General features: G+C 59.4%; 56 protein-coding genes (2 of these 56 only partly in view). 25 read left to right on the forward strand and 31 right to left on the reverse strand.

Translation table 11 applies throughout. From position 1 onward, the window contains the following. On the reverse strand, positions 1-990 hold the 5' portion of the coding sequence (locus tag KW837_RS09700; RefSeq protein WP_218395375.1) for an FTR1 family protein. Its footprint begins 909 nt before the window's first position; only the first 990 of its 1,899 coding nucleotides appear in the window; the start codon lies at positions 988-990; its stop codon lies off the left edge, out of view. 317 nt (positions 991-1,307) lie between these two features. Between KW837_RS09700 and KW837_RS09705 the strand changes: the two genes are divergently transcribed. The 4 genes from KW837_RS09705 to KW837_RS09720 are packed head-to-tail and all read left to right on the forward strand — an operon-like array spanning position 1,308 to position 4,463. Then, the gene (locus KW837_RS09705; RefSeq protein WP_218395376.1) at positions 1,308-2,702 is read left to right on the forward strand and encodes a COG3014 family protein; all 1,395 of its coding nucleotides are present in this window, start codon (positions 1,308-1,310) and stop codon (positions 2,700-2,702) included. A gap of 15 nt (positions 2,703-2,717) precedes the next feature. Beyond that, a complete protein-coding gene (locus KW837_RS09710; RefSeq protein WP_007899347.1) occupies positions 2,718-3,089 on the forward strand; it encodes a YcfL family protein in 372 nt (123 codons plus the stop codon). A gap of 39 nt (positions 3,090-3,128) precedes the next feature. Continuing rightward, a complete protein-coding gene (gene lpoB, locus KW837_RS09715) occupies positions 3,129-3,716 on the forward strand; it encodes a penicillin-binding protein activator LpoB (protein WP_123500440.1) in 588 nt (195 codons plus the stop codon). 3 nt (positions 3,717-3,719) lie between these two features. Then, complete coding sequence (locus tag KW837_RS09720; protein WP_123500441.1) at positions 3,720-4,463, forward strand: penicillin-binding protein activator LpoB; 744 nt, start codon at positions 3,720-3,722, stop codon at positions 4,461-4,463. A 231-nt stretch (positions 4,464-4,694) separates the two neighbouring features. Here KW837_RS09720 and KW837_RS09725 read toward each other — a convergent pair whose 3' ends face one another. From KW837_RS09725 to KW837_RS09735, 3 genes are all read right to left on the reverse strand, one after another. Further along, complete coding sequence (locus KW837_RS09725) at positions 4,695-5,327, reverse strand: LysE family transporter (protein ID WP_218395377.1); 633 nt, start codon at positions 5,325-5,327, stop codon at positions 4,695-4,697. Positions 5,328-5,578: 251 nt separating this feature from the next. Beyond that, positions 5,579-6,160, reverse strand: a complete 582-nt coding sequence (locus tag KW837_RS09730) for a mechanosensitive ion channel family protein (protein ID WP_218395379.1) — start codon at positions 6,158-6,160, stop codon at positions 5,579-5,581. After that, the gene (locus tag KW837_RS09735; RefSeq protein WP_123500447.1) at positions 6,160-8,070 is read right to left on the reverse strand and encodes an ATP-binding cassette domain-containing protein; all 1,911 of its coding nucleotides are present in this window, start codon (positions 8,068-8,070) and stop codon (positions 6,160-6,162) included. Before KW837_RS09735 ends, KW837_RS09730 begins: the two co-directional genes overlap by 1 nt. A 50-nt stretch (positions 8,071-8,120) precedes the next feature. On the opposite strand from KW837_RS09735, the gene KW837_RS09740 reads away from it, so the two are divergent. Beyond that, complete coding sequence (locus KW837_RS09740) at positions 8,121-8,585, forward strand: TIGR02444 family protein (RefSeq protein ID WP_218395381.1); 465 nt, start codon at positions 8,121-8,123, stop codon at positions 8,583-8,585. Here the strand turns inward: KW837_RS09740 and KW837_RS09745 are convergent. Then, the gene (locus KW837_RS09745; protein ID WP_218395384.1) at positions 8,582-9,715 is read right to left on the reverse strand and encodes an AlgP family protein; all 1,134 of its coding nucleotides are present in this window, start codon (positions 9,713-9,715) and stop codon (positions 8,582-8,584) included. The genes KW837_RS09740 and KW837_RS09745 overlap by 4 nt on opposite strands. Positions 9,716-9,907: 192 nt before the next feature. Here KW837_RS09745 and KW837_RS09750 point away from each other — a divergent pair, with 192 nt between their 5' ends. After that, entirely contained in the window at positions 9,908-10,573 is a 666-nt protein-coding gene (locus KW837_RS09750; RefSeq protein ID WP_218395386.1) for an FKBP-type peptidyl-prolyl cis-trans isomerase, read from the forward strand. Between the two features lie 62 nt (positions 10,574-10,635). Here the strand turns inward: KW837_RS09750 and KW837_RS09755 are convergent, their stop codons facing one another. The 7 genes from KW837_RS09755 to KW837_RS09785 form a co-directional block, all read right to left on the reverse strand. Further along, on the reverse strand, positions 10,636-11,094 hold the full coding sequence (locus tag KW837_RS09755) for an Rsd/AlgQ family anti-sigma factor (protein ID WP_007899333.1): 459 nt from the start codon (positions 11,092-11,094) through the stop codon (positions 10,636-10,638). A gap of 179 nt (positions 11,095-11,273) precedes the next feature. Beyond that, the gene (locus tag KW837_RS09760; RefSeq protein ID WP_218395388.1) at positions 11,274-11,825 is read right to left on the reverse strand and encodes a disulfide bond formation protein B; all 552 of its coding nucleotides are present in this window, start codon (positions 11,823-11,825) and stop codon (positions 11,274-11,276) included. Between the two features lie 341 nt (positions 11,826-12,166). Then, a complete protein-coding gene (locus KW837_RS09765) occupies positions 12,167-13,405 on the reverse strand; it encodes a heme biosynthesis protein HemY (protein ID WP_192345016.1) in 1,239 nt (412 codons plus the stop codon). Further along, on the reverse strand, positions 13,402-14,556 hold the full coding sequence (locus KW837_RS09770; protein ID WP_218395390.1) for a uroporphyrinogen-III C-methyltransferase: 1,155 nt from the start codon (positions 14,554-14,556) through the stop codon (positions 13,402-13,404). The genes KW837_RS09765 and KW837_RS09770 overlap by 4 nt, the downstream gene beginning before the upstream one ends. Before the next feature lie 16 nt (positions 14,557-14,572). Continuing rightward, the gene (locus tag KW837_RS09775; protein ID WP_218395392.1) at positions 14,573-15,340 is read right to left on the reverse strand and encodes a uroporphyrinogen-III synthase; all 768 of its coding nucleotides are present in this window, start codon (positions 15,338-15,340) and stop codon (positions 14,573-14,575) included. Further along, positions 15,337-16,278 (reverse strand): hydroxymethylbilane synthase, encoded by a 942-nt coding sequence (hemC, locus tag KW837_RS09780; RefSeq protein WP_218395394.1) that lies wholly within the window; start codon positions 16,276-16,278, stop codon positions 15,337-15,339. Before hemC ends, KW837_RS09775 begins: the two co-directional genes overlap by 4 nt. A 126-nt stretch (positions 16,279-16,404) precedes the next feature. Continuing rightward, positions 16,405-17,151: a LytTR family DNA-binding domain-containing protein gene (locus KW837_RS09785; RefSeq protein WP_007899317.1), complete on the reverse strand. Its 747-nt coding sequence runs from the start codon at positions 17,149-17,151 to the stop codon at positions 16,405-16,407. A gap of 460 nt (positions 17,152-17,611) precedes the next feature. On the opposite strand from KW837_RS09785, the gene argH reads away from it, so the two are divergent. Beyond that, positions 17,612-19,006: an argininosuccinate lyase gene (gene argH / locus KW837_RS09790; protein WP_123500464.1), complete on the forward strand. Its 1,395-nt coding sequence runs from the start codon at positions 17,612-17,614 to the stop codon at positions 19,004-19,006. Positions 19,007-19,136: 130 nt separating this feature from the next. Here argH and KW837_RS09795 read toward each other — a convergent pair whose 3' ends face one another. Beyond that, positions 19,137-19,796, reverse strand: a complete 660-nt coding sequence (locus tag KW837_RS09795) for a glutathione S-transferase (RefSeq protein WP_218395396.1) — start codon at positions 19,794-19,796, stop codon at positions 19,137-19,139. Positions 19,797-19,921: 125 nt separating this feature from the next. Here KW837_RS09795 and KW837_RS09800 point away from each other — a divergent pair, with 125 nt between their 5' ends. The 3 genes from KW837_RS09800 (at position 19,922) to KW837_RS09810 (ending at position 23,715) form a co-directional block, all read left to right on the forward strand. After that, positions 19,922-20,206: a hypothetical protein gene (locus KW837_RS09800; protein ID WP_218395398.1), complete on the forward strand. Its 285-nt coding sequence runs from the start codon at positions 19,922-19,924 to the stop codon at positions 20,204-20,206. Positions 20,207-20,428: 222 nt separating this feature from the next. After that, positions 20,429-20,674 carry a TIGR02647 family protein gene (locus KW837_RS09805; RefSeq protein ID WP_007894898.1) on the forward strand — a complete coding sequence of 82 codons (246 nt, stop codon included), beginning with the start codon at positions 20,429-20,431 and terminating at the stop codon, positions 20,672-20,674. 194 nt (positions 20,675-20,868) lie between these two features. Continuing rightward, positions 20,869-23,715, forward strand: a complete 2,847-nt coding sequence (locus KW837_RS09810) for a class I adenylate cyclase (RefSeq protein ID WP_218395400.1) — start codon at positions 20,869-20,871, stop codon at positions 23,713-23,715. A gap of 5 nt (positions 23,716-23,720) precedes the next feature. Here the strand turns inward: KW837_RS09810 and rnk are convergent, their stop codons facing one another. The 3 genes from rnk to cyaY form a co-directional block, all read right to left on the reverse strand. After that, on the reverse strand, positions 23,721-24,131 hold the full coding sequence (gene rnk / locus KW837_RS09815) for a nucleoside diphosphate kinase regulator (protein WP_123500472.1): 411 nt from the start codon (positions 24,129-24,131) through the stop codon (positions 23,721-23,723). A gap of 295 nt (positions 24,132-24,426) precedes the next feature. After that, a complete protein-coding gene (locus KW837_RS09820; protein WP_218395402.1) occupies positions 24,427-24,645 on the reverse strand; it encodes a DUF1289 domain-containing protein in 219 nt (72 codons plus the stop codon). A gap of 4 nt (positions 24,646-24,649) precedes the next feature. After that, a complete protein-coding gene (cyaY, locus tag KW837_RS09825) occupies positions 24,650-24,982 on the reverse strand; it encodes an iron donor protein CyaY (protein WP_007894889.1) in 333 nt (110 codons plus the stop codon). Between the two features lie 353 nt (positions 24,983-25,335). Between cyaY and KW837_RS09830 the strand changes: the two genes are divergently transcribed. From KW837_RS09830 to KW837_RS09855, 6 genes are read left to right on the forward strand one after another with little or no spacing between them, the layout of a single operon-like run. After that, positions 25,336-25,506 carry a lipoprotein gene (locus KW837_RS09830; RefSeq protein ID WP_074871901.1) on the forward strand — a complete coding sequence of 57 codons (171 nt, stop codon included), beginning with the start codon at positions 25,336-25,338 and terminating at the stop codon, positions 25,504-25,506. 9 nt (positions 25,507-25,515) lie between these two features. Continuing rightward, positions 25,516-26,763 carry a diaminopimelate decarboxylase gene (gene lysA, locus KW837_RS09835; protein ID WP_218395404.1) on the forward strand — a complete coding sequence of 416 codons (1,248 nt, stop codon included), beginning with the start codon at positions 25,516-25,518 and terminating at the stop codon, positions 26,761-26,763. Positions 26,764-26,767: 4 nt separating this feature from the next. After that, positions 26,768-27,598 (forward strand): diaminopimelate epimerase, encoded by an 831-nt coding sequence (dapF, locus tag KW837_RS09840; protein WP_218395406.1) that lies wholly within the window; start codon positions 26,768-26,770, stop codon positions 27,596-27,598. Between the two features lie 13 nt (positions 27,599-27,611). Beyond that, positions 27,612-28,337: a DUF484 family protein gene (locus KW837_RS09845; protein ID WP_123500476.1), complete on the forward strand. Its 726-nt coding sequence runs from the start codon at positions 27,612-27,614 to the stop codon at positions 28,335-28,337. A gap of 2 nt (positions 28,338-28,339) precedes the next feature. Then, positions 28,340-29,239 (forward strand): tyrosine recombinase XerC, encoded by a 900-nt coding sequence (xerC, locus tag KW837_RS09850; protein WP_008007548.1) that lies wholly within the window; start codon positions 28,340-28,342, stop codon positions 29,237-29,239. Beyond that, complete coding sequence (locus tag KW837_RS09855; protein ID WP_218395408.1) at positions 29,236-29,940, forward strand: HAD family hydrolase; 705 nt, start codon at positions 29,236-29,238, stop codon at positions 29,938-29,940. The genes xerC and KW837_RS09855 overlap by 4 nt, the downstream gene beginning before the upstream one ends. A 186-nt stretch (positions 29,941-30,126) precedes the next feature. On the opposite strand, the gene sutA is transcribed toward KW837_RS09855, so the two are convergent. From sutA to glnK, 4 genes are all read right to left on the reverse strand, one after another. Next, entirely contained in the window at positions 30,127-30,450 is a 324-nt protein-coding gene (sutA, locus tag KW837_RS09860; RefSeq protein ID WP_123500482.1) for a transcriptional regulator SutA, read from the reverse strand. A gap of 104 nt (positions 30,451-30,554) precedes the next feature. Continuing rightward, entirely contained in the window at positions 30,555-30,980 is a 426-nt protein-coding gene (locus tag KW837_RS09865) for a secondary thiamine-phosphate synthase enzyme YjbQ (protein WP_123500484.1), read from the reverse strand. A 214-nt stretch (positions 30,981-31,194) separates the two neighbouring features. After that, positions 31,195-32,532: an ammonium transporter gene (locus tag KW837_RS09870; RefSeq protein ID WP_218395410.1), complete on the reverse strand. Its 1,338-nt coding sequence runs from the start codon at positions 32,530-32,532 to the stop codon at positions 31,195-31,197. Between the two features lie 35 nt (positions 32,533-32,567). After that, complete coding sequence (gene glnK, locus KW837_RS09875) at positions 32,568-32,906, reverse strand: P-II family nitrogen regulator (RefSeq protein WP_002555808.1); 339 nt, start codon at positions 32,904-32,906, stop codon at positions 32,568-32,570. Between the two features lie 418 nt (positions 32,907-33,324). On the opposite strand from glnK, the gene KW837_RS09880 reads away from it, so the two are divergent. Together KW837_RS09880 and KW837_RS09885 are read left to right on the forward strand one after the other, a co-directional pair. Then, positions 33,325-33,585 carry an accessory factor UbiK family protein gene (locus KW837_RS09880; protein WP_008007559.1) on the forward strand — a complete coding sequence of 87 codons (261 nt, stop codon included), beginning with the start codon at positions 33,325-33,327 and terminating at the stop codon, positions 33,583-33,585. Between the two features lie 454 nt (positions 33,586-34,039). Next, positions 34,040-34,561, forward strand: coding sequence for a Bro-N domain-containing protein (locus KW837_RS09885; protein ID WP_218395412.1), 522 nt, complete (start codon positions 34,040-34,042; stop codon positions 34,559-34,561). A gap of 52 nt (positions 34,562-34,613) precedes the next feature. Here the strand turns inward: KW837_RS09885 and KW837_RS09890 are convergent, their stop codons facing one another. Both KW837_RS09890 and KW837_RS09895 read right to left on the reverse strand, forming a co-directional pair. Then, positions 34,614-34,919, reverse strand: coding sequence for a HigA family addiction module antitoxin (locus tag KW837_RS09890; protein ID WP_030129123.1), 306 nt, complete (start codon positions 34,917-34,919; stop codon positions 34,614-34,616). 8 nt (positions 34,920-34,927) lie between these two features. Beyond that, complete coding sequence (locus KW837_RS09895) at positions 34,928-35,206, reverse strand: type II toxin-antitoxin system RelE/ParE family toxin (protein WP_123499512.1); 279 nt, start codon at positions 35,204-35,206, stop codon at positions 34,928-34,930. Positions 35,207-35,456: 250 nt separating this feature from the next. On the opposite strand from KW837_RS09895, the gene KW837_RS09900 reads away from it, so the two are divergent. Both KW837_RS09900 and KW837_RS09905 read left to right on the forward strand, forming a co-directional pair. After that, complete coding sequence (locus KW837_RS09900) at positions 35,457-35,642, forward strand: hypothetical protein (protein ID WP_123499510.1); 186 nt, start codon at positions 35,457-35,459, stop codon at positions 35,640-35,642. Between the two features lie 123 nt (positions 35,643-35,765). Beyond that, positions 35,766-37,259 (forward strand): YifB family Mg chelatase-like AAA ATPase, encoded by a 1,494-nt coding sequence (locus tag KW837_RS09905; protein ID WP_218395414.1) that lies wholly within the window; start codon positions 35,766-35,768, stop codon positions 37,257-37,259. A gap of 112 nt (positions 37,260-37,371) precedes the next feature. Here KW837_RS09905 and glyA read toward each other — a convergent pair whose 3' ends face one another. From glyA to KW837_RS09920, 3 genes are read right to left on the reverse strand one after another with little or no spacing between them, the layout of a single operon-like run. Then, positions 37,372-38,637 carry a serine hydroxymethyltransferase gene (glyA, locus tag KW837_RS09910; RefSeq protein WP_218395416.1) on the reverse strand — a complete coding sequence of 422 codons (1,266 nt, stop codon included), beginning with the start codon at positions 38,635-38,637 and terminating at the stop codon, positions 37,372-37,374. Between the two features lie 34 nt (positions 38,638-38,671). Next, positions 38,672-39,526 (reverse strand): YggS family pyridoxal phosphate-dependent enzyme, encoded by an 855-nt coding sequence (locus KW837_RS09915; RefSeq protein ID WP_218395418.1) that lies wholly within the window; start codon positions 39,524-39,526, stop codon positions 38,672-38,674. Further along, entirely contained in the window at positions 39,526-40,776 is a 1,251-nt protein-coding gene (locus tag KW837_RS09920) for a benzoate/H(+) symporter BenE family transporter (RefSeq protein WP_218395420.1), read from the reverse strand. Before KW837_RS09920 ends, KW837_RS09915 begins: the two co-directional genes overlap by 1 nt. A 154-nt stretch (positions 40,777-40,930) precedes the next feature. Between KW837_RS09920 and KW837_RS09925 the strand changes: the two genes are divergently transcribed. Beyond that, positions 40,931-42,430, forward strand: coding sequence for a PLP-dependent aminotransferase family protein (locus KW837_RS09925; RefSeq protein WP_218395422.1), 1,500 nt, complete (start codon positions 40,931-40,933; stop codon positions 42,428-42,430). A 42-nt stretch (positions 42,431-42,472) separates the two neighbouring features. On the opposite strand, the gene KW837_RS09930 is transcribed toward KW837_RS09925, so the two are convergent. From KW837_RS09930 to KW837_RS09940, 3 genes are all read right to left on the reverse strand, one after another. Further along, positions 42,473-43,687 (reverse strand): aldose 1-epimerase family protein, encoded by a 1,215-nt coding sequence (locus KW837_RS09930; protein WP_218395424.1) that lies wholly within the window; start codon positions 43,685-43,687, stop codon positions 42,473-42,475. Positions 43,688-43,955: 268 nt separating this feature from the next. Then, positions 43,956-45,932, reverse strand: coding sequence for a methyl-accepting chemotaxis protein (locus KW837_RS09935; protein WP_218395426.1), 1,977 nt, complete (start codon positions 45,930-45,932; stop codon positions 43,956-43,958). 185 nt (positions 45,933-46,117) lie between these two features. Further along, a complete protein-coding gene (locus tag KW837_RS09940) occupies positions 46,118-47,038 on the reverse strand; it encodes a LysR substrate-binding domain-containing protein (protein WP_007894759.1) in 921 nt (306 codons plus the stop codon). Positions 47,039-47,195: 157 nt separating this feature from the next. Between KW837_RS09940 and KW837_RS09945 the strand changes: the two genes are divergently transcribed. Further along, on the forward strand, positions 47,196-48,593 hold the full coding sequence (locus KW837_RS09945; RefSeq protein ID WP_192345038.1) for a NorM family multidrug efflux MATE transporter: 1,398 nt from the start codon (positions 47,196-47,198) through the stop codon (positions 48,591-48,593). Positions 48,594-48,701: 108 nt separating this feature from the next. On the opposite strand, the gene KW837_RS09950 is transcribed toward KW837_RS09945, so the two are convergent. After that, positions 48,702-50,375: a bifunctional diguanylate cyclase/phosphodiesterase gene (locus KW837_RS09950; RefSeq protein ID WP_218395428.1), complete on the reverse strand. Its 1,674-nt coding sequence runs from the start codon at positions 50,373-50,375 to the stop codon at positions 48,702-48,704. Between the two features lie 263 nt (positions 50,376-50,638). Between KW837_RS09950 and rep the strand changes: the two genes are divergently transcribed. Continuing rightward, complete coding sequence (gene rep / locus KW837_RS09955; protein WP_123499489.1) at positions 50,639-52,648, forward strand: DNA helicase Rep; 2,010 nt, start codon at positions 50,639-50,641, stop codon at positions 52,646-52,648. Between the two features lie 69 nt (positions 52,649-52,717). After that, positions 52,718-53,290, forward strand: a complete 573-nt coding sequence (locus KW837_RS09960; RefSeq protein ID WP_007934646.1) for a xanthine phosphoribosyltransferase — start codon at positions 52,718-52,720, stop codon at positions 53,288-53,290. A gap of 150 nt (positions 53,291-53,440) precedes the next feature. On the opposite strand, the gene KW837_RS09965 is transcribed toward KW837_RS09960, so the two are convergent. Then, positions 53,441-54,589: a hypothetical protein gene (locus tag KW837_RS09965; protein ID WP_218395430.1), complete on the reverse strand. Its 1,149-nt coding sequence runs from the start codon at positions 54,587-54,589 to the stop codon at positions 53,441-53,443. Positions 54,590-55,043: 454 nt separating this feature from the next. Between KW837_RS09965 and KW837_RS09970 the strand changes: the two genes are divergently transcribed. After that, positions 55,044-55,967: a hypothetical protein gene (locus tag KW837_RS09970; RefSeq protein ID WP_218395432.1), complete on the forward strand. Its 924-nt coding sequence runs from the start codon at positions 55,044-55,046 to the stop codon at positions 55,965-55,967. Positions 55,968-56,272: 305 nt separating this feature from the next. Here KW837_RS09970 and KW837_RS09975 read toward each other — a convergent pair whose 3' ends face one another. Further along, positions 56,273-56,614 carry the 3' portion of an acetyl-CoA hydrolase/transferase C-terminal domain-containing protein gene (locus KW837_RS09975; protein ID WP_218395434.1) on the reverse strand. It continues 1,608 nt past the right edge of the window, so only the last 342 of its 1,950 coding nucleotides appear in the window; its start codon lies beyond the right edge, outside the window; the stop codon is at positions 56,273-56,275.

A 56,614-nucleotide genomic window follows, 5' to 3' on the forward strand; every position in this document is an offset into this window, starting at 1 on the left:
CAGGGACTTCTCGGTGTCTTTGCGCACGTTGGCGTCGACGTTGTCCAGAGAGCTTTCGACCAGTTCGAAGCCTTCCAGGTACGCCGCTACCGACAAGTCATAAGCCTGATCGTGATCGCCGGCGCGGTAGGCTGCGATGCTCTTGTCCAGGGTGGCCGCCGTGTAATCAAGCAATTGCCCCGGACCACGCTTGACCTGGGGCGGTTGCGCTCGTTGCGCTCGGAAAGTGGCGGCCGCTTGCGGACCTTCAGCGGCCTGCACCTCGGCTGGCGTCTGACGTGCCAGGTCGGCGATGTTGTAGGTTTTCTCGGATTTGGCCGCAGCCGGATCGGCGCTGAAGCTGGCGATATAGGTCGCCAGGTCCCAACGTTGACGATCATCCAACTGATCGGCGAAGGCCGGCATGTCGGTGCCTTCAACCCCCATGCCCAGCGTGTTGTAGATCGCATAGAGGCTCAGACGGTCCAGTCGCACGGCATCGCGCAGATTGGCCGGCGGTGGCGTCATGCCGACACCCGCCGGACCGTCACCGGCGCCCGCATCGCCATGGCACACCGAGCATTGCTGGGTATACAGCGGCGCGCCGCGAGTCGGGTCTGGAGTGATAACCGGGGCCTGGCTGACCTCATAGGTCACCGCCAGTTTTGCCCCCAGCTGCCGCGCCTGACGGGCAACATCCGCGCCATCCTTGCGAGCGGCGATCGCAGCGCCAAGGCTGTCGACGCCCTGCTCCAGCTCTGCGCGTTCGGGTTTGGCCGGCAAATCGGCGATCAAACCTTGCAGCACTTTCAGGAATTCCTGCTGTTCGCGGTATTCAGACTCATCGATGACGTTGCCCGCCTCCACCGTCGCCGGATAATCGGCGCCAATGTAATCGAGCAAATGCAGGGCCTTGGGCGCACCTTCTGCGGTTTCGGCCAGCGCATTGAAGCTGCAGAACGCGATCATCGGCAGCACGAGCCACGCCAGAAAACGAGAGGAGGCAGTCATGAATAACTCTCAAATGGAAATACGAAGTAACACATTGTTCACTTCCAATCAGTTTCGCTCAAGCTTTGTTGGAATTTCCTGGGAAAACACTGCGGTGCCCGGTCTGAAATAAGTAATGGCACTTTGTGAAAAGATGCGATTAAAAAGCCATTACATGGCCAGCATCCCTGTTTATAATGCCGCGCCGTCGTTATTGCGATATGGCATTTAAGCTCCTCTTTTTATGAGGAATTGGCAGGAGGCCAACAGCCCTGCCGATGGGTCCCAACAGCCCGACCAGCACGCGGCTGCTTAAATTCAGGGAAGACGTACCCCTTATGGCATTCCGTGCCCCCACCTTGATCGCGCTCAGCGCTGTCACGTTGCTTTCCGGCTGCTCGGCCTTTCGTAACTACGATTCGGAACTTGCACAAACCAACCAGCAACTGGCCTCCGGCAACGTCGACGCCGCCTTGACCCTGCTGGAAAAGAACAACACCAGCAAAGACAAAGACCTGCTCTATTACTTCGAGAAGGGCGAACTGCTGCGCGCCAAGGGCGACTTGTCCGGCAGCCAGAACGCCTGGACCAGCGCCGATCAGGTGGTGGGCAAGTGGGAAGACGCGGTCAAGCTCGACACCGACAAGTACCTGGCTCAGTTCGGCAGCTTCCTGGTCAACGACAAGGTTCGTCGCTACGAAGGCTACGACTACGAAAAAGTCATGCTGACCACGCAGATGGCCCTAAACCTGCTGGCGGTGAATGACTTCGATGGCGCGCGCACCGCGATCAAGAAGACTCACGAACGTGAAGCGGTGATTGCCGACCTGCGTGACAAGGAATACCTCAAGAGCGAAGAGCAAGCCGAGAAAGAAGGCGTCAAAACCCAGTACAAGGATCTTCAGGGTTACCCGGTGGCGAGCCTCGACGCGCCGGAAGTGGTCAGCCTGAAAAACAGCTACCAGAGTGCGTTCAGCCATTATCTGGCCGGCTTCGTCTACGAAGCCCTGGGCGAGAAAGATCTGGCGGCACCAGGTTATCGCAAGGCCGCCGAGCTGCGTCCGAACACGCCACTGCTGGAGCAGGCGCTGGTGAATCTCGATAAACCCGCCAAGAACGAGGACAGCGACATCCTGATCGTGGTGCAAAGCGGTCTCGCACCGTCCCGCGACTCGATCCGCATTCCGCTGCCATTGCCTATCAGCAATAACGTGGTGATTACTCCGCTGTCGTTCCCGATCATCAAGCCGGATACCTCCACCGCCGTGTTCGCCCAAATCGGCGTGGACGGTCAGCAGTTGGACCTGACGCAACTCAACAGCACCACTGCCATGTCCCGTCGCGCGCTGCGTGATGACATGCCAGGCATCATTCTGCGCACCACCGTGCGGGCGATCACCCGTGGTGTGGCACAGAAGCAGATCAATGAAACCAACCCGCTGGCGGGTCTTGCAGTCGGCATCACTTCAGCTGTACTCGAAGGCGCCGATACCCGTACGTGGCGCACGCTGCCGGACAACACTCAGGTAGTGCGTCTGCGTTTGAAGAAAGGCGAGCACAGCGTCACGCTGCCGAGCGCCGTGGGCGGTTCGGTGGTCAAGGTCACCGTCGATCAGCGCTTTCAGGTCATCACCCTGCGCGCCGTGGGCAATCAAGTATTCGCCAGCGGCGTGGCTGCGCACGTGATCCCGAGCGCCAACCCGACCGCCGTGGCCAGCCTCAAACAACCTTAAGAACGGAGTCTTTGCATGCGTTTCAAATTCATCGCTGTCGTCGCCCTGGCCTTGCTGGCCGGCTGCGCCACCCCGCCACCGCCAGAGCCAGGGAGCGCGGCCAGCAAGGTCGTGGCCATGGGCAAGCTCAAGAACATCGTGGTCGGCGCCATGCGCGTGGCCCGGGAAAACGGCTTCATGACGGTCAATGCGCAGCTGAGCAACACCAGCTACAACAACAAGACCTTCTACTACCGTTTTGCCTGGCTCGGCCCTGAAGGTTTCCCGGTTGCCGAAGAGGAAACCTGGAAAAGCCAGATGATGTACGGCGAGCAGACCAGTTTCATTCAGGCGATTGCGCCAACCGCCAAAGCCGTGGATTTCCGTCTCGAAATCAAAACGCCTTAAGCCCGACACCCTATTCGTTCAGTTTTAGAGAGCATTCCCATGTTTGCACGCTTTTCGTTCATCGCCGTCATCGCCCTCCTGGCCAGCGGTTGCGCCAACACTTCGCCAACGCTTGGCAGCAAAAACATCAGCTACGGTGACACCAAGGCCGTGGAAACCGTGACCAACGAGTTCGGTTCCACCGACCTGCAGATGATCGCCGAATCCATGACCCGCTCCCTGGCCCAGTCCGGCATCCTGCAAGGCCGTCCGGTGGTTCAGGTCTACGACGTGAAGAACAAGACCAGCGAGTACATCGATACCCGGGAAATCACCACCAGCATCAAGACCCAACTGATGAAGTCCGGCACTGCCCGCTTCGCCAGCGACAACACCGCCATGCAAAGCCAGGTTGACCAGCTCAAGCTGCAAAACCAGAGCGGTTTGTACAAGAAAAGTACCGTGGCCAAGACGGGCAACATGATCGCCGCCCAATACCGTCTTGAAGGTTCGATCAGCTCGATCGTCAAGCGCAGTAGCGATTACAAGGACGTCTTCTACAAATTCAGCCTGCAATTGATCGACGTTGAAAGCGGTCTGGCCGAGTGGATGGACGAAAAAGAGATCCGCAAAACCACGGAGCGTTAATCGATGCGCACATGGATTGGCATGATGGCCCTGGCTTGCGCGTTCAGCGTGCAAGCGGCCCCGAAAGTCGCGGTGACGGATCTGGCGTATCAGGAGCGAGTGGAGCAATACATCCACATCGTTTCGGCACAGAGCAACCACAGCCAGAGTTACTACGGCGCCAGCGGCTCTTCGAGTTACAACGAGATCGAAGCGACCAGCAGCTACATCGAGCAAGGCGAGCTGCGTAAATTCACCGGCGACATCAAGGGCGAGATTCTGCGCACCGGCATGTTCCAGCTGGTGCAGGGCACGCCTTACACAGCATCGTCCAAGGGTGACGTGTATGACGTGATCAAGCGGATCAAGGCCGGCAGCTTCAAGGGTGCCGACTACGTGCTGTTCGGCACCGTGTCAGACATCGACTTCACCCGCGACATGAACGAGCTGGCCAACACCGATAGCTATTCGGCGGTGCTGGGGCTGACGCTGGTGGCGGACTTCAGCCTGATCAACACCAAGACCTTTGAGATCACCTCGGCTTTCACGGCGATGGGCGAAGGTCAGGACACCAAACTGGTGAATGGTCGGGACATCAAGATCTCGCTGAACCGTCCACGGGTGGTACGTGACGTGTCCAAGGCGCTGGGTGAGGATGTGGCTGCGCAATTGAGCCAACAACTCGGTGGCGGTGGTTACGAGCAGCCGGGGCAAGCGCCGTTGCGCAATAATCTGCCGCAGGATACGGCGCCGGTGATTCTGCGCTGATATTTCAGTAGGTACCTGTGGCCAAGGGACTTGCCTGTGGCGAGGGAGCTTGCTCCCGTTGGGCCGCGTAGCGGCCCCAAAACCATTCCTCCGGTAGTGTCAGGCAAACCGTGTCAGTCAGCTTTACGACTGCTACGCAGCCGAGCGGGAGCAAGCTCCCTCGCCACAAAAGCTCGCTCGCCACAATGAGAAAGGCGACCTGAAGAGGTCGCCTTTTTTGTGCCTGAAGGTTTACACCGCGGCTTTGCGCAGGGTCGCCATGAACGCCGCCGCGCCAATGAACAGCCCGGCAAAAGTACGGTTCATGCGTTGTTGCTGCTTGGGCGTGCGCAGCAAACGCAGCACCTTGGCCGCCAGCCCGGTGTAGCCGGCCATGACGATCAGGTCGACGCCGATCATGGTCACGCCGAGAATCAGGTACTGGGCCACCAGCGGCGCGTGGGGGTCGATGAATTGCGGCAGCACCGCAAGCATGAACACCAAGGCCTTGGGGTTGCTGATGTTCACCAGAAAACCGCGGAACACCAGCGCCATTGGCTTGCCGATCTGCCGGATGGCAGCGTCGTCGCTCATGTCATTGGGCAGCGCGCGCCATTGCTTGACCGCGAGGTAGACCAGGTAGGCCACGCCAAACCATTTGATCGCATAGAAAGCCGTGGCCGAAGCCGCGAGGATCGCCCCCACACCGGCAGCGACAATCGCGATCTGCAAGGCCAGGCCCAGTTGCAGGCCCAGAGCGTTCCAGTAACCGCGCCAGAAACCGTAGCGCAAACCGCTGGACATCGACGCAATGGCGCCGGCACCGGGAGAAAGGCTGATCACCCAGCAGGCGGCAAAAAACGCCAGCCATGTTTGAAGCACCATCGCACACCTCGACTCAGACTCGTGACAGACGTCTAAGCTAATGCGCCTTTGGGCCGATGACTACCGATTTTTTGCAGGACACCGCGACTGCCGACCAGCGTTTACGGCTTGAGGCCCCCTTCGCGAGCAAGCCCGCTCCCACATGGGATCTTCAGTGGACACAAAATTTGTGATGCACATCAATCCAGTGTGGGAGCGGGCTTGCTCGCGAAAGCGGTGTATCAGGCGACATCGATGCAGAAATTCAAAACCTACTTTTCGAAACCGTTCGAAGGAAACACATCCGTCCCACGCCAGCGTCGAACCGAGCGCTGGAAGAACAGGCTGTTGGGCACTTGCACCATGGCACTGCCGGTGCCGAGTTCTTCGGCTTCGATCAGCGTGGTGTAGAGCAGATTGATCGCCACCACCCGACCTTTGACGCCGGGCTTGTCGGTGGTATCCACCAACTCGACTACATCGCCGATACGAAACGGGCCGACGGTGAAGATCAGAATTGCGCATAGCAGGTTGGACAGCACGCTCCACATGGCGAAAAACGCCACGGCGGCCACCGCAACGAAACCGGACAACGCCGTCCAGAGCACCGTGGCCGACACACCAAGGCGTTCCAGCACGAAAATCAGCGCACTGCCCATTATCAGCCAGCGCAAACCACCGCGCAGCGGCATGAAAAACTGCGGCGGAAACGGATAGCGTTCGCCCAGGCGAGTCAGGCATTTAGCGACGACGCGCTGGGCGATATAACCGGCCAGCAGGATCAGCAGAATTTGCACGACCAGCCAGAGCGGCTCGCCCCACACAGCCGGCAACGGCAGCTTGAAGGCTTCCATCAGGACAGTGCCTCCAGCTCCGCCTGCATGCTTTCGAGCAATTCGAGCGCTTCCATCCAGGCTTCTTCCAGCTCGGCTTCACGCACCTTCAGCTTGGCCTGTTCAGCCAGCAGATCACGCAAGTCGTTCTTGCGCATCGGCTCGTAAATGTCGCTGTCGCCAAGGCTGGCATCGATCTTTGCCAGTTTCTCGTGCAGCTTGCCCAGCTCGGCTTCAAGCTTGTCAGCCTCACGCTTGTGCGGTGCCAATTGCTGACGCAACGCAGCGGCAGCCTGGCGCTGGGCCTTCTTGTCGGTCTTGTCCGGATTGACCGGGGTATTGCTGACCGGGGCATTGCGTTGACGGTATTCGACCAGCCAACGGGCGTAGTCTTCCAGGTCGCCGTCGAACTCCTCGACCTTGCCGTCTGCCACCAGATAGAAATTGTCAGTGGTGCTTTTGAGCAGATGACGATCGTGTGAGACCACCAGTACCGCGCCACTGAATTCCTGCAGGGCCATGGTCAGCGCCAGACGCATTTCCAGATCCAGGTGGTTGGTTGGTTCGTCGAGCAGCAACAGGTTTGGTCGATCCCAAGCGATCAATGCCAAGGCCAGACGCGCCTTCTCACCGCCGGAGAAATTCAGTACCGGCTCATCGATACGCGCGCCGCGGAAGTCGAACCCTCCGAGGAAGTCGCGCAGGGGTTGCTCCCGCTCGGTCGGCGCCAGGCGCTGCAAGTGCAACAACGGGCTGGCCTTGGAGTCGAGAGAATCCAGCTGATGCTGGGCGAAGTAGCCAACGACGGTGTTTTCACCGCGCGTCAGGCGACCGGCCAACGGCTCAAGCTCACCGGCGAGGTTTTTGATCAGGGTCGATTTACCCGCGCCGTTCGGGCCGAGCAAACCGATCCGCGCGCCGGGGGTCAGTTGCAGCTTGACCTTCTCCAGCACGGCTTTGTCGCCGTAACCCAGTCGAGCATCCGACAGGTCGATCAGCGGGCTGGAAATTTTCGTCGACTCGCGGAAGACGAAGTCGAACGGCGAATCGACGTGGGCGGCGGACAGTTCTTCCATCCGCTCCAGCGCCTTGATCCGGCTCTGGGCCTGACGGGCCTTGGTGGCTTGAGCCTTGAAGCGGGCGATGTAGCTTTCCATGTGCGCACGTTGCGCCTGCTGCTTCTCGTAGGCCTGTTGTTGCTGGGCCAGACGTTCGGCACGGGCGCGTTCGAAAGCGCTGTAACCACCGCGATACAGGGTGATCTTGCGTTGATCGACGTGGGCTACGTGATCGACCACGGCATCGAGGAAGTCCCGGTCGTGGGAAATCAGCAGCAAGGTGCCGGGGTAGCTTTTAAGCCACTCTTCGAGCCAGATGATGGCATCGAGGTCCAAGTGGTTGGTCGGTTCGTCGAGTAGCAACAGGTCCGAAGGGCACATCAAAGCCTGCGCCAGATTCAGACGCATCCGCCAGCCACCGGAGAAATCTCCTACTTGCCGATCCATCTGCTCGTTGGTGAACCCAAGGCCGGCCAGCAGCTTTCGAGCCCGGGCATCGGCGGTGTAGCCGTCGGCGCTGTCGAGTTCCGAGTGCAGGCGGGCCTGAGCGGCACCGTCATGGGCCGCTTCGGCTGCGGCGAGGTCGCGTTGCACCTCGCGCAGGCGCAGGTCGCCATCGAGCACGTAGTCGACCGCGATGCGTTCGAGCGTCTCGATTTCCTGGCGCATGTGGGCGATGCGCCAGTCGGCCGGCAGGAAGCAGTCACCCGAGTCCGGGTGCAGTTCGCCACGAATCAAGGCGAACAGGCTCGATTTGCCGGCGCCGTTGGCACCGATGAGGCCGGCTTTGTGGCCGGCGTGCAGGGTCAGCTCGGCGTCTTCTAGCAGACGTTGCGGGCCACGCTGTAAAGTGAGGTTCTGAAGTCGAATCATAATGGCGGCGGAGTCTACCAGCTTCGCTCGCAACTGGCGCGAGTAGCACTATGTCCTCTGACCTGTGGAGCTTTTCCCTTGGCACTTACGCCCGTCCCGACGTTGAAGATGCTTGCCTGCAATTACAGTCGAAGGGGGTGAACGTGTGCCTGCTGCTTTGTGGATTGTGGCTGGGACAGCGGAGTGTCGCCTGCAACGGGCAACGATTACAGCAGCTTCGCGACGTGGCGGAGCCCTGGGACGCGGAGGTCGTGCGACCGCTACGGGCGTTGCGTAGGCAATGGAAAGCCGGCGCGGCAGAAGACGCCGAACTGAAAACGTTGCGCGAACAAGTCAAAACCCTGGAACTGCAAGCCGAACGAGAGCTGTTGTTACGACTGGAGCATTCGGCAAAGAGCTGGCCGCAGGATGAGGCGACCGATCTATCGGCCTGGCTGGAAGGTGTAACGGCAGGCGCCGCCCACCTGGACCGCGACGCGCTGCATCAGCTGCGCGTCGCGGTAAGCAGCACTTAGGAAGCGCTGGTTGGGGTGGTTGCTGCGATCGATGCGGCGGCCGGCGTTGGCGCTGGCGTGGCTGTCGAGGTGGCTGCTGCTAAAGCAGACGTTGCTGCCGGAGCCGGGTTGGCTGGCTTGGCAACTGGCGCGGCGGCCGGCTTGGCGGCAACTGGTTTCTTCACCGCTGGTTTTGCAGCCGGTTTGGCAGCGGCAGGTTTGGCTGCTGGTTTCGCTGCGGCAGGTTTTGCAGCAGTAGCTGGCTTGGCTGCAGCAGGTTTTGCAGCAGCAGTTTTGGCAGCCGGTTTGGCTGCAGCTTTTGCAGCTGGTTTTGCAGCTGGCTTGACAGCTGTTTTAGTCGCGACTGATTTCGCGGCTGGCTTGGCAGCAGGTTTCGCAGCGGCAGTTTTTGCAGCTGGTTTTGCGGCCGGTTTGGCAGCTGCTTTCGCCGCTACAGTTTTCGCCACCGCGGGTTTAGCAGCAGCGGTTCTTGCAGCCGGTTTAGCGGCAGCTGTTTTGGCAGCAGCTGGCTTGGCAGCGGCTGGCTTGGCGGCAGGTTTTGCAGCCGGTTTTGCAGCCGATTTTGCAGCGCTTGCAGCGACTGTTTTTTTCGCCGCAGGTTTAGCGGCAGGTTTTGCTGCGGCTTTCACCGGTGCTTTGGCAGCCGGTTTGGCAGCAGACTTGGCCGGTGCTTTTGCAGCAGCCGGTTTGGCAGCGGCTTTCTTGGCTGGAGCCGCAGCTGGCTTGGCCGAACGCAGGGACAACGCCTTGCCGACAGCCTCTTGGACACGACCGACACCCTGGGCCAGTTTCAGGCTTTCTTGAGCATCGCGTTTGAGTTGCAGGATGTAGTTGCGCGTTTCGGACTGGCGATCCTTGAGGGCATCGAGCAAGTTCTCAAGTTCTTTCACCGCCTCCTTGGCCTTGGCTTGCGCCTTGGCTTTGCCGGCCGCCGCAGCGTCCTGCAATTTGGTCCGGGATTTGTGCAACTTTTCCTGTGCTTTTCCGCGCTGCTTCTCCAGTTTGGCGAGCAGTTTTTCAGCATCAGCCAAGGCTTGGGAACAAGCGTTTTCCAAATGCTCGAGCAGGCTGCCCGAGAGTTGTTGGAGTAAGTGCAACGGAGTATTTACTGGCTTCTTGGTGGCCGACATGGTTTACCTCCTGGCTGACGTGAATGCGGCTCATACTAGACCTCTGCTGCAACCGCCGCTAGGGCATGTTGACAGTATCGAAAGCACTACGTTGCAACGAAGTAAAAATGTTCTGTGCTTGCGCAAAACCAGTTCACCTTTGAACGCATTCACACTGGCATAATCCTGCGCATCTCAGGTCGGAGAGTGCCCATGTCGCGCTACCTATTTTTATCGCTGTGCGTGTTTTTTTCCGTGGCCCAGGCCGCCGAAAAAACCGCCGCAAATGACACTCACGATCTCGCTTACAGCTTGGGCGCAAGCCTTGGCGAACGCTTGCGCCAGGAAGTTCCGGACCTGCAACTTCAGGCCCTGCTCGAAGGTTTGCAGCAAGCCTATCAAGGCAAGCCGCTGGCACTGAAAGATGAGCGGATCGAACAGATTCTGGCTGAGCATGAAGCCCGGATTGCCATGCAGTCGCCTGAGCCGCAAAGCGAATTGGCGTTGGAAAACGAGCGACGGTTTCTCGTTGAAGAAAAAGCCAAACCCGGCGTTCGCGAACTGGCCGATGGAATATTGCTGACAGAGTTGGCGCCGGGCACCGGTGCCAAGGCCGGTCCGAATGGCAAGGTCCAGGTGTTGTATATCGGACGCCTGCCTGACGGCTCAGTGTTCGACCAAAACAGCGAGGCGCAGTGGTTCAGTCTGGATAGTGTGATCACGGGTTGGCGCAGTGCGTTGCAAAACATGCCGGTCGGCGCGAAATGGCGCCTGGTGATCCCATCGGCCCAGGCCTATGGTGCCGACGGTGCCGGCGACCTGATTGCGCCATTCACGCCGCTGGTATTCGAGGTCGAATTGCGCGGTGCTAAAAGCTGAAAACCGGAAACGAAAAACGGCGCGCATTTGCGCACCGTTTTGAGGGTGTTGCCGGATAAGGTTCAGGCTTGAACCGAATCCTCTTCCTTGTGAGCAGTGTGCAGCACTTCGATCAGGCAATCTTCCAGTTCGAAGCGTTCGTGCAACAAGCCACCCAGCTCCTTGAATTTCTCCGCGACACACTTGCCGGCGTCACACAGGTCGTTGAACGCCAGCAGCTTCTCGGTGATGACGTCGATGCGCGGGTAAATTGTCTCGGCCAACTCCAGACCACGAGTATCACCGAACGCCTTGGCTTCGCCCGTCAGTTGTTCGTAGATCTCGAAATGCCCGGCAGACACGTAGTCGACCAGCACACCGCAGAATTCCTGCAACGGTTTTCGGTTCTCGCCCAAAGCTTCGGGCTTGGCGCCGAGAGCGTCATAGGCCCGAACCAGTTCGTGACGCTCCTGCAACCAGCGATCGATCAGCAGATGCACTCCACCCCAACGTTCCTGAGCATTCTGACAACTTTCGAGCATGGTGATTCTCTCTTCCCTTGTGGGTCATGCTGCTCTACACCTGTCGCACACTTGAAGATCAAGAATCGACCAGGCAGAGCGTCATTCGAGCAACATAAATCCAATGACACGTGCGGGCCAGATTATGCCCGCGCGCTTATGGCTTCAAGGTACGCAGGAGATAAAGTTCATACAAGTGTTTAATCACCCGCCAATGCCCGGTGCGACGACTCGCCGCTGAGCGGTCGCTGACACGCGATCCAGACAAGGCGCAGCAACTGATACCCGCCCAGAATCATCATCGCAACGAAGAACAGCAAACTCCATTCCGGGATGCTCAGGTCGAACAGCGTCCAGGAAATTTCCGCGCAATCGGCGGTTCCTTGGAACATTCGCTGCACGACACACAGCCAGGGTGTACTGGCGAACAGATCGGCCAGATCAGGCGAACATGTCGATAACTGATGCACCGGATCGCTCTGCAACACCACCTGCCGCCACGCCGTGATGGTGCCCGCCAGACTGCAGAACAGACCCAGCAACCAATACAGGAAGGATCCAAAGCGTCCAGGTCCCTGCACTGAAGCCGCCAGGCAGACACCCGTCAGCAGCGCCAGGCAAACCCGCTGCAACAGGCACAACCCGCAAGGCTTGAGGCCGACCGCATATTCCAGGTGATAGGAAACGCCCAAGGCCAGGGCACCTGCAATGAAAACCATGAAAAACAAGGAGCGTGAGCAGGCCAAAGACATGGCTTTTCCGTAACAGTAGAGACAGGCGGTTACGGTAGAGGAAAGCGCAGCAGCCTTTCAAGGCAGGCCCCCACGGACACTTCACCAGAAGTGTAGGGAATTCCCGACAGCGTCGAGAGGATTTGATGTAGTCCTCTGTAGGACTTTGCCAGCGAAGGATGACAACGCTGAAACAGTGGCGGATTCGAAGCGATTCCCGCCCTGTAGCAGCTGGCGCAGCCTGCGTTCGGCTGCGAAGCAGTCGTCATAAGTTTAACGTGCCCGCCTGATCAAACTGCGGCGTCTGATTTTGCGACTGCTGCGCAGCCGAACGCAGGCTGCGCCAGCTGCTACAGCGGGAATCAGGCGTGAGCCGGCACCGGCAGCGGTGCCGCCAGCAAACGCTCATCCAGTAGACCCAAGCCCTCCTGGAACAGCTGATTACTGCGTTCGGTGTCACCCAGTTGCGCCAGCAACCGCGCCAGCTCGGCGCAGGCTTCAGGGTTGCGCTGCACGCGCAGGCTGCTCTCCAGATAATCCCGGGCCTTGCCCCACAGACTGCTTTGCAGGCACAAACGGCCCAACGTCAGCAGCAGGCTCGGGTCGGCGGGATGATCCTTGAGCCAACCCTCGGCGGTGTGCAGTTGCCTGGCCGGATCGCTGCCGCGAACCAGCCCGTAAAGGCGTGCCAGATGGCTGTCGTATTTGCGCTTGAGGGCTGCACGCAGGACCTCCTCGGCCTCGACCTGTGCCCCTAGTTGCCGCAATTGCTCGGCATAGGCCAGCACCAGTTGCGGTTCCTGGCGCTGAGCGGCGGTGAGTTGCTGCCAGGCGCGATTGAGCGATTGCAAACCGACCGTTCCGTCCTCTTCCCGCTGCGCCGCCAACGAAAGATTTTCACCCCAGGCACGGCGCTCCAGCTCAGCCAGTTCGGCCGGTGGCAATACCTTGTCCTTGCGTAACTCCGGCAACAAGCGAATCACTGCCGACCAGTCGCCCCGCTGCTGAAGCAGGCGCTGCAACTGGCGCAGGGTCTGGACGTTATGAGGATGACGCTCGTGCATGGCTTGCAGGGTTACCAGCGCGCCTTCAGTGTCGCCGCGGTCAGTCTGCAACTGGGCATGGTTCAAGGCAATCGCCAGCTCGGCCTGGGGCTGCCGTTCGAGGGCGCGCTCCAGCAGGTTGTCGCTTTCCTCGTAGTGACCTTGTTCGTTCGCGGCGCGGGCGGCACCGAGGTAGTAGAGCAGCGGCTGGCGCTCGGCTTCCGCTGCGCGATACAAATGACGCTGCGCACTGGCCCAGCGGCCCTCGGCCAAATCCAGCTGACCGTGTTCTATCGCCACTTGCACCCGCCGACTGCGATTGCGCCGGGACCATGGATTGACCACTCCACCGGAAGTCGTCACCAGCTCGATCAGCGCCTTGATGCCCCAGAACACCAGCCACAGCACGGCCACCAAGGCGAGGGTTGCCCACAGGCTCGATTCGTAACGGAAAGTTTTGTAGGCGATCAGCACATAGCCAGAATGCTCGGCAATCGCCAGCCCCAGCGCGGCAGCCGCCGCGATGACCACGAACACGATCACATAGAGGCGCTTCATGGCATGGCCTCCTGCGTCGTGCTCGCGGCAGGTTTGGCCAGAGGTTTCACCGACTCCTCGGCGTTGACGTTGCGCCGCTCAAGATAGGCCTGGACCGTACTCAACGTGCCCGTCAGATCTGGCGTGATCACCGTGACTGGCTGCTTGCTCAACTCGGCCACCTGCTCCAGCATGACTTTGCTCTGAGGGTTGTCCGGGTTGAAGTTGCTCTTGAGCACGTCCCGCGCTTCGGCCAGCGCTTGGGTGTAAACCGCGGCCTGGCCATTGAGCGCGGCCCATTGCGCCTGCTCCAGCGCCAGGCTCAGGGCCAGACGCACCTGGCTCAAGCTCTGCCCTGCCAGCAACGGCCGGACATTCTTGTCGGCGTTGAAATCGATGCGGATATAACGCGAGATCTGATCCCACCATTGCGCCCAGCGACTGGCGCCGTCGCCATCAGCGGTCAGGCCCAGCAGGGATTCGCCACGATCCTTGTACTCAGGCGCCAGCTCGGTGAGGTTGATCACCTGATCGCGCAAGGCACCCAGTCGCAGGAACAACCCGGTGCGATCCGGCTGTTCGGTACTGCGCAGGGCTACCAGGGTTTTGGCCACTTGCTCGCGAGCGGCAAAAGCCCCGGGGTCGTTCTGTTCACGAAGAATTTCGTCGGCGCCTTGCACCAGAGCCTGGGCGCTGCTGATGTCCTGCAATGCCGACAGACGCAGGCTGGCCAAGCGCAGCAAGTGCTCGGCTTCGGCCAGACGCCAGTCCTTGCGGCTCGCGCCGAGGACGGTTTCCAGACGTTGATTCAGGCGTTGCTGATCGCCTTGGAGTTGAGTGACCAGACGACTGCGCGCGTCGAGCTCCTCGGCGGCAGGCATTTGCTCGAGGCGAGCCGTCAGGCGTTGCTCGTTGAGCTTCAAGCTCTGGGCCTGATCGTTCAGCGCCTGAACCTGACTCAACTGTTGCTGGTTATTGGCTTGCAGGTGACGCACCTGCCAGACTCCCCAACCGCCCACGGCAACACCGGCAGCGCCCAACAGCAGCGCGACGATTGCCAACCCATTGCCTCGGCGCTGCTCAACAGCAGGTGGCGCAGTTTCAACCGGTGCATCAGCCGGTGCATCAAGCACGGGCCGGACGTCATCTTTAGGCAAGGCTGTTTCGCTCACGTATCCATCCTTTGCATTAGAAAACGGGCACGGGGTGTTCCCGTAACGCCGCCAGCAAGGCCGCGGCACTGGCGCCACGACAATCCACAACTGTTTGGGCCCCGGCGGCGCGTGCCAGCTCGGCGACCCTGGGGCTTGGAACAAACAACGGCAGCCGCACCATGCTCGGCCAGGCATCGCCAGCCAATCGGTGCAGGTGCTCAAAACCCTGTCCACTGCTGACCACCAGCCCGTTCAAGCGTTCCGCCTTGACCCGGTCTGGCAGCGTTGCCGACGGGTACTGCGGCAAACCGCGTCGGTACAACTCCAGATACTCGACACTAGCACCAAGCTCGCGTAAACGCTCAGCCAGCAGCTCACGCCCACCCTCCCCGCGCAGGATCAGCACTCGCGGATCAGGGCCGGCAACAGCCTCGCGCAACGGCGCAAGCGCAAGCAAGGCTTCGCTGTCGTCGCCGTCGACCGGAAAGCTCACATCCAGCCCGCTATCCTCGAGGATCTGCGCCGTCGCCGCGCCCACGCTGAACCACTTCAGGCCCGGTGGCTGCGGCCAGTACTGGTTGAGCAGACTGACAGCGATTCTGGCGGCCGGCTTGCTGACCACGATCACCGCGCAATAGCTATCCAGGTTCTGAATCACTTCGCGCATTGTGTCAGAGGCGGGAATCGGCTCAATATCCAAAAGCGGCAAGCTGCTGCTGAAAACCCCCGCGTCGGCCAGCACACGGGCTAGCGCCGCCGATTCATCCGCAGGGCGTGTCAGCAACAGGCGCCAGCCAGTCACTCGTGCCCTGCCTCGCCATAGACTGCTTTCAGAATGTCGGCGGCGCCCTGGCTCAGCAGGTCCTCGGCCACTTGCACACCCAATGCCTCGGCATCAGCCCGTGGCGCACGGGCCTCGGCGCTGAGCAACAGGCCGCCGCTCGGATCACCCACCAAACCACGCAACCAGATCTGCTCGCCTTCAAGCACGGCGTAGCAAGCGATTGGCACCTGGCAGCCGCCATTCAGATGTTTGTTGAGGGCACGTTCGGCAGTAACACGAGTGGCCGTGTCCTGGTGATGCAGCGGCGTCAGCAGCGCGTGGATTTCAGTGTCGACGCTACGGCATTCAATACCGACCGCGCCTTGGCCACCGGCCGGCAGGCTGTCTTCGACGCTGATGGCCGAGGTGATGCGGTCTTCGAAGCCCAGGCGAATCAAACCCGCCGCGGCGAGGATGATGGCGTCGTATTCGCCGGCATCGAGCTTGGCCAGGCGAGTGTTGACGTTGCCGCGCAGGAAGCGGATTTCCAGGTCCGGGCGGCGGGTCAGCAACTGCGCCTGGCGACGCAAGCTGGAGGTGCCGACGATGCTGCCTGGCGGCAACTCAGCCAGGCTGGCGTAGGTATTGGAGACAAAGGCATCGCGCGGGTCTTCGCGCTCGCAGATGCAGAACAGACCGAGGCCTTCGGGGAAGTCCATCGGTACGTCTTTCATGGAGTGCACGGCGATGTCGGCTTCGTTTTCCAACAGCGCGGTTTCCAGCTCCTTGACGAACAGGCCCTTGCCGCCGATTTTCGACAGCGGCGAATCAAGCAGCTTGTCGCCGCGACTGACCATAGGCACCAGCGTCACGAGCAGGCCCGGATGGGCCTGTTCCAGACGAGCCTTGACGTATTCGGCCTGCCACAGGGCGAGAGCACTTTTGCGGGTGGCGATGCGGATTTCGCGAGAGGACATGGATCAATCCGTACTGAATAGATACGGCAGATAATAACAGCTCAGCCAAATCCGCTTTGACTTGTATCAGAAACTGCATGGCCTCCCTGGCCCTCAATGTCCGGTAATAGGGTAGAAACCCGGCCCCTAAAGCTGTTGCATCATTTTGCGCACGCCGGCCACATGGCGTCGACTGACGATCAGGGCATCGCCGTTCAGGCCTTTGAGAAACAGCTGGAAATGCCCCAGGGGCGTGCGTTGCAGCCGCTCGATGCGTTCGCGAGCCACCAGTGCATTGCGGTGGATCCGCACGAAACGGTCGCCAAATTCGTCTTCAAGGGCCTTGAGTGGTTCGTCGAGCAGCACTTCACCACCTTCATGACGCAAGGTGACGTACTTGTGGTCGGCGATGAAGTAGACCACCTGACCCAACGGAATCAGCTCGATGCCTTTTCGGGTGCGGGCGCTGATGTGGCTGCGCGGGCCGCTACCGGTTTCGGCCGCCGGGCGAGTCAAGGCCGCGAGCTGGACGCGATTGGGTCGCTCGGCTTTCTTTAATGCTTCGTGTAACTGTTCTGTGCGCACTGGCTTCACCAGATAGCCCACGGCGCTAGCCTGCAGGGCTTCCACGGCAAATTCATCGGGCCCGGTGCAAAACACCACGGCGGGCGGGGTTTCGCGTTCGCACAATCGTGCAGCCACTTGCAGGCCATCGAGGCCCGGCATGCGAATATCGAGCAGCACGATATCCGGTTTGTGACTGTCAATCAGTGCCAACGCCTCTTCGCCGTTCGTGGCGCTGGGCTCCAGGACATTGTATCCCTCGAGTTCGCCGACCATTCGGCTCAGGCGCTCGCGGGCCAGGGGTTCGTCATCAACGATCAGGACATTCATATTGCGCTGGATTCCTGCGTGAGTCTCGCACAAGGATAGCGTAGACAGGTGAAGTGACGTCCGTCACCGCGATCCACGCTAAGACTAGCGCGAGGGCCAAAAAGTGCCGCGAGACCGGCGGCTAAATTTTTATCTGCCGCGTGACTGGCGGCCCAGGCCCGCACTGGCGAGGCATCGCCGTAGGGTTTGCTGATACACAATATGAACACCCCTCTTCTCTCTATAGTCAGCTGCAGCATCGAGAAGTGCGCTGATCCTCTGTCCAACTGTAGACGGTTGCCGGGACGATATTGCTCAATTGAGAAATATCGTTGCGCAATTTCCGCATCGCTTGCTTCGAGCAGGGGTGCGCGATAAGAAAAAAACCTGTCGACCAGTGTCAGCGACAGGATTGGCAACCCTGTTATTATCCGCGTCAGCGTTTCACGCCATCTTTCTTCAAGCCGATACGAGCGAATTCATGAGCACTGACAAGACCAATCAGTCCTGGGGCGGCCGCTTCAGTGAACCCGTCGACGCCTTCGTCGCCCGCTTCACCGCCTCCGTCACCTTCGACCAGCGCCTGTATCGCCACGACATCATGGGCTCGATCGCCCACGCCAGCATGCTGGCCAAGGTCGGCGTGCTGACCGATGCCGAGCGCGACAGCATCATCGATGGCCTGAACACCATCCAGGGTGAAATCGAGGCCGGCCAGTTCGACTGGCGCATCGACCTTGAAGACGTGCACATGAACATCGAGGCGCGTCTGACCGACCGCATCGGCGTCACCGGTAAAAAGCTGCACACCGGCCGCAGCCGTAACGACCAGGTCGCCACCGACATCCGCCTGTGGCTGCGTGACGAGATCGACCTGATCCTGGGCGAAATAACCCGTCTGCAACAAGGCCTGCTGGAGCAGGCCGAGCGCGAAGCCGCCAGCATCATGCCGGGCTTCACTCACCTGCAAACCGCGCAGCCAGTGACCTTCGGGCATCACATGCTGGCCTGGTTCGAAATGCTCAGCCGCGACTACGAGCGTCTGGTGGACTGCCGCAAGCGCACCAACCGCATGCCGCTGGGCAGCGCCGCACTGGCCGGCACTACTTACCCGATCGATCGCGAGTACACCGCTCAACTGCTGGGCTTCGACGCGGTCGGCGGTAACTCCCTGGACAACGTGTCCGATCGCGACTTCGCCATCGAGTTCTGCTCGGCCGCGAGCATCGCGATGATGCACTTGTCGCGTTTCTCCGAAGAATTGGTGCTATGGACCAGCGCACAGTTCCAGTTCATCGATCTGCCGGATCGTTTCTGCACCGGCAGCTCAATCATGCCGCAAAAGAAAAACCCGGACGTGCCGGAACTGGTTCGCGGCAAGACTGGCCGGGTATTCGGCGCATTGATGGGCTTGCTGACCCTGATGAAAGGCCAGCCGCTGGCTTACAACAAGGACAACCAGGAAGACAAGGAACCGCTGTTCGACGCCGCCGACACCCTGCGCGACTCGCTTCGCGCCTTCGCCGACATGATCCCGGCGATCAAGCCCAAGCACGCGATGATGCGCGAAGCGGCCCTGCGCGGTTTCTCCACCGCCACCGACCTGGCTGACTATCTGGTACGCCGTGGTCTGCCGTTCCGTGATTGCCACGAAATCGTTGGCCACGCGGTGAAGTATGGCGTGGAAAGCGGCAAGGACCTGGCGGAAATGAGCCTGGAAGAACTGCGCAAGTTCAGCGATCAGATCGAGCAGGACGTATTTGCCGTGCTGACCCTGGAAGGCTCGGTGAATGCCCGTGACCATATCGGCGGGACTGCGCCGGCGCAGGTCAAGAAGGCTGTTGCTCGCGGTCAGGCGTTGCTCGCCAGCCGTTAAATTGCCAAAAGCTTCGCGAGCAAGCCCGCTCCCACATTAGGTGAGTAGTGAACGCAAAATTTTGTGAACACTGGAGATCCAATGTGGGAGCGGGCTTGCTCGCGAAGGCATTCTCAAGATCGTTACACGTCTACTTTTTGGACGCGATCATCTCCAGAAACGCAGGCATCGCCGCGTCTTTATCCTTTGCGATCCGCTGCACATGCGGGTTCTGCCCCAGACGCTCCAGCAGCGCCCTGGCCGCCGGCATCTCGGCCAACAGATCGATATCGAACAGCTTCTGCGCCACGGCACAGGCCATCGGCACGCTGTACAGGAAATACAAATCCGCAATGCTGAGACTGTCGCCCGCTACGTAAGGGGCGAACTTGCCATGCCTGCCCAGCGAGGCGACCCCCAGCAGCAGCTCGGCCTTGGTCTTGTCCTTGATCGCCTCCGGCACAGACATGCCGAAAAACGCTTCGGGGTAGCAGGCGCGCGCCGGCAGTTCGATGTACAACTCGATTTCCTTGGCCAACGCCAGCGCCTGCGCTCGCTCGAAGGGCTCGCTGGACAGCAGCGGCGTGCCTTTCTGGCTCTGCTCGAGGTACTCGAGAATCACACTGGTTTCGTTGATGAAACCTTGTTCGACGGCCAGCACCGGAACCTTCCCACGCGGGCTGATGTTGAGCGTCTCGGGGGTCTGGCCCGGGTAAAACGGCACCTCTTCAAATGGCAGTCCCTTCTCCAGCAACGCCAGCTTGACCATGTTGTAGTAGTTGCTGACGCAAAATCCATAAAGCTTGAGCATTACATAGCCTCCAGGCCGTGCAAGGGGTTGGCAGCGCCAGTTATAGAACGCCCGGGCACTTCTTGCCAGCAGCATCACAGCGCTGAATGCAGGTAAACTGGCCGCCTTAACTTGAGGAGCCTGCCATGAGCGAGCCAACTGATATCGAGATCGACGAAGAAGAGTTCGCCGAAAACACCCTGATCGAAGCCATCGAAAACCAGATCGAAAGCGACAACCCGCCAGCTGCCAAGGCCACGTTCAACAAGCTGACCCTGGTGGGTTACGAGCGTGATGAAATCCTCAACCTGATGGCCCACGTGCTGGCGGTGGAAATCGACGCGATCCTCGAGGAAGACCGCGCGTTCAACACCGAATGGTACGAAGCTGCGCTGCGCGCTCTGCCAGAGTTGCCGCCGGAAAAGAAATAAGCCAACACCCCTCCCCTGTAGGAGCGAGGCTTGCCCGCGAAAGACTCACCGCGGTCTATCTGCAAAACCGCGTCACCGTTCTTCGCGGGCAAGCCTCGCTCCTACAACACCCCGTTACCGGGGGAAGGCGAAAAAAACCCTGTTACGAGCACTGGACATGCTGCGCGAGTGGGATCACCTTAGGAGCGCTATCGTCCAATTCCTAGAAAGTCTGGAGTCCTTATGTCGCTTACCCCTGAGTTGGTTGCCGAACTGGAAATCCTCGCCCTCTTCAACCTGGACAGTTCCCAGGAAGGTTTGAAAATTCATCAGACCGCTGCCCCGAAAGCCATTGCCGCCGCCCAAAGACTGTTCGATAAAGAATTGATCACCCAGCCCGATGGCGGTTATCTGACCAGCCTGGGGCGTGACGCTGCACAAAATGTGCAAACCGTTCTAACCATTCTGTCCGTGCGCGAAACAGCCTGAGCCTCACCGCATCGCCCACGGAAACCTCTGTCACGGGATTTCCGCGGGCACACTTTGGTGCCCGCTGTCGCCGTGCGATAGAAACCTGACGCCAGAAATACAAAATCAGCTTAAAAGTCCCGGGGCCGAGGCGCTAAACTGCCCCTCATCCCGAGCCCTCCACGTCCGAGCCCCGCGAGCCGGATTGAGCTGACATGACCCGCACCCATGAAATCCGCCCCGATCTGGACGAGGGAATCGACCGCAAGGTTCTCAGCCAGCTGCGCGCCCGTTTTCTGAAGCTCAACGAGGGCCGCATGGCCCGTGCCATGGAAGGGTTGTCGACCCGCCAGCAAACGGTGCTGACCTTGCTGCCGCTGTTTTTCCACGTCAATCATCCGCTGTTACCGGGTTACGTTTCGGGTAGCACCCCGGCCGGGCTGTCGAATTTCGAACCTGACGCCAACGCCCTCGCCGAAGCCCAGCGCCTGACCCGCTCGTTTTCCTACAAGCCACGCCACGGCAGCAATCCGCCGCGACCGATTCACGGCCTGTTCCTGATGGGCAGCCTCGGTACCTTGGCCCAGGCCGACCAGAGCGATATGGACGTCTGGGTCTGTCACGGGCCGGACTTGAGCGAAAGCGAGCTCACAGAACTGCGCAAGAAATGCCAGTTGCTTGAGATATGGGCCGCCAGCCAGGGTGCCGAGGCGCATTTCTTCCTGATCGACCCGGCTCGCTTCGTGCTCGGTGAGCGCGATACCCAACTGAGTTCGGAAGACTGCGGCACCACCCAGCACTACCTGCTGCTGGACGAGTTCTACCGCACCGCGATCTGGCTGGCTGGCCGCACACCCATCTGGTGGCTGGTGCCGGTTTACGAAGAGGCGGCGTACGACCGTTATACCCACACGCTGTTATCCAAGCGCTTCATCCGTGCCGACGAGACTCTGGACCTGGGGCATCTGTCGTATATCCCGCCCGGGGAGTTCATCGGTGCCGGGCTCTGGCAGTTGTTCAAGGGCATCGAGTCACCGTACAAATCGGTGCTCAAACTGCTGCTGACCGAGGTGTACGCCAGCGAACACCCCAAGGTCCACTGCCTGAGCCTGCGCTTCAAGCAGGCGGTGTTTGCCAATCAACTGGACCTCGACGAACTGGATCCATACGTCGTGGTGTACCGGCGCATCGAGGAATACCTCACGGCCCGGGGCGAACCGGAACGCCTGGAACTGGTACGCCGCGCGCTGTACTTGAAGGTCAATCGCAAACTCACCGGCAGCAGTGGTCGTACCCAGAACTGGCAGCGTTCGTTGCTCGAACGCCTGACCCATGAATGGCAGTGGGATCAGCGTCAGCTCGCATTGCTCGACAGCCGCAGCCAGTGGAAAGTCCGCCAGGTCAGCGCCGAACGCCGAGTCCTGGTTGGCGAGCTGAATTACAGCTACCGCTTCCTGACGCAGTTTGCCCGCAATGAGCAGACCGTCAGCCTGATCAACAAGCGCGACCTCAATGTGCTGGGCAGGCGGCTGTACGCGGCCTTCGAGCGCAAGGCCGACAAGGTCGAATTCATCAACCCGGGCATCGCCCCCGATCTGGCCGAAGACACCTTGACGCTGGTGCAGGCACCAAACAAGAAGGAACCGGGGCAAACCCAATGGGGTTTGTACAACGGCAGCCTGACGGCCCATGAGTGGGAGCATTTCGCGCCGATCAAGCGCAGCCGTCAGTTGCTGGAACTGCTTACCTGGTGCCACCGCAACGGCCTGATCGACAGCAGCACCCGCCTGGCCCTGCACCCCGGCACCAGCGACTTGAGCGAGTTCGAACTGTTCAACCTGCTCGGCAGCCTGCAACAAAGCATCGCCCTGCCCCTGACCACTGTCGCCGAAGAGCCGTTGCTGCGCGCCAGTGTGCCCAGCGAAGTGTTGATTCTGGTGAATGTCGGCATCGATCCGCTCAAGCACCATCGCGACCTGAACATCCTGATGACCACCGAGCGCACCGATTCCCTGAGTTACGCCGGCGTGCGAGAAAACCTGGTGCTGACCCTTGATCAGGTCACGCTCAATAGCTGGAACGAAGTGCTGGTCAGCCGCTTTGACGGTCCCCACGCCCTGCTCGACTGCCTGCGCGATTACCTCAATACCCTGCCGGACGGGCCACAACAGCCCAAGCTGCGGGTGCGCTGTTTCTGCCACAACCGCGCCCAATTCATTGCCCGGCGAGTCGAAGAAATCCTCGACACCGCGCAGACCCTACTGCTGAGCAAACTCAATCATCGTTACCTGATTCAGGTCCAGCAGCACTACCATGTGCTGGAGCTGGTGCCGGGCCAGGTCAATCACATTGCCCTCGCCACCCTGCCGGCGCTGTTCGATTACCTCGGCGAAGAACTGGCGAGCTACAGCCCGTTTCATCTGGACCCGATGGCACTGGAAGACCACGACCTGGCGCTGATCCTGCCCATGGGGCAACCCGACTGCGTTCAGGTGTTCTACCGGATCAACGAACACCAGGCCGATGTGTATGTTCTGGATGAATTCAATGCCCTGTGGCAGCAGCGTTTGCCTTATCACGACGAGCAAAGCCTGTTGGTGCCGCTGCAACGCTTCCTGCAATCGATCCAGTACCGGCGCGATGCCTTGCTGCCGATGGACGCCGCCCAGCCATTGAGTCTGGACACTTTGTATTACCAGTTGTTGCCTTCAGGTACCCCACGGGCGCGTCGAGTCGAAGCTCGGCCAGCACCGCAAAACCCGGTCGACAAACCGTTCTATGACGTACAAGCCATCGTCGGCAAAGCCGCACCAGGGCAGGTGCAGGTCACGTTGTATTGCAATCAGCGGGAATTTTCCGAGCTGGAATATGGCGACCAACTGTTCAGCGTAGTCGCCCGGGAAATCGTCGAGCAGCGCCGCAAGACCGAACGCTATCGCTGCTACATCACCGACCTGGACCTGTCGGGCCTGCTCGGTGATGGTCAGGGTTCAAGCCAGCTGTATCTGCGCTACAAGGCCGACCTGGAACGCGCACTGAACGAAGCGCTCGAGCAGGTCTGAGGGGGTTATTCCGGAAAGTGGCCGCCCTCGGCCGGCTGCGATTCCACTTCTAGCAGGGTCAGTTTCAGCGTCTTGCCGCCCGGAGCCGGCCAGTCGATGTGCTGACCGACTTTCAACCCCAGCAAAGCACTGCCCACCGGCGCCAGAATGGAAATCCGGCCTTCGTCGGCGTTGGCATCCTTGGGGTAAACCAGGGTCAGGTGATAGTCCTTGCCGCTGCTCTCTTCACGGCAATGCACACGGGAATTCATGGTCACGACATCGGCGGGCACTTCATCGTGACCGACCAGGGTATCGGCGCGATCCAGTTCGGTTTGCAGCGCGATAACGCCCGGCAGCGTGTCATCCAGGCTGTCGATCAGGCGCTCCAGACGTTGCACGTCCAGACGGGTAAGGGTGATGGAAGGTGCGGTCATGATCAGGGCAGACTCCTTTCTTCTGCACGAAAAAAGCAAAACCCCGCCAGAAAAAGGCGGGGTTTTCACGAGCCTCGATGGGTTGAGGCGTCTCTGGACACTATCACAGCTCAATAAATATACAAGTGAGGGGCGACGACACACTTTTGTAGCAGCTGGCGAAGCCTGCGTCCGGCTGCGCAGCAGTCGTGTAATCAGGTGATACGGTGTTTCAGGAATACCGCGCATTCAGGTTTTACGACTGCTGCGCAGCCGGACGCAGGCTTCGCCAGCTGCTACAGGTCGCGTGAAGGCGTCAGGTGGCGGTCTTGCGCTGTGCGGCCTGGGCGCAGATGACACGCCGCCGCTCATCATCGGCCGAACGCCATTCGCGAATGTCTTCGACATGGCGAAAACACCCCAGACAAACCTTCTGCTCATCCAGCCGACACACACCGCTGCACGGCGAAGGCACCGCCGGGCTAACGTTGCTATAGAGCGGTTTAGGCAGACGAACGGGCGCAGGCTGGGTCACGATCTCACAGGCCTTCGAAATCGAGTTCGACGTCGGCTTGCTGCTTGACGATGCGCTCAAGCATTTCGCCCAGTTGCTCGTCGCTCTTGTCGCACATCCAGCGTTTGCTCTCTTCGTCGTAGTCGAAGTGGAAGCCGCCTGACACCGCCGCCAGCCACAACTGCCGCAATGGCTCCTGCCGACTGAAGATCAGCGCGCTGCCGTTTTCGAACTTGACGGTGAGCACACCGGCCGAGCTCTCCAGATCGATATCCAGGTCACTCTCGTCAAAAATATCCTCCAGCGTCTGCTGGGTGGCATCGACCAGATCGTGGAAACGGGCTTCGGTCAAACTCATTGCGGGAACCTCAAAAAGTGTCTACTCACGCTCAAGCGCCGCAAGATACGGGCGAGCTCCGGTGATTGCAAAGGATAACCACCAAGGGCTCGCTAGCGTTATGAAATATCGACGCAAGACCTGATAGCGCCAAATCTAATGTGGGAGCGGGCTTGCTCGCGAAAGCGCCGTGTCAGTCGACATCAATATTGAATGAATGACCGCATTCGCGAGCAAGCCCGCTCCCACAATGGACTGCACATAACTTACCGGCATCCGGCGAAGGCCCGCCGGACGGGAGGCCCGTCGCATAGGCAAGCTGCCGGGTGGCCGGTATACTCCGGCGCAATTAACGCATTTTCAAGGATTTCGCCATGAAGCGCCTGATCTCTTCCCTTGCTGCGCTCGTCGCGGTTGCTTGCCTTGTGTCGGCCTGTGGTCAAAAAGGCCCGCTGTACCTGCCTGATGAAAATCAGGACCCAGCAGAGCAAGCCAAATCGTCGCAGCAGACTCCGTCGAAAGCCCACAAGCACGACGTCTACTAAGGGAACGCTATGGACGCTTTTAACTACCGTGACGGTGAGCTGTTCGCGGAAGGGGTTGCCCTGTCCGCCATCGCCGAGCGCTTTGGTACACCGACCTACGTCTACTCCCGTGCCCACATCGAAGCCCAGTACCTGGCTTACGCCGATGCGCTGGCCGGCGTGCCGCACCTGGTCTGCTTTGCGGTCAAGGCCAATTCCAACCTGGGTGTACTGAATGTCCTGGCGCGTTTGGGCGCCGGTTTCGACATCGTTTCCCGTGGCGAGCTGGAACGCGTGCTGGCCGCTGGCGGCACTGCTGACAAGATCGTGTTCTCCGGTGTCGGCAAGACCCGTGACGACATGCGTCGTGCGCTGGAAGTCGGCGTGCACTGCTTCAACGTCGAGTCCACCGATGAGCTCGAACGCCTGCAAGTAGTGGCCGCCGAGCTGGGCGTTCGCGCGCCGATCTCGCTGCGCGTGAACCCGGATGTCGACGCCGGCACCCACCCGTACATTTCCACGGGTCTTAAAGAGAACAAGTTCGGCATCGCCATCGCCGACGCCGAAGACGTGTACATCCGTGCCGCGCAACTGCCTAACCTGGAAGTGGTCGGCGTCGATTGCCACATCGGTTCGCAACTGACCACCCTGCCGCCGTTCATCGACGCCCTTGACCGCCTGCTGGGCCTGGTCGACCGTCTCGGCGATTGCGGCATCTACCTGCGCCACATCGATCTCGGTGGCGGTTTGGGCGTGCGTTATCGCGATGAAGAGCCGCCATTGGCTGCCGACTACATCAAAGCCGTGCGCGAGCGTCTCGACGGTCGTGACCTGGCGCTGGTGTTCGAGCCGGGCCGTTTCATCGTCGCCAACGCCGGCGTGCTGCTGACCCAGGTCGAGTACCTCAAGCATACCGAGCACAAAGACTTCGCCATCGTCGACGCGGCCATGAACGACCTGATCCGCCCGGCGCTGTACCAAGCCTGGATGGACGTCACCGCCGTGCGCCCGCGCAACAGCGCCGCTCGCGCCTACGACATCGTCGGCCCGATCTGCGAAACCGGCGACTTCCTGGCCAAGGATCGTCAACTGGCCCTGGAAGAAGGCGATCTGCTGGCCGTGCATTCGGCCGGTGCCTATGGGTTTGTCATGAGTTCCAACTACAACACCCGTGGCCGCGCCGCTGAAGTGTTGGTGGACGGTGATCAGGCATTTGAAGTGCGTCGCCGTGAGACGGTAGCCGAGTTGTTTGCTGGCGAAAGCCTGCTGCCGGAGTAAAACCATGCTGCTGCGTTTTACCAAGATGCACGGCCTGGGCAATGATTTCATGGTCCTCGACCTGGTCAGCCAGCACGCGCACATCCTGCCCAAGCACGCCAAGCAATGGGGCGATCGGCACACCGGCATCGGCTTCGACCAGTTGCTGATCGTTGAGGCGCCCAGCAACCCGGACGTGGATTTCCGCTATCGGATCTTCAACGCCGACGGCTCCGAAGTGGAACAGTGCGGCAACGGTGCGCGCTGTTTCGCCCGCTTCGTGCTCGACAAGCGCCTGACCGCCAAGCGGCTGATTCGCGTCGAGACCAAAAGCGGCATCATCGAACTGGACATCCGCAACGATGGCCAGATCAGCGTCAACATGGGCGCCCCGCGCCTGGTGCCGGCCGAGATTCCGTTCGAAGCCCCGAACCAGGCCCTGAGCTATCAGGTCGACGTCGACGGCACCACGGTCGAACTGGCCGCAGTGTCCATGGGCAACCCCCATGCCGTGTTGCGGGTCAGCGACATCAACAACGCACCGGTGCATGAACTGGGGCCGAAAATCGAACATCACCCGCGCTTCCCGGCACGGGTCAATGTCGGTTTTCTCCAGGTCATCGACCGGAGCCGCGCGCAGTTGCGCGTCTGGGAACGCGGGGCCGGGGAAACCCAGGCGTGCGGAACCGGCGCCTGTGCTGCCGCAGTGGCCGCGATCAGCCAGGGGTGGATGGATTCGCCGCTATTGATCGACCTGCCCGGCGGGCGTCTGTCCATTGAATGGGCAGGCCCAGGCCAACCGGTCATGATGACTGGCCCGGCAGTGCGCGTATACGAAGGACAAGTGCGTCTTTGAGTGAGCCAAATCCATGACCGACAAGCCCCAGGTTCCCGCCCTACAGCCCGACGAATCTCCTTCCGAAAGCCTTGAGGCGGCGGCGATTGCCGCGTACCTGGAGGCTCATCCGGATTTCTTCATCGAGCACGAAGAACTGCTCCCGGCCCTGCGCATTCCGCACCAGCGCGGCGACACCATTTCGCTGGTCGAACGCCAGATGACGATTCTGCGCGACCGCAACATCGAGTTGCGTCATCGCCTCTCACACTTGATGGACGTGGCCCGGGACAACGATCGACTTTTTGACAAGACCCGCCGCCTGATCCTCGCGCTGATGGACGCCACCAGCCTGGAAGATGTGGTGATCAGCGTTGAAGACAGCCTGCGGCAAGACTTCCAGGTGCCCTTCGTCAGCCTGATCCTTCTCGGCGACAACCCGATGCCGGTGGGTCGCTGGGTGACGCATGCCGAGGCGCAAACGGCCATTGGCGGCTTGCTCTCGGAAGACAAAAGCGTCAGCGGCAGCCTGCGTGAGCATGAACTGGACTTCCTGTTCGGTGAAGAACAGCGCAAGCAGATCGGCTCCACCGCCGTCGTCGCCATCAGCCATCAGGGCATCCATGGCGTCCTGGCCATCGCCAGCCGCGATCCGCAGCACTACAAGAGCTCGGTAGGCACGCTGTTTTTGAGCTACATCGCCGAAGTCATGGGCCGCGTGCTGCCACGGGTCAACAACTCCCTGCGCTCGGTACGCTGACCATGGAACGACAACTGGACGCTTACTGCGAACACCTGCGCAGTGAGCGGCAGGTGTCGCCGCACACGCTGTACGCCTACCGCCGCGACCTCGATAAAGTGCTGGGTTGGTGCATCAAACAGAACATCGACAGCTGGGCAGCGCTGGACATCCAGCGCCTGCGCAGCCTGATCGCTCGCCTGCATGCCCAAGGTCAATCGTCCCGCAGTCTGGCGCGGTTGCTGTCAGCAGTGCGCGGGCTCTATCACTATCTAAACCGTGAAGGCTTGTGCGATCACGACCCGGCCAATGGCCTGGCACCGCCCAAGGGCGAACGTCGCCTGCCGAAAACCCTCGACACTGACCGCGCGCTGCAACTGCTTGAGGGTGCGGTAGAGGATGATTTTCTCGCGCGTCGGGATCAGGCCATTCTGGAACTGTTCTATTCCTCCGGCCTGCGGCTTTCTGAATTGACCGGGCTCAATCTTGATCAGCTGGATCTGGCTGACGGCATGGTCCAGGTGCTCGGCAAGGGCAGCAAGACTCGACTGTTGCCAGTGGGCAAAAAGGCTCGCGAAGCACTGGAACTGTGGCTGCCACTGCGGGCCATGACCAACCCGGCGGACGACGCAGTGTTTGTCAGCCAGCAAGGAAGGCGCCTCGGCCCTCGGGCGATTCAGGTACGGGTCAAGGCTGCCGGCGAGCGCGAACTGGGACAGAACCTGCACCCGCACATGTTGCGACATTCCTTCGCCAGCCACTTGCTGGAGTCCTCTCAGGACTTGCGGGCGGTGCAGGAACTGCTCGGCCACTCAGACATCAAGACCACTCAGATCTATACCCATCTGGACTTCCAGCACCTGGCGACGGTCTATGACAGTGCCCATCCACGGGCCAAACGCATTAAAGGCGATGATTCATGACCATCCAATTGATCACCTTCGACCTCGACGACACCCTGTGGGACACCGCCCCGGTGATCGCCAGCGCCGAAGTCGTATTGCGTGAATGGCTGACCGAGCGAGCACCGAGCCTTGGCGCGGTACCGGTGGAACACCTGTGGTCGATTCGCGAACGGGTGCTGAGCCACGAACCGAGCCTCAAACACCGCATCAGTGCCTTGCGTCGGCGGGTGTTGTTCCATGCGCTGGAAGAAGCTGGTTACGGACATGCTGAAGCATCCGACCTGGCCGATCAGGGTTTCGAAGTGTTTCTGCATGCGCGGCATCAGATCGAAGTGTTCCCTGAAGTCGAGCCGACGCTGGAGACGCTGGCCAAGCATTACGCCTTAGGCGTGGTGACCAACGGCAATGCCGATGTGCGTCGATTGGGGCTGGCGGATTACTTCAAGTTTGCCCTGTGCGCCGAAGACATCGGCATCGCCAAGCCGGATGCGCGACTGTTTCATGAAGCGCTGCAGCGTGGCGGCGCGACTGCCGAAACAGCGGTGCATATTGGCGACCATCCCGGCGATGACATTGCCGGCGCGCAGCAGGCGGGGTTGCGGGCAATCTGGTTTAACCCGACGGGCAAGGTGTGGGAAGCCGAGAAGGTGCCAGATGCCGAGATTCGTAGCCTGAACGAATTGCCGGGGTTGTTGGCGCGGTGGAATTCGGTTTTGTAGCGGCTTTGAGATCGCCTTCGCGGGCAAGCCTCGCTCCTACAGGGTTTGCGTCGTGCGCGATATTTGCGAACGACACAAATCCTGTAGGAGCGAGGCTTGCCCGCGAAGCTCTTCGGCCCATTTATCCTTCCCCATGAAAAAGCCCGCAGCGACGGCGGGCTTTTTCAGCAAGCAAGAAGCAGGCGCTTAGATAGGCCGGCTGCCGTACTTGTTATCAGGCTTCTTGGGAGGATCGGCGACCACATTGGCCTCCACTTCCTGCACCTTGCCGCCCCGTGCCAGAAACTCTTCCATGGCCTTGGCCAGGGCGTCGCGTTCCTTGTTCTTGGCTTCGACGCTCGGCAGCTCATCGACCGATACCGCAGCCTTGACCTTGCCTTTGGCAGTCGGAACGGGCACATCACCGCTGTCGTCTTCAGCGACGTCTTCTGCCGCCGCTTCAAGGCCTTCTTCGGTTTCGTCTTCGTCGCCTACTTCGAGGTCGTCGTTTTCCAGATCATCGTCGCTCATGTTCTACCTCATGACTTGCGAAAAGCAAATTAGTTATAGCCCAGCTTTGCTGTCTGTCGACGGCTGCCGGAAAAAAATCAACCACCACTGGTAACCAGCGGTTTTCATGCCCCTTCACCGTGCACGGTGGCGAGGACTTTACGGGCACCGCCGTGATCACGGTGCTCGCCCAGATAAACACCTTGCCAGATCCCCAACGCCAGTCGGCCTGCCGAGATCGGCAAACTGAGCTGACAGCCAAGTACGCTGGCCTTGAAGTGCGCCGGGAGGTCGTCCAGGCCTTCGTCGTTATGCTCATAGCCGTCTGTTCCTTGTGGGATCAGACGATTGAAAAATCGTTCGAAGTCGCGACGTACCGCCGGATCGGCGTTCTCGTTGATGGTCAACGACGCCGAGGTATGCTGTAGCCACAAATGCAACAGACCGACCCGACACGCCTTGAGTTCAGGCAAGCCAGCGAGTAATTCATCCGTTACCAGATGAAAGCCCCGGGGCCGTGCTCGCAAGGTGATCAGAGTCTGTTGCCACATACTGTTCTCCGCACGTTCGGGGCGCATTCTAGCGCGCTCTGGAAAAAAACAAAGGCCCTAATATTCCTTCAATCGTGTAAGCCATTGGCCGCAGAAAAACGCCCGTCGTAAACGGGACTGAACGTGTATGAAAAAACCTTTCAGCCCTTCCTTCACTGACAAATCCCGGACAAAAAAATGCCCGGCAAGCCGGGCAAATTTTTCGTGCGCGTGCTTACAAGTTGTAGCCGCGTTCGTTGTGAAGCGCCAGATCGATGCCGACAGCTTCTTCTTCCTCGGTGATACGCAGACCCATGACGGCGTCCAGGACCTTGAGGATGATGAACGTGACGATCGCGGTGTAGATCACCGTGAAGCCAACGCCTTTGCACTGGATCCAGACTTGTGCACCGATGTCGGTCACGGTGCCGAAGCCACCAAGGGCCGGTGCCGCGAACACACCCGTCAGGATTGCGCCGAGGATACCGCCGATACCATGCACGCCGAAGGCATCCAGGGAATCGTCATAACCGAGTTTGCGTTTCAGGGTGGTGGCGCAGAAGAAGCACACCACGCCCGCCGCCAGACCGATCACCAGAGCGCCCATCGGGCCCACGGTGCCTGCCGCCGGAGTAATTGCAACCAGACCGGCCACCACACCCGAGGCGATACCCAGTGCGCTTGGCTTGCCGTGAGTGATCCACTCGGCAAACATCCAGCCCAGCGCCGCCGCAGCGGTGGCGATCTGCGTGACCAGCATCGCCATGCCGGCAGTGCCGTTGGCGGCGGCAGCGGAACCGGCGTTGAAACCGAACCAGCCGACCCACAGCATCGCCGCACCCATCAGGGTATAGCCGAGGTTGTGCGGGGCCATCGGGGTGGTCGGGAAACCTTTACGCTTGCCCAACACCAGGCAGGCAATCAGACCAGCCACACCGGCGTTGATGTGCACCACGGTACCGCCGGCGAAGTCGAGAACGCCCCAGTCCCACATCAGGCCGCCGTTACCGGACCAGACCATGTGCGCGATCGGTGCATAAACCAGGGTGAACCAGATGCCCATGAAGATCAGCATGGCGGAGAACTTCATCCGCTCGGCGAAAGCACCGACGATCAACGCTGGAGTGATGATGGCGAAAGTCATCTGGAAGGTGATGAAGACCGCCTCGGGGAACAGCGCCGCGGGGCCGGTCAGGCTCGAAGGCGTGACACCGGCGAGGAACGCCTTGCCCATGCCGCCGAAGAACGAGTTGAAGTTGACGACGCCCTGCTCCATGCCGGTGGTGTCGAACGCAATGCTGTAGCCATAAATGACCCACAGAATGCTGATCAGACCGGTAATGGCGAAGCACTGCATCATCACGGAAAGAATGTTTTTCGAGCGAACCATGCCGCCGTAGAACAGCGCGAGACCGGGAATGGTCATGAACAGCACAAGGGCTGTCGAGGTCATCATCCAGGCGGTATCGCCGGAGTTGAGGACTGGGGCCGCCACTTCGTCTGCCGCCATGGCCAGGCCGGGCATTACGAGGGACAACAGGGCTCCTAGCCCTGCGATTTTACGCAGAGTCATATTGTTTTCTCCTGGGGCGTTGGGTTTGTGGCGGCTTAGATTGCGTCGGTATCGGTTTCGCCGGTACGGATGCGAATCGCCTGTTCCAGATTGACCACGAAGATCTTGCCGTCACCGATCTTGCCGGTGTTGGCAGCCTTGGTTATCGCCTCGATAACCCGGTCCAGATCCTTGTCGTCAATGGCGACATCGATCTTCACCTTGGGCAGAAAATCGACCACGTACTCCGCGCCGCGATACAGCTCGGTGTGACCCTTCTGCCGACCGAAGCCTTTGACCTCAGTAACGGTAATGCCCTGCACGCCGATCTCGGACAGCGACTCGCGCACGTCGTCCAGTTTGAACGGCTTGATGATGGCAGTGACTAGCTTCATGAAAACTCTCTCCCGAATTGGTGGACTTGCCCCAGGAAAACAAACCCGACTCAAGTCTAAGCGCAGTGCCTGGCTTTGTAACGCATCGTTCGGCCTTACCTGCCCGTCCGACGCCAGCTAACCACTCCGCACGAAACTTCCCCCGTTCCGCTTGGCGCACTGCATTCGTCACAGCGACTGCATCAGTGCATGGGTCACCAGCGACTAAGCAGAAAGCTTGCCATCTATCCAAAACCCATTGATTTCAATACCTTGGCCGCTGCCAAAGAGCCTTTCACCCGATTGACGCAACCGTTACGCACAACAACAGTGCGCGACTGCCCACTCGACTGCGCGAAAAGCGTGCATCGCAGCTGCCGAGATTGACTATAGACACTGCGTGGTACACTGCCCGCCATTGTTGACAGGAACATTCCCCATGCTCGCGCCCAAAGACTTCCTCGACGCCCTGAGCGGCACCGCCTCCCGCCTCTTCAGCGGCGACACCCCGCTGCCGAAAAGCGAAATCGAAAGCCAGTTCAAGGCTTTGTTGCAGAGCGGCTTCAGCAAGCTGGACCTGGTGAGCCGGGAAGAGTTTGATAGCCAGATGGTTGTGCTCGCGCGGACCCGCGCACGGTTGGAGAGCCTTGAAGCGAAAGTGGCTGAGCTGGAAGCGAAGCTCAATCCACCGACCGAGTAACCCCGCCGATCCCCTTTGACAATGGGGTCTATGTGGGAGCGAGCCTGCTCGCGATAGAGTCACCACGGTGTTCCAGCAGCCCCTCGCTGGAACGACCACCCCTGTAGGAGCTGCCGAAGGCTGCGATCTTTTGATCTTAAGCCCCGCAAACATCCCGGCAACTTCCTACAAAGATCAGCACCGCCGTCCGATAGCGTCGCAAAGCCCCGGCTCCTAAGCTCACCTGATGCTGAATGTCAGCACTAGGTTTGGCGACCTGGAACCAAGCTATGCACGCAACGTCATTCGATATCGGGTATTTCTCTCGATTCGTTATATGGCGGCTGTGTGTGGGAGACCTTCGGGTCTGCCGGTATTCGCTTGGCCGGTTCGCCAACCCGCACGCAGCTGCCACCTTTATTGTTTGGCGACGATAAGAGGCAGTCATCTATCAAGCGAATTTGGGCACTGCACTATGGACGAAAACTATCTGACACCACACATATTCACCCGCCACAAACTCCACCTCCACGCCCTCCTCCTCGGAAACCAACCCTGGTTCAGCGCCCGAGACCTCGGCCGACTCCTGCGCCTCTTCCTCGACGAACGCGCCGTCCGCAAACTCGACCCCGACCAACACCAAACCCTACAGATGCTCATCCATGGCACCGTCGAAAACACCCTGCTCATCAGCGAATCCGGTGTCTACGCATTACTGGTCTACCACTACTGCCCCGAATACCGAGGCCTGCGCGAATGGCTGACCCACGACGTGGTGCCGGCGCTCAGAGACGCCCAACAACCCACCTCAACAGAGCGCCCGATCCTGAGCCTGCTGAATTGGCCGGAAATGTCGTTGAGTTTGCTGCACTGGAATAACCAGCCGTGGATTCGATTGCAGGATGTTCCGCAGATCCTGCCAGATCGAGAACAGCCACAGCATTCGGTCAATGCGCCGTGGTGGAAACGTGCGTCGCGAATACTTCAGGCATTCTGAACGACAAAAAAACCCCACGTTCGTAGCGTGGGGTTCGTTCAGGAGCAGAGGATCAAGCACAGTGCGGAAGACGCTCAACCTGATCCCGGATCGCAGCCCCTCGTTCGATCTCGGCTTTTCGCAAATCGTATGTCGATTGCAGGTTCAGCCAAAACTCGGGAGTCGTGTCCAGGCAGATAGATAGCCTTAGAGCCATATCGGCACTGACACCTCGACGCTGAAGCACGATGTCGTTCACCGTAGGCGTCGAAACGCTCAACGCTCTGGCCAAGGCCGCAGCCGTAAGGCTCAGAGGCTCCAGGTATTCCTCTTTGAGGATCTCGCCAGGATGAACCGGGCGCATACCATTCTTAGTCATTACTCACCTCAGTGATAATCGACGATTTCGACATTCTCTGGCCCGTTAAGACCCCAAACAAAGCAAATTCGCCATTGAGCGTTGATGCGGATGCTGTGCTGACCTTTTCGATCTCCTTCCAGCGCCTCCAATCGATTGCCTGGTGGTGATCGAAGGTCCATCAGCACGGCAGCAGCATCAAGCATCGTCAGCTTTCGTTCCACGACACTCAGAATGGCTGACCACATACGGGTCTTTCCGTTGCGAAACAGGTACTCGGTCTCAGAACACTTAAAGCTAACGATCATAATTTAAAGCTTAACGTTATGCATTAATCTTGAGTGTATAACCTGAATTCACTAATGCAAACGCGGTGTTGCGATTCTTGGCCCCCTCTCAAAACTTTAGGAAAAGGACTACCTGAGTCCTTCAGAAGGCTTTCGAAATCCAGCCGAGTCCTACAAAAACAAGCGCCAATTCCCATTGCATCAAAACCGTGTCTACCTCTTAAGCTAACTGACCCCAAAAAAAACCAATCTACGAATCCAAAAGGTCGCTATGAAATCTAAAAAACAAAAAGCCAAACTGTTACTCGTCGCTGAATATCATGCTGAGGCACTCCGGTTAGCCGGGAGCGTATCGGCCAATCAACGCCGCTTTTTGGATGTCGCCGCTGCTCAGGGCAAAGAACTTGAACCGAGTGGCTGGCTTGCAGGCACGAGCCTGACGAAGCTCCCGAATTAGCTCACCAACACTCGCAACATCCTGCGAAAGTTTCCTTCCCTTGCCGCCACGCTAAACCCTCACTCCCCGGCTACCCTTCAAAAAACCGCAGGAAGCGGTTCCCGTACAGCTCAAGGAACGACCATGTCCCTCTCCATCGTCCACAGCCGCGCCCAGGTCGGTGTGGAAGCGCCCGCCGTCACCGTAGAAGTCCATCTGGCCAACGGCTTGCCGTCGCTGACCATGGTCGGGCTGCCCGAAGCCGCCGTGAAGGAAAGCAAGGACCGAGTACGCAGCGCGATCATCAATTCAGGGCTGCAATTTCCGGCGCGACGCATCACCTTGAATCTCGCCCCTGCCGATCTGCCAAAGGACGGCGGGCGGTTCGATCTGGCGATTGCCTTGGGGATTCTGTCGGCCAGTGTGCAAGTGCCAACGTTGACGCTGGATGACGTCGAGTGCCTGGGAGAGTTGGCACTGTCGGGGGCGGTGCGGGCGGTTCGGGGTGTGTTGCCGGCGGCGCTGGCAGCGCGCAAGGCCGGGCGCACGCTGGTGGTGCCGCGGGCAAATGCCGAGGAGGCCTGCCTGGCTTCGGGGTTGAAGGTGATTGCGGTGGATCATTTGCTGGAAGCGGTCGCGCATTTCAATGGCCACACGCCCATCGCCCCCTACGCTTCCAACGGTTTGCTCTACGCCAGCAAACCCTATCCAGACTTGAACGAAGTGCAAGGGCAACTTGCGGCCAAGCGAGCCTTGCTGATTGCGGCGGCGGGGGCTCATAACCTGCTGTTCAGCGGACCGCCAGGGACGGGAAAAACGTTGTTGGCGAGTCGTCTGCCAGGGCTATTACCGCCATTGGCCGAGAGTGAAGCACTGGAAGTCGCGGCGATTCAATCGGTCGCCAGTTGTGTGCCGCTGAGTCATTGGCCACAGCGTCCTTTCCGACAGCCACACCACTCCGCTTCAGGCCCCGCACTGGTGGGCGGCGGCTCGAAACCGCAACCTGGCGAAATCACCCTCGCCCACCACGGAGTGCTGTTCCTCGATGAACTCCCGGAATTTGATCGCAAGGTATTGGAGGTATTGAGAGAGCCGCTGGAATCCGGCCACATCGTGATTTCCCGCGCCAAGGACCGCGTACGCTTCCCGGCACGCTTTCAATTGGTCGCGGCGATGAATCCTTGCCCCTGTGGATATCTTGGCGAGCCCAGTGGTAAATGCAGTTGTACACCGGACATGGTCCAGCGTTACCGCAACAAACTGTCGGGGCCACTGCTGGACCGCATCGACCTGCATTTGACCGTAGCCCGGGAAAGCACGGCGCTGAACCCGATCAAGGCCGGTGACGACACGGCCAGCGCTTCTGCCCTGGTCGCCCAGGCCCGGGAGCGTCAGCAGCAGCGTCAGGGCTGCGCCAACGCCTTTCTCGACCTGCCAGGGCTACGCCAGCATTGCGCGTTATCCAAAGCAGATGAAGGCTGGCTGGAAAGCGCCTGCGAGCGACTAACCCTTTCGCTTCGTGCAGCTCACCGCCTACTGAAAGTTGCCCGCACCCTGGCGGATCTGGAACAAGTAGACGCTATCAGTCGCAACCACGTCGCCGAAGCACTGCAATATCGGCCATCAGCCCCCAGCTAGAGACGCAACAGGTTGGCATCGGACGCACCCGTTCGTCCCAGGCGCCTTGCCGCGCGCCTGGTTTTTCGCCCAATGATGGACATCAGCCTGGTAATAGCCCGGAGTAACAGGGTTAACGATAGACAGGATGACGGCGGCAGAGCTCCACCACCTGTTCGCGCACGTGGTGCCCGACCCTTTCGCTGTCGCCGTTTTCCAGGGCGTCCAGTACGTCGCACAACCAGCCCGCCAATTGTTCACATTCGATCACGCCGAAACCACGGGTGGTGATGGCTGGAGTACCGATGCGCAACCCAGAAGTCACGAACGGTGAGCGCGGGTCGTTGGGCACCGAGTTCTTGTTAGCGGTGATGTAGGCATTGCTCAGGGCCGCATCGGCTTCCTTGCCGGTATAGGGCCTGTCGGACAGGTCGATTAGCATCATGTGATTGTCGGTGCCACCGGAGACGATCTTGTAACCCCGCTCTTGCAGCACGGCCGCCATGGCCCGGGCGTTGATCACCACTTGGGTCTGATAGGTTTTGAACTCGGGCCTCAGTGCTTCCTTGAAAGCGACGGCTTTGGCGGCGATCTGGTGCATCAATGGGCCGCCCTGAACACCCGGGAATACCGCAGAATCGAGTTTTTTGTAGAAGGCTTCATCTTGCCCCTTGGACAAAATCAAGCCACCCCGTGGGCCCCGCAGGGTCTTGTGCGTGGTGCTGGTGACCACATGGGCATGCGGCAATGGGTCCGGGTATTCTCCCGCGGCGACCAACCCTGCGACGTGGGCCATGTCGACCCAGAAAATGGCTCCGACCTTGTCGGCAATCGCCCGCATGCGCGCCCAGTCTTTGTACCGGGAGTAGGCGGAAAAACCACCGATCAGCAATTTCGGCCGGGTTTCCAGCGCAATACGTTCCATCTCGTCGTAGTCGAGAAAGCCCGTCTCCGGGTCAAGGCCATAAGGAACGATCTTGTAATGACGGCCCGAGAAGTTTGAAGGGTTGCCATGGGTCAGGTGGCCACCTTGGGCCAGGTTCATGCCCATCACCGTATCGCCGGGATTGATCAACGCCAGGAATACCGCGGCGTTCGCCTGTGCACCCGCATGCGGCTGCACGTTGGCGTAGTCGCAGTTGAACAGGGCCTTGACCCGCTCGATGGCCAGGCGCTCGGCCACATCGACATATTCGCAGCCGCTGTAGTAGCGCTTGCCTGGATAGCCTTCGGCATATTTATTGGTGAGCACGGTGCTCTGGATTTTCATCACCAGAGGGCTGGCGTAATTTTCGGAAGCGATCAGTTCGACGTGGTCTTCCTGACGATGTTCTTCGTTATGAATCGCCTCACACAGCTCGGCGTCGAATGCTTCAAGGGTCAGCGTTGAGTCGTACATATGAAGGGGTCCTTGGTTGGAAAAATAAGCCGGTTTACAACGGTGCAGAGGGCATCGGATGGCTTCCTGTGTGCTCGTCACTTTCCGGACGGGCATCCGCGGTCGGCCAGTAGTAGGCATCCGGCATGGCACGTGCGCCGAAGATGGCCTGACCGACACGCACCACGGTCGCCCCTTCTTCAATGGCGATTTCGAAGTCACCAGACATGCCCATGGACAGTTCCTCCAGCCCGACGCCCGCCGGGGCGTGCTGGCGCAAGCGCTCGCGCAGTTCGCGCAGCCGTACAAAGCAAGGGCGGACACGGACCACGTCGGCCGAAAACAGCGCCAGCGTCATCAAACCACGCACCCGTAACGCCGAGAACGCCGGCAGGGCGTACAAAAAGTCCGCGACGGCTTCGGGCGCCAAGCCGTATTTGCTGGCTTCGCCGGAGGTATTGACCTGAACGAACACATCCAGTTGGCGCCCCTCGATGTGCAGGCGACGATCCAGAGCCTCGGCCACTCGCAGGCTGTCCAGCGCCTGAAACTCACTGGCAAAACGCGCCATCTGCCTGGCCTTGTTGGTTTGCAGGTGGCCGATAACCGACCATCGCAGATCGGCCAGATCGGCCATCGCCTGCGATTTGCGCTGCGCTTCCTGCACTTTGTTCTCACCCAGTAGCCGGCAGCCGGCGGCGTAGGCCAGACGCAGATGAGCTTCGTCAAAGGTCTTGCTGACCGGCAGCAGGCGCACACTCGCCGGATCACGTCCGACCCGCTGACAGGCATTGGCGATTCGCTGCTGCACGGCTGCCAGGTTGCAGCGAAAGTCCTCGACGCTGGTGGGCTGTGGGTAACGGCCATGACGCTCATGCAGGGTGATGGTTTCTTCCAGTTGAGAGAGCATCAGTGGGTGGCTCCTTTGGTCGTCACAACAGCTTCGGGAGCCGGAATGACCACCGCCTCGCGACGCGGCAAGCGCCCATTGAGTAAGGCGCAGGCCGCCAGACCGATCAGCAATCCCCAAAACGCCCCACCGATCCCCAGCAAGGTGATGTTTGCGGCGCACGCCAGAAAGGTGATCAGCGAGGCTTCGCGGGTTTTGACGTCAGCCATGGCACTGGCCAGGCTGGCGCCGATAGTGCCGAGCAGGGCCAGCCCGGCCAGCGTCGTAATGAAGGTGGGCGGGAACGCCATGAACACTGCGGCGAGGGTCACCCCGAAAACCCCTACGAGGATGTAGAACAATCCCGCGGCAACCCCGGCGACCCAGCGCTTGGACGGATCCTCCGAGGCTTCCTTGCCGGTGCAGATGGCCGCAGTGATCGCCGCGACGTTGAAGGCGTGGGAACCGAAGGGTGCCATCAGCAGCGAGCCCAACCCCGTGACAGTCAGGATAGGGTTAGCGCTGGTACTGAAACCATCGTTGCGCAGTACCAGCATGCCCGGCATGTACTGGCCGGTGAGGGTGATCAGAAACAGCGGCAGCGCCACGCTGAGCAGCGCATTGATCGAAAACTCAGGCTGGGTGAATACCGGTGCCGCGAATTGCAGCGCCAGCCCCGACAGTTCTACACGGCCCTGCGTCAGAAGAAACGCCAGCCCCAGCACCAGAATGCCCACCACCGCGTAGCGCGCGGTAAAGCGCTTGAGCACAACGTAAGCGGCAATCAGCAACCCGACCAACACTGGGTCAAGACTCATGCCACCAAATGCGCCGATACCGAACTGCAGCAAGATACCGGCCAGCAGGCCCGCAGCCACACCCGGCGGAATCAGGCGGATGACTTTTTCGAAACAGCCGGACAAACCCAGCAGCACGAAGGCGGCGGCTGAAATGATGTACGCACCTACTGCCTCGGCGTAGGGCGTAGTCGACAGCGCGACGACCAAAAAGGCCGCGGCGGGTGTCGACCAGGCAGTAATGATCGGCTCACGGCTCACCCAACTGAGAAACAGCCCGGTAATACCCACGCCAATTGACACCGACCATACCCACGACGCCGTCATCTCGGGGCTGAGCCCGGCGACTTTGGCGGCCTGAAAAACCAGGATGAACGTGCCGCCATAGTTGACGATGACTGAAATCAGCCCGGCGACGATCGGATGCAGAAGATCGCGTAAACGCAGGGGCGATGGGGATGCTGAAGAAGACACGATTGCTTTGCTCCTTGCAAAACGAGGTGCTGGCCCCGGGTGAGGGGATTTATAGCGCTGAAATGACCGAGCGCAGAGGCAGTGGCGAGGGGCGGATTCTACGGATAGGATGGCCTGCTACTACAGGCCAATTTATTCAATCAGGGCAGACCGCATGGCTAGAACGTTCGAACTGGAAACGCTCAAAATGCGCCTCAGCGATGTCGAGTTTCAGCTGTTGGATCTGCACCAGCGGATTCAACGCGCATTGCGTGCATTGATCCTCGAAGGCGCCCTTGACCCAGGCTTGAAGCTGCCTGCGACTCGGGTCTTGGCCAAGTCACTGGGGATTGCCCGCGATACCGTTGAGAACGCCTATGTGCAACTGCACCGCGACGGTTTTATCGTGCGGCGCGAGGGGGCTGGCAGTTATGTCTGTGAAACGCTGGGTACCGAATTGCGCGGCGCAGCCCGCCGACGCATCAAGGCGCAAGAAGTCAAAAGCAACCAGGCGGCACCGGGGGCTGGATTGAGCCAGCGGGGGCGGATGATCTTCGACAGTGGCGGCGTGACCGATCAGCAGGTGATCAAGGCGTTTGCGACCGGCCTGCCGGAAACCCGCACTTTCCCCACCGATGTCTGGGAGCGCCTGCAACGCCAGGTGATGAAGGACTATCGCGCCAACGTGCTGTTGCACGGCGACCCGCAAGGTGCCGAGCCGCTGCGCAAGGCCATCGCCACCTACTTGAACCTCGAGCGTGGGGCCAAGTGCTCCGCCGACCAGATCCTGGTGCTGAGCAGCACTCGCCAAGCCCTCTTTCTGTGTGCGCAGTTGTTGGTGGACGCCGGCAAACCGATCCTGCTGGAAAACCCGGGTTATTTTGGTGCCAGGAAAGCCTTCGAAACCGCCGAGACCAAGGTTCTGCCCATCGATGTCGATGAACTGGGCATACGCACCGACCTGCTGTACGCCGATCGCAGCGGCGCCAACTGCGTCTATGTCACGCCTTCTCATCAATACCCCACCGGCGCGACCTTGCCGCTGGAACGCCGGCTCGAACTGATCAACTGGGCCGCAGAGAAAGGCAAGTGGATCCTGGAAGATGACTACGACAGCGAGTTTCATTACGACGGACAGCCGACCGCCTGCGTGCAGGGCCTCGACAAGTACCAGCGCACTCTCTACCTCGGCACCTTCAGCAAGACCCTCTACCCCGGGTTGCGAATGGGCTACATGGTCTTGCCCCACGAGTTGATCAAAGCCTTCACCTACGCGCGCAGCATGATGGACGGCCATACGCCCCAAATCCTGCAACTGACCCTGGCGCGCTTTATGGAAGACGGCCATTACAACGCCCATGTCCGGGCCATGCGCAAGCTCTATGCCGGGCGCCGAACCATCATGCTCGACGCCATTGGGAAGCATTTGGACGGCATCGTTACCGCCTTGCGCCCCCAGGGCGGGTTGCAAATTCCCTGCCTGCTGCATGATGGCTGGTCGGAGGAAAAAACCATCCGCCAGGCAGCCGGCGTGGGCGTGCAGCTTTCCGGCCTCAGCCGGTTGTACGCCGGCGATCAGAAGAAACAAGGTTGGCTATTGGGTTACTCGTCCTTGACCGCTTATGAAATCGAAGCCGCCATGCTGCGCCTGGCCAATGCGCTGAAAACCAGGTAGAGCAGCGTCAAGCGGCCAGTGGCCCAAGGCATGGAGTCAGCATCACCCCTTGGTCAGATCAACCAACGGCGTCTGCCGCACCTCAGTCTCCCGCCCACCCTGAATATCGCTCACCCGCTTCAACGCCTTATCCACAGCCGCCTTATCCGCCAACAAGCTGTAGCTGATCCCAAACTGCTTCTGTTCCTTCGGCCCAATCGTCGGCACCAGGTTCAGAGGCCGCTGATACCGGCGGTTGTAGGAAAAACTCGTCCCCGGCTCCAGCCCCGTGACATAGCCCTGGCCTTGGGTATCGGTGTTTTTCCACAGGGAGAACACGGGCAGTGTTTGAGTATTGAAGCCGACCGAGACACCCAGGCTACCGGCCTTGTTATGCAGCACGGTCAACGTATCGCCCTTGGCATCGGCATACGGCACCACGTTGTAAACCGTTTCGTCGTAGTCCTTGGTCGGTGCGCGGTAAGTTTGCCAGTCCGGCAAGTCGCCTTTGGCCTTGTCGTTGAACGGCGATACCTGTTTCACCGGCGCGGCGAAGCGGGCGCCCTGCTCCAGGAACGGGGTGCTGAAGTTGCTGTGATACAGCGCCTGGTATTCCTTCGGATAGTCGCCATTGTTGGTCAGGGTGTCATTGAGGGCGAACGCTACGCTGCCAGGTTCGGTGACCAGTTCGGTCGCGACGGAGAAGTCGACTTTCTTGAACGCCTGTTCTTTCAGCTCGCCGCGCAGGGTGATGGCGTACGGCGGTTTTTCATCGATGTGCAGGGTGACTTTATTGGCGGGGATATTGGCTGCCCGACCGTGCAGGGTCAGCAGTTCGCCGTTGTCGATGCCGGGGTGGCCGACCCATTCGTAGCCGCAGCGGGTGACCAGTTCGTTGAAACCTTCCAGCCAGCCCAGGCCACCGCGGCCGTTGAGTTCGATGAAGGATGGATTAACCACTTCCTTGACCGGCGAATCCCAGCCCATGCGCACATCGCCGACCGAGGCCTGCAGGACGTTCATGCCGCGAGTCGGCACCACCGAGAGTTTCATCGTGCCGTTATCGATGTCGACGATGCTGACCCCCTCCTGCCGCCCACCATGCAAAGTGCGCAGGGTCACACTGAAGGGTTTGTCGGTTTTTACACCGAGTTGCTGGCTGGTGATCTGCCAGTTCTGGGCGGCTTTGTCGGTGTCGAGCAGGACGTAGTCCCAAGCCATGGCTTGGGAAGCAGCGGACAGTGCGCTGAGGGCAACGAAGAGTTTGAGCGGGGTCATGGCAGCAGCCTTTCTTGGAGTTGTGCCAATTTTATAGACTTGAAGAAACGTTTCAGCAAGCATAAAAATCGAGACACTGGTGCTAAATGCCAAGGAAGACGACTAGAGAGGAATTGATCCGCAGATTTGGGACAAATCCTTGAATTGAGGTCGATCCCTTCGCGAGCAAGCCCGCTCCCACATTTGATCTCGGGTGTTCACACATACTGTGTTCACCGCAGATCTACTGTGGGAGCGGGCTTGCTCGCGAAGGGATTTCAGAGGCGACTCAACGAAACCGGTCAACCTCATGCCGCAAGTCCGCCGCGAGCTTCTCCAGCTCTTTGGCAGTCACAGCCAGGTTGGACACCACTTCGCGCTGCTCACTGTTCGCCAAAGCGATGCTTTGCAGATTGCTGCTGAGCAAGGTCGCGGTGCTGCTTTGTTCCTGGGTCGCGGTGGTGATGGCGGCGAATTGCTGACCAGCCGAACGGCTTTGTTCATCGATCCGTGCCAGCGCCGAGGCGACGTTGGCGTTGCGCGACAGGCCTTCCTGCATCAGCACGTTGCCCTGCTCCATGGTGCTGATGGCATTGCCGGTTTCCTGCTGGATGCTTTGGATCATCCCGGAAATTTCGTCTGTGGCCTGGCGGGTACGTGAAGCCAGGTTGCGCACCTCATCGGCCACCACCGCAAATCCGCGGCCCTGCTCACCGGCGCGGGCGGCTTCAATGGCGGCGTTGAGCGCCAGCAGGTTGGTTTGCTCGGCGATCGCGGTAATCACCCCGACAATGCCGCCGATTTCCTGGGAGCGCTGCCCCAAGGTATTGATCACCGTCGCGGTGCTGTTCAGAGCACCGGCGATTTGCTCCAGGGATGAGGACGCTTCGTCCATCGACGTACGACCGATCTGGGTTTGCTGTGCGTTTTCCTGCGCCAGTCGCTGGGTGTTGCCCATGTTGTCGGCAATGTTCAACGAGGTGGCGCTGAATTCTTCTACGGCGCCGGCCATGCTGGTGATTTCGCCAGACTGCTGCTCCATCCCTTCATAGGCGCCACCGGACAAACCGGATAACGCCTGGGCACGGCTATTGACCTCGCCCGAGGCTTTACGGATGTGCTCGACCATGGTCGACAGGGCCTGGCTCATCTGGTTGAAGGCGCGGGCAAGTTGGCCGATTTCGTCATTGCTCGACACGTTCAGGCGAACACTCAAATCACCGGCGCCCAAGGCTTCGGCCTGACGCACCAGATCACCCAGTGGCGCCAGTTTGCTGCGCAGCAACCAGACCGCCGAACCGACTGCCAGCAACATCGCCAGCAGGCTGCCGATCGCCAATTGAATGCCGACGCTCCAGGTCACCGCGCGGATTTCGGTTTTCGGCATGCTCGCCACCACCGACCACGGCCCGCCTTCGAACGGCACGGCAACACTGTAAAAATCTTGCGACGTGTCGCTCCAGAAGTCGCCTTTGCCCGGTGTCTTGGCCAGACCGACAATGCTCGGAACCGCCTGATCCAGCGCCTGTACACCGGCAATCGGCACCAGCCATTTGCCTTGTTCATCCAGCAACGCCAGGGAGCCGGTCTGGCCGATGCGGAAGCGTTTGAGGTTGGCGAACTGCGCGTTCTGCGCGTCGGTGTAATCGAATCCTACGTACAGCACGGCAATGATCTTACCGCTGCTGTCGCGTACGGGGGTGTACTGCGACATGTAGAAGCGTTCGAAAAGCAACGCTCGCCCCACATAACTCTGCCCCGCCATCAAACGGGCGTAAGCCGGGTTCGCGTGGTCGAGCAGCGTGCCAATGGCACGGCTGCCGTCTTGTTTGGTGACATTCGTGCTGACCCGAATGAACTCCTCACCACTGCGCACGAATACGGTCGCGACGCCTGCGGTCATCTGCTTGAACTCGTCGACTTCCGCAAAGTTGTTGTTCAACACTTCACTGCCCAAGTGCAGGCCCGGGGTCTGCACGCCCGCCACGGTCACCGGCTCATCCGGATGCACGCTCAAACCGGCGCTGAAGCGCTTCTCGAACAGGCCGGCCAGACGCTGGGTGCTTTCACGCAAAGTGCCGTGAAAGGTGCTCAACTGATCGGCAAGCAAGCGGGCCTCACTGGCCAGATGCTCTTCGCGGGTGGCGAGGTTCGCGGTGTCCAGCGAGCGCAGGGCGAACACGGTACTGCCACTGATGACAATCGCCAGAATCACGGCAAGCGCAAGACCCAGCTGTGAGGCAATCCGAGCACGAGGTTGAGACATGACAGCTCCTGACCCAGTGGCCGGATCATTCTGATCCCTTCGCACACTCGGCAAAATTTCTGATGGTGGGGAAAACATGGAACCTGCACGAAGGTCCTATCAGCAGATTTTCGGCGGCAAAGCTGAATACTTGAGTAATTAACGGGGATATGGCTCAAGGCCGCCATTGCGGCGGCTCCATCGATTCAGCCCAGACGTTCGACATCCGGTAATTCCATGGCCCGGACCTCGCCTTGCAGGAAATCGCTGAGGCGACGCAAACGTTCGCCGCCGGGGCGGGTTTTCGGCCAGACCAGGTAATAATTCTCACCACTGGCAACGGCCGTCGGCCACGGCAAACTCAGACGTCCCTGCGCAACATCCTCCGCCACCATCAGCAAATCGCCCATGGACACGCCGTAACCCCGGGCAGCGGCGATCATGCCCAGCTCCAGCGTGTCGAAGACCTGCCCGCCCTTGAGCGAGACTTGATCGGTCAGGCCCATACGCTCCAGCCAGTTGCGCCAGTCACGGCGGTCCGGCGTCGGGTGCAGCAACTCGGTACTGGCCAGGCGCGCAACGTCCCACGGTTGATCCTTCAGAAGATTCGGCGCGCCCACCGGAATCAGCTCTTCGGGGAACAGGAAAGTCGCCTCCCAGTCCGGAGGAAAATGCCCGTTGCTGAGGATGACGGCGCAGTCGAAGGGTTCATGGTTGAAGTCCACCGTATCGATGTCCATCCAGGCGCTGGTCAATTGCACCTCGTTCCCCGGTCGCAGGTGTCGAAAACGACTGAGCCGCGCCAACAGCCAGCGCATGGTCAGGGTCGATGGGGCTTTCATGCGCAAGATGTCGTCTTCGGCACGCAAGGTATTGCAGGCCCGCTCGAGGGCGGTGAAGCCTTCGCGAATGCCGGGCAGGATCAGCCGCGCCGATTCGGTCAGTTGCAGGTTGCGCCCGCTGCGATGAAACAGCCGACAGGCGAAATGCTCTTCGAGCGTACGAATGTGCCGACTGACCGCACTTTGCGTGATCGACAGTTCTTCGGCGGCGCGGGTAAACGAGCTATGCCGCGCCGCCGCTTCGAATGCTCGAAGGGCATACAAGGGGGGAAGACGACGAGACATCAAAAAAGCTCCTATAGCGCGATAGCACCAACTTATCAGAAACTCCCCAGCATGAGTTTTAATCATGCCACCCATCCTTTTTATCCCTTTGTGAAAACCCCGCAGAGCGCCGAGAATCGACGCTTCCTGTTCTCTCTGACAATCGAGCGTGATGATCATGCAGCATCCAGCGCGTAGTGAACTCTGGGCCATCCTGCGGCTGGCGGGGCCGTTGATTGCCTCGCAGTTGGCGCACATGTTGATGGTCCTCACCGACACGTTGATGATGGCGCGCCTGAGCCCTGAAGCACTGGCCGGTGGCGGTCTCGGTGCGGCGACGTATTCGTTCGTGTCGATTTTCTGCATCGGCGTGATCGCCGCCGTCGGCACCCTGGTCGCGATCCGTCAGGGCGCGGGTGACATCATCGGCGCAGCGCGGCTGACCCAGGCCGGGTTGTGGCTGGCCTGGTTAATGGCGCTGGTGGCGGGTTTGCTGCTGTGGAACCTCAAACCGGTGTTGCTGCTGTTCGGCCAGACCGAAACCAACGTTCAGGCTGCCGGCCAGTTTCTGTTGATCCTGCCGTTCGCCCTGCCCGGCTACCTGAGCTTCATGGCGCTGCGTGGTTTCACCAGCGCCATCGGCCGGGCGACACCGGTGATGGTCATCAGCCTCGCCGGCACCGTGGCCAACTTCCTGCTCAACTATGCGTTGATCACCGGCATGTTCGGCCTACCGAAAATGGGTCTGGTGGGCATCGGTCTGGTCACGGCGATCGTTGCCAACCTGATGGCGCTGGCGCTCGCGCTGCATATTCGTCGGCATCCGGCCTACGACGCGTATCCATTGCGCCAGGGTCTGTCGCGGCCCAACCGTCAGTACTTGAAGGAACTGTGGCGCCTGGGCCTGCCGATTGGCGGCACCTATGCGGTGGAAGTCGGTCTATTCGCCTTCGCCGCGCTGTGCATGGGCACCATGGGCAGTACGCAACTGGCGGCGCACCAGATCGCCCTGCAAATCGTCTCGGTGGCGTTCATGATTCCGGCGGGGCTTTCCTACGCGATCACCATGCGCATCGGCCAACATTACGGCGCCGGGCAATTGCTTGATGCGCGGCTGGCCGGACGGGTCGGGATCGCCTTTGGTGCGGCGGCAATGCTGGGTTTTGCGATGGTCTTCTGGCTGCTGCCGCATCAGTTGATCGGCTTGTTCCTGGACCACAACGACCCGGCGTTCCGCGAAGTCATCAACCTGGCCGTAAGCCTGTTGGCGGTGGCGGCATGGTTCGAGCTGTTTGACGGCACACAAACCATCGCCATGGGCTGCATTCGCGGACTCAAGGATGCCAAGACCACATTCCTGGTGGGTTTGGGTTGCTATTGGCTGATCGGCGCACCCGCCGCCTGGTGGATGGCCTTCCATTTGAATTGGGGGCCAACGGGGGTCTGGTGGGGTCTGGCGCTGGGGCTGGCGTGTGCGGCGGTGAGCCTGACGCTGGCGTTTGAGTGGAAGATGAAGCGGATGATTCGGCGTGAGCCGTCGTCAGGGGCGAGTTTCCAAATCGCCCAGCCAGATTGAGATCCCCTGTGGGAGCGGGCTTGCTCGCGAAAGCGGTGTGTCAGTCGACATCTACGTTGACTGATACACCGCTTTCGCGAGCAAGCCCGCTCCCACATTTGTCCGTGTTTAAACCACGACTTCCAGTGCAGGCTGCTGACTGCTGCCGAACGTCAGGTACTCAACCAGTTCCGCCAACGGCAACGGCTTGCTGATCAGGTACCCCTGCACTTGATCGCAACCAAAGCCGCGCAACAAATCCAGCTGCTCTGGTGTTTCCACGCCTTCGGCGACCACTTCGAGGTTGAGGTTGTGTGCCAGGTTGATCATCGCGTGCACCAGTTTGCGATTCTCTTCCCGCTCTTCCATGCCGCCGACAAAGCTCTTGTCGACCTTCAACAACGCAATCGGCAGGCTGTTGAGGTGCACGAACGAAGAGAATCCGGTGCCGAAATCGTCCAGCGAGAAGCGCACGCCCAAACGCCCGAGGGCGTCCATGGTCTGCTTGACCAGATCGCTGCGACGCATCACCGCGGTTTCGGTCAGTTCGAATTCCAGCCATTGCGCCTCGACGCCTCGCTCGGCAATCAGCCGGCTCAGGGTCGACAGCAACTGGCTGTCCTGAAACTGCCGGAACGACAGGTTGATTGCCATGTGCAACGCCGGCAAACCTCGTTCGCGCAACGCCTGCATGTCCCGCAGGGCCCGGGAAATCACCCAGTAACCCAGCGGCACGATCAAGCCGCTTTGCTCGGCCAATGGCACGAATTCGCTGGGGGGCAACAAGCCGCGTTCGCCATGACGCCAGCGAACCAACGCTTCGAGGCCGACGATCTGGCCGTCCTCAAGGTTCAGACGAGGCTGGTAATGCAACTCCAGCTCATCGCGGCGCAAGGCCCGGCGCAGCTCGCTTTCAAGGTCGGCGATGCTGCGGGCATTGCGATTGATCCGTTCGTTGAAGATGTGAAAGGTGCAGCCCTGAGTGCTCTTGGCCTGTTGCATGGCGATATGCGCGTGCCACATCAATGGGTCGGCGCCGGCCTGCGCTCGTGCGTGAGCGATGCCGAGGCTGGAACCGATCAACAGGCTTTCGCCGTCGATCCAATAGGGTTCGGACAGGGCTTCGGTAATGCGTTCGGCCATCCATTCGGCGCGCTGAGGGGCGCGGCGGGTGTCGATCAGCAGGGCAAATTCATCGCTACCCAGCCGCGCCAGTTGATCGCTGGCCTCCAGTTGGCTTTTCAGCCGCGAGACCACTTGCAGGATCAGCCGATCGCCAGCCTGATGGCCGAGCGCGTCGTTGGCGTGTCGAAAATTGTCGAGGTCGAGGTGGCCGAGGGCCAGGCCCCGACCATCGTTGTCGGCCAGGCGCGCCGCCAGCAAGGTCTGGAAACCCTGACGGTTGGCGATACCGGTCAACGGGTCCTGCTCGGCCAGGCGCTGCAAGGTGTTTTCCAGCACGCCGCGCTCACGCACATGACGCAGGCAGCGGCGCAGCATGCCGGGATCCAGCAGATTGCGCACCAGCCAGTCGCTCACACCGTCGGGCGGCGCCAGCGGCTCGTGTTCGAGCAGCAACACCGTCGGCAGGTTGCAACGGCCGGGTGCTGGCTGCAGAGCGGGAATCGTCAACAACACCGCGCTGCGGTTGTCATCGAACAGGCTACTGACCGACTCCCAGCTCGGCGCGCTGAGCAGCACAGCCGAACTCCCCATCGGAGCCAGACACTCGCGCAACAACGCTGCCCACGCTGGCTCTTCGGCCAGTAACAGCAAACGCAAGGGTTCGACAGGCGTAGACAAGCTAGCTCCCTAGACTCTGCAAAGATGTAGGCGGCGGGCATTATGCCGCGCAGATAACCAATGACCAAATGACATCGGTTATCAAACACGGCTTTTGCGTCTTGAATACGAACATTAGACGCAAATTCACTACGCATCCTGCGTGAAAGTATCAAAACCGGCAAATAGAGATAGCGTGTTGCGTCACAAGTCGGAGAGAGCAGCACAATTCGCTGAGCCTGTTAAAATGCCGGCCCATTTCGCTAATGACTCCCTGATTTCGTATGTCCCGACTCAATCCCCGGCAGCAAGAAGCCGTGAGCTACGTCGGCGGCCCTCTTTTGGTGCTCGCCGGCGCAGGCTCCGGCAAGACCAGCGTGATCACCCGCAAAATTGCGCACCTGATCCAGAACTGTGGCATCCGCGCCCAATACATTGTCGCCATGACCTTTACCAACAAGGCCGCGCGCGAGATGAAGGAACGGGTCGGCACCCTGCTCAAGGGCGGTGAAGGCCGCGGCCTGACGGTCTGCACCTTCCACAACCTGGGCCTGAACATCATCCGCAAGGAACATGTGCGGCTGGGCTACAAACCGGGCTTCTCGATCTTCGACGAGACCGACGTCAAAGCCCTGATGACCGACATCATGCAGAAGGAATACTCGGGAGACGACGGCGTCGACGAGATCAAGAACATGATCGGCTCGTGGAAAAACGACCTGATCCTGCCGCCCGAAGCCCTGGAAAACGCACGCAATCCCAAGGAACAGACCGCCGCCATCGTCTACACCCACTACCAGCGCACGCTCAAGGCGTTCAACGCGGTGGACTTCGACGACCTGATCCTGCTGCCGGTAAAACTGTTCCAGGAACACGACGATATCCTGGAAAAATGGCAGAACAAGGTCCGCTACCTGCTGGTGGACGAATACCAGGACACTAACGCCAGCCAGTATTTGCTGGTGAAACTGCTGATCGGCAAACGCAACCAGTTCACCGTGGTGGGCGACGACGACCAGTCGATCTACGCCTGGCGCGGCGCCCGCCCGGAAAACCTGATGCTGCTCAAGGACGACTACCCGTCCCTGAAAGTGGTCATGCTCGAGCAAAACTATCGCTCCACCAGCCGCATCCTGCGCTGCGCCAACGTGCTGATCTCCAACAACCCCCACGAGTTCGAAAAGCAGCTGTGGAGTGAGATGGGCCACGGCGACGAAATCCGTGTGATCCGTTGCCGCAACGAAGACGCCGAAGCCGAGCGCGTGGCCGTGGAACTGCTGACCCTGCACCTGCGCACGGATCGGCCCTACAGCGATTTTGCGATCCTGTATCGCGGCAACTACCAGGCCAAGCTGATCGAGCTGAAGCTGCAGCACCACCAGATTCCGTATCGCCTGTCTGGCGGCAACAGCTTTTTCGGACGTCAGGAAGTGAAAGACCTGATGGCCTACTTCCGCCTGATCGTGAACCCGGACGACGACAACGCCTTCCTGCGGGTGATCAACGTCCCACGCCGGGAGATCGGTTCGACCACGCTGGAGAAGCTGGGCAACTACGCCACCGAGCGAAAAATCTCGATGTACGCTGCCACCGACGAAATCGGTTTGGGCGAGCATCTGGACACGCGCTTCACCGATCGCCTGTCACGCTTCAAGCGTTTCATGGACAAGGTCCGCGAGCAGTGCGCCGGCGAGGACCCGATCTCCGCCCTGCGCAGCATGGTCATGGACATCGACTACGAGAACTGGCTGCGCACCAACAGCTCCAGCGACAAGGCCGCCGATTACCGCATGGGTAACGTCTGGTTCCTGATCGAGGCGCTGAAGAACACCCTGGAGAAAGACGAAGAAGGCGAGATGACCGTCGAAGACGCCATCGGCAAACTCGTCCTGCGCGACATGCTGGAGCGTCAGCAGGAAGAGGAAGACGGCGCCGAAGGCGTGCAGATGATGACCTTGCACGCCTCCAAGGGTCTGGAGTTTCCCTACGTGTTCATCATGGGCATGGAAGAGGAAATCCTTCCGCACCGCTCCAGTATCGAAGCCGACACCATCGAAGAAGAACGCCGCCTGGCCTACGTCGGGATTACCCGAGCGCGTCAGACGTTGGCGTTCACCTTTGCTGCCAAGCGTAAGCAATACGGCGAGATCATCGACTGCGCGCCCAGCCGTTTCCTCGATGAACTGCCGCCGGACGACCTGGCCTGGGAAGGCAATGACGACACCCCGACCGAAGTCAAAGCGGTTCGCGGTAATACCGCATTGGCGGATATACGCGCGATGTTAAAGCGCTAGAATTGAGCACTTTTTAACCGCACACTTTTTACACGCCAGGCGCACATGGCGTCAGTAGAGGAAAGCTTCATGGAAGCACTGCACAAGAAAATTCGCGAAGAAGGCATCGTGCTTTCCGACCAGGTCCTGAAAGTCGACGCCTTTCTGAACCACCAGATCGACCCGGCCCTGATGAAGCTGATCGGCGACGAATTCGCCACGCTGTTCAAGGACTCGGGCATCACCAAGATCGTCACCATCGAAGCCTCGGGCATTGCCCCGGCAATCATGACCGGCCTGAACCTCGGCGTGCCAGTGATTTTCGCCCGCAAGCATCAGTCCCTGACCCTGACTGAAAACCTGCTGTCGGCGACCGTTTACTCGTTTACCAAGCAGACTGAAAGCACCGTGGCGATCTCCCCGCGCCACCTGACCAGCAGCGACCGTGTGCTGATCATCGACGACTTCCTGGCCAACGGTAAGGCCTCGCAAGCGCTGATCTCGATCATCAAACAGGCCGGCGCGACCGTGGCCGGTTTGGGTATCGTGATCGAGAAGTCGTTCCAGGGTGGTCGTGCGGAACTGGATGCCCAGGGTTATCGCGTTGAATCGTTGGCGCGGGTGCAGTCGCTGAAGGATGGCGTTGTAACCTTCATCGAATAAACCGCCACACCACATCTGCTGCCTGCTCGCTCCCACATTAAACCGCGTCCGCTTGGACAACTCGGTCAATTGTGGGAGAGAGCTCGCTCCGGGTGACGTTCCGGGATGACAATAACGCGACGATTCAGTGATTACTCGAACACCTCGGTTTCAAGCCTTTGGCAGGTCCATTCTGTAACCCGCCCCAGGCGCTCCTTCATGCATTGCTGCCTGAATGTCCGCATACAAGGCGTTCGCCTCAGCGGTAGTGATTGATCGCGAACAATCGCGCAGCACCACGCGTAAAAGCACATTTTCCTGGCCTGGCAGCAGCCCGAGCCGTTCAATTGCCTGCGCGGGTAAATCCGAGAACGCCCACCGCCCCTGAACTTGCATCTCCTCGATCCAGTCAGAGCAGTCGCCGGCTGCCTGCAACATTCTTTCGGTCAACACTTCCTCGCTCAGCCCCGGCGTTACCGCCAACGAAATGTCACGAGCAATAGACGGCATACGAGATACTGCGGTCCATGGATTCAGATCATACATCTGCGCCTGCACTCGCACATTCTGATCGCGTAGCAAGCGAATATCTGGAATACCTTTTCGCAACATCGTCAGACGATCCAGCCCCATCCCGAGCGCCAACCCTCCATGATGCAGCGGGTCAATGTTCAAGCGTTCCAACAAAGACCTCGCAATACGACCACACTCAAGTACCTCAACCGGAACCCCATCATTCAAGACATTTACTTCGATTCCGCCCTCTGTGTAGTGATGCGGACTATTGCTATGGACCCAACGTTTGTCAGGAACGGCGGACTTAAGTATATCGCCGACCAAACGCAACAGATGCTCGTGCGTTGCCAGTTCCGGATCTCCCAGCACCCAAATATCCATTTGATGCGGTTCCGCGCAATGCCAACGATCCCGACTATCACGACGGAAAGTAATACCTGGCGCTGCCAGCAATATCGTCTGTCCCGGCTGGCGCACCTGAGCCGCTCGCTGAAGCGCTACCGGGATCTGGCTGGTGGTTTGTGTTCGCAACAGCGAGTGCTCATCGACCCAACGGGTGTGTTCACTCCCCAGCGTAACCTCTGCCGGGTCATAACCGAGCAAACCGTAATTTTCCTCAGCAGACACAATCCTCGGCCCGGTTTGTAGTTGCGCTTGAGGCCAACCTTTTTCAGAGAGTCCTTTGAGGATTTCATTTAGCAGCAACCGAACGGCGTGATCGGGATCTTTTGTTTCGGTTAGATCATCCAATAATAGAGCCTGATGGACAGACGTATCTGTCAGATATTTCTTTGATGCGCGCACTATATAACCCTCGACCTACAGTTGAATATCGAGCCAGAAAAACAAGCCCATAAATAAACCTAACGACACAAGATCATCTACCACAACCCAAAAATGGCAAATACCAAAATTTCAGAACAAGACTACAGATACACCCCACACAAATAACCAAATTAAATCTTCGAGCCCCGCGCCAGATAAATTGATTCTAAAAAAACGCCCAACAAATCATTTAACACATCAAAAAATTCTGTATTAATTATTCCACTCCCAAGCAGTTCGGGGGGCAAAAACCAAAAAATGAAAAAGGATGATCAGATGAAAAATGAAAAAGTCGTCAAAGAAAAGCTTAACCGGATCACTTCTGGCCCGGATAATTTTGGGTGGGCACCGTTGGCTTGGGCTCACACCGAAGAATAAATAATACCAATGCGCGGCGAGTATTCTTGCCGCGCATTGAAAAAAGGAGGGTTTTATGTCGCCACCGAATATGATATCGACACTCTTCGGCCATGAGGAATTATCCATCATTGCAGATTCAGAGGACTTCCTCAGAGAATGTGCGCTATTAGGGTTCAATACGGCCAATATTTCTAAACTAAAGAAATTGCCAAAAAACAGTATTGTTTTTTCTTTTAGCAATGACGCTGCAAAAATGACGTTTGAACTAGCAAAAAACACAGAAAGCAAGAAAAGCATTTTCTGCGCAACTCAAGTGTTCGAACCCAGCGTAACTGCTGCACTCTATAGCCTCAAACTTTTGCTGAGCTGCAATTTTGAACATGCCTTATGCACACAACGATCCGTATTAAACATGCTCAACTCAAATGAGTTATTTCTCCTGTCTGGTAATGGTGCCGATGCGCAAGTCTCAGTTTTTCCGCACGCCCAACCTTACGCGCTACTTGCCGAAGACGTTTCTCACGACTTTGTTCAGTCTGTAGCAGATTTTTTTGAAGTTCATTACGCACACATGAACCCACAAGAGCCCTGTCCATTTTCTTTTAGCGGCACATTAAAAATCGCTGGAATATTGACAGTACTTAGAAAACCTAACCCGCTATTACCAGAGGGCTTGAAAACTTCCCTAAAATGGCTGAGCGACCGAATTGCGAAAGAAGGTGGATTATTATCAATTAAAGACAACACCATCACTTCACTGAAAATAAACAACGAGGAACATATAAAACTTCTGGATCTTGCGGCTGGCTTTCGTGGACTCAAGCTGACGGAGTTCGCCATTGGGGTAAACGATGCCATCGCACTAAAAATTGATTATAAAATAAACTCACAAATGAATGAAGGTATCAGCGGGGTTCACCTAGCTATTGGTGATGGGTCTTCCGGTTATCACATAGACTTCCTTAGTCCATCCGTGAACGTAAATCCAATACACTAGTCACCTGAGAAAATTAAAAATCTTCTGTCGCAACAACGCCTGCGCATGCGGCCCTATGGGGGAGTCGCTGAACACATCGCTATCACGAGCAAGGCCGCTCCCAAATTGGATGTTCGTCGGACACAGAATTTATATGCTCTGGAGATCCGAGTGGGAGCGAGCCTGCTCGCGATGAACGAATACACGTTTTTCCAGTGGCTACTTGTGCGCCTCAACCTTAAACATTATTCGTTTTACCGCCAGCTCCGCCAACATGATGATCTGTTGAATTGCCATGGTGTATGCCGGTGTACACTTTTAAACACTCACTTCGAGCTGGTTCCTATCGCGGGCAAGCCCGCAGTAGCCTTCAGGCCGGTCAGCAGTAACCGCTGAAACAAATCCTCTTTCAACCCCTCGGGGTTGGTCAGCTGCATCCTTTCCAGATGCACCGGAAACTCCGAAGCCGCTGGCGCATCCAGTGCAGCCTTGCCCAATTCCAGAATCTCGGTGAGCTTGAACTTGCTCTTCAACCAGTTCAGCGCCCGCAATAGATCCCGTTCCTCAGCGGTGAAATCACAGCCCAGCGGATATTCCGGAAACAGATTCGAATGCCGCGCCTGAATGGCCTGCAACCGCTGTGGGCTGTTGTCGGCGAAACGCGGATC

Origin of the sequence: Pseudomonas sp. PDM24 (assembly GCF_019218905.1) — a bacterium.
Taxonomy (GTDB): Bacteria; Pseudomonadota; Gammaproteobacteria; order Pseudomonadales; family Pseudomonadaceae; genus Aquipseudomonas.

Bases quoted from the DNA above. Each gene is read 5' to 3' on its own strand.
- KW837_RS09705 (WP_218395376.1), top strand. From the start codon at position 1,308: ATGGCATTCCGTGCCCCCACCTTGATCGCGCTCAGCGCTGTCACGTTG.
- KW837_RS09710 (WP_007899347.1), top strand. From the start codon at position 2,718: ATGCGTTTCAAATTCATCGCTGTCGTCGCCCTGGCCTTGCTGGCCGGC.
- lpoB (WP_123500440.1), top strand. From the start codon at position 3,129: ATGTTTGCACGCTTTTCGTTCATCGCCGTCATCGCCCTCCTGGCCAGC.
- KW837_RS09720 (WP_123500441.1), top strand. From the start codon at position 3,720: ATGCGCACATGGATTGGCATGATGGCCCTGGCTTGCGCGTTCAGCGTG.
- KW837_RS09725 (WP_218395377.1), bottom strand. From the start codon at position 5,327: ATGGTGCTTCAAACATGGCTGGCGTTTTTTGCCGCCTGCTGGGTGATC.
- KW837_RS09730 (WP_218395379.1), bottom strand. From the start codon at position 6,160: ATGGAAGCCTTCAAGCTGCCGTTGCCGGCTGTGTGGGGCGAGCCGCTC.
- KW837_RS09735 (WP_123500447.1), bottom strand. From the start codon at position 8,070: ATGATTCGACTTCAGAACCTCACTTTACAGCGTGGCCCGCAACGTCTG.
- KW837_RS09740 (WP_218395381.1), top strand. From the start codon at position 8,121: ATGTCCTCTGACCTGTGGAGCTTTTCCCTTGGCACTTACGCCCGTCCC.
- KW837_RS09745 (WP_218395384.1), bottom strand. From the start codon at position 9,715: ATGTCGGCCACCAAGAAGCCAGTAAATACTCCGTTGCACTTACTCCAA.
- KW837_RS09750 (WP_218395386.1), top strand. From the start codon at position 9,908: ATGTCGCGCTACCTATTTTTATCGCTGTGCGTGTTTTTTTCCGTGGCC.
- KW837_RS09755 (WP_007899333.1), bottom strand. From the start codon at position 11,094: ATGCTCGAAAGTTGTCAGAATGCTCAGGAACGTTGGGGTGGAGTGCAT.
- KW837_RS09760 (WP_218395388.1), bottom strand. From the start codon at position 11,825: ATGTCTTTGGCCTGCTCACGCTCCTTGTTTTTCATGGTTTTCATTGCA.
- KW837_RS09765 (WP_192345016.1), bottom strand. From the start codon at position 13,405: ATGAAGCGCCTCTATGTGATCGTGTTCGTGGTCATCGCGGCGGCTGCC.
- hemC (WP_218395394.1), bottom strand. From the start codon at position 16,278: ATGTCCTCTCGCGAAATCCGCATCGCCACCCGCAAAAGTGCTCTCGCC.
- KW837_RS09785 (WP_007899317.1), bottom strand. From the start codon at position 17,151: ATGAATGTCCTGATCGTTGATGACGAACCCCTGGCCCGCGAGCGCCTG.
- argH (WP_123500464.1), top strand. From the start codon at position 17,612: ATGAGCACTGACAAGACCAATCAGTCCTGGGGCGGCCGCTTCAGTGAA.
- KW837_RS09795 (WP_218395396.1), bottom strand. From the start codon at position 19,796: ATGCTCAAGCTTTATGGATTTTGCGTCAGCAACTACTACAACATGGTC.
- KW837_RS09800 (WP_218395398.1), top strand. From the start codon at position 19,922: ATGAGCGAGCCAACTGATATCGAGATCGACGAAGAAGAGTTCGCCGAA.
- KW837_RS09805 (WP_007894898.1), top strand. From the start codon at position 20,429: ATGTCGCTTACCCCTGAGTTGGTTGCCGAACTGGAAATCCTCGCCCTC.
- KW837_RS09810 (WP_218395400.1), top strand. From the start codon at position 20,869: ATGACCCGCACCCATGAAATCCGCCCCGATCTGGACGAGGGAATCGAC.
- rnk (WP_123500472.1), bottom strand. From the start codon at position 24,131: ATGACCGCACCTTCCATCACCCTTACCCGTCTGGACGTGCAACGTCTG.
- cyaY (WP_007894889.1), bottom strand. From the start codon at position 24,982: ATGAGTTTGACCGAAGCCCGTTTCCACGATCTGGTCGATGCCACCCAG.
- KW837_RS09830 (WP_074871901.1), top strand. From the start codon at position 25,336: ATGAAGCGCCTGATCTCTTCCCTTGCTGCGCTCGTCGCGGTTGCTTGC.
- lysA (WP_218395404.1), top strand. From the start codon at position 25,516: ATGGACGCTTTTAACTACCGTGACGGTGAGCTGTTCGCGGAAGGGGTT.
- dapF (WP_218395406.1), top strand. From the start codon at position 26,768: ATGCTGCTGCGTTTTACCAAGATGCACGGCCTGGGCAATGATTTCATG.
- KW837_RS09845 (WP_123500476.1), top strand. From the start codon at position 27,612: ATGACCGACAAGCCCCAGGTTCCCGCCCTACAGCCCGACGAATCTCCT.
- xerC (WP_008007548.1), top strand. From the start codon at position 28,340: ATGGAACGACAACTGGACGCTTACTGCGAACACCTGCGCAGTGAGCGG.
- KW837_RS09855 (WP_218395408.1), top strand. From the start codon at position 29,236: ATGACCATCCAATTGATCACCTTCGACCTCGACGACACCCTGTGGGAC.
- sutA (WP_123500482.1), bottom strand. From the start codon at position 30,450: ATGAGCGACGATGATCTGGAAAACGACGACCTCGAAGTAGGCGACGAA.
- KW837_RS09865 (WP_123500484.1), bottom strand. From the start codon at position 30,980: ATGTGGCAACAGACTCTGATCACCTTGCGAGCACGGCCCCGGGGCTTT.
- KW837_RS09870 (WP_218395410.1), bottom strand. From the start codon at position 32,532: ATGACTCTGCGTAAAATCGCAGGGCTAGGAGCCCTGTTGTCCCTCGTA.
- glnK (WP_002555808.1), bottom strand. From the start codon at position 32,906: ATGAAGCTAGTCACTGCCATCATCAAGCCGTTCAAACTGGACGACGTG.
- KW837_RS09880 (WP_008007559.1), top strand. From the start codon at position 33,325: ATGCTCGCGCCCAAAGACTTCCTCGACGCCCTGAGCGGCACCGCCTCC.
- KW837_RS09885 (WP_218395412.1), top strand. From the start codon at position 34,040: ATGGACGAAAACTATCTGACACCACACATATTCACCCGCCACAAACTC.
- KW837_RS09890 (WP_030129123.1), bottom strand. From the start codon at position 34,919: ATGACTAAGAATGGTATGCGCCCGGTTCATCCTGGCGAGATCCTCAAA.
- KW837_RS09895 (WP_123499512.1), bottom strand. From the start codon at position 35,206: ATGATCGTTAGCTTTAAGTGTTCTGAGACCGAGTACCTGTTTCGCAAC.
- KW837_RS09900 (WP_123499510.1), top strand. From the start codon at position 35,457: ATGAAATCTAAAAAACAAAAAGCCAAACTGTTACTCGTCGCTGAATAT.
- KW837_RS09905 (WP_218395414.1), top strand. From the start codon at position 35,766: ATGTCCCTCTCCATCGTCCACAGCCGCGCCCAGGTCGGTGTGGAAGCG.
- glyA (WP_218395416.1), bottom strand. From the start codon at position 38,637: ATGTACGACTCAACGCTGACCCTTGAAGCATTCGACGCCGAGCTGTGT.
- KW837_RS09915 (WP_218395418.1), bottom strand. From the start codon at position 39,526: ATGCTCTCTCAACTGGAAGAAACCATCACCCTGCATGAGCGTCATGGC.
- KW837_RS09925 (WP_218395422.1), top strand. From the start codon at position 40,931: ATGGCTAGAACGTTCGAACTGGAAACGCTCAAAATGCGCCTCAGCGAT.
- KW837_RS09930 (WP_218395424.1), bottom strand. From the start codon at position 43,687: ATGACCCCGCTCAAACTCTTCGTTGCCCTCAGCGCACTGTCCGCTGCT.
- KW837_RS09935 (WP_218395426.1), bottom strand. From the start codon at position 45,932: ATGTCTCAACCTCGTGCTCGGATTGCCTCACAGCTGGGTCTTGCGCTT.
- KW837_RS09940 (WP_007894759.1), bottom strand. From the start codon at position 47,038: ATGTCTCGTCGTCTTCCCCCCTTGTATGCCCTTCGAGCATTCGAAGCG.
- KW837_RS09945 (WP_192345038.1), top strand. From the start codon at position 47,196: ATGCAGCATCCAGCGCGTAGTGAACTCTGGGCCATCCTGCGGCTGGCG.
- rep (WP_123499489.1), top strand. From the start codon at position 50,639: ATGTCCCGACTCAATCCCCGGCAGCAAGAAGCCGTGAGCTACGTCGGC.
- KW837_RS09960 (WP_007934646.1), top strand. From the start codon at position 52,718: ATGGAAGCACTGCACAAGAAAATTCGCGAAGAAGGCATCGTGCTTTCC.
- KW837_RS09970 (WP_218395432.1), top strand. From the start codon at position 55,044: ATGTCGCCACCGAATATGATATCGACACTCTTCGGCCATGAGGAATTA.